The 54,922-nt window shown below is 39.3% G+C and carries 49 protein-coding genes, 1 tRNA gene, 1 other RNA gene and 4 pseudogenes; 24 read left to right on the top strand and 31 right to left on the bottom strand.

What is annotated here, in order from left to right; all coding sequences use genetic code 11:
* Positions 1–1,905 (bottom strand): annotated as a pseudogene (locus tag C1642_RS10070) (FAD-dependent oxidoreductase); the annotation flags it as partial.
* 265 nt (positions 1,906–2,170) lie between these two features.
* Here C1642_RS10070 and argG point away from each other — a divergent pair.
* A complete protein-coding gene (gene argG, locus C1642_RS10065; RefSeq protein WP_001986427.1) occupies positions 2,171–3,529 on the top strand; it encodes an argininosuccinate synthase in 1,359 nt (452 codons plus the stop codon).
* A gap of 59 nt (positions 3,530–3,588) precedes the next feature.
* On the opposite strand, the gene C1642_RS10060 is transcribed toward argG, so the two are convergent.
* The gene (locus tag C1642_RS10060) at positions 3,589–4,851 is read right to left on the bottom strand and encodes a diguanylate cyclase (protein WP_000013374.1); all 1,263 of its coding nucleotides are present in this window, start codon (positions 4,849–4,851) and stop codon (positions 3,589–3,591) included.
* A 149-nt stretch (positions 4,852–5,000) separates the two neighbouring features.
* On the opposite strand from C1642_RS10060, the gene pyrC reads away from it, so the two are divergent.
* The 4 genes from pyrC (at position 5,001) to C1642_RS10040 (ending at position 9,074) form a co-directional block, all read left to right on the top strand.
* Positions 5,001–6,035: a dihydroorotase gene (pyrC, locus tag C1642_RS10055; RefSeq protein WP_103236274.1), complete on the top strand. Its 1,035-nt coding sequence runs from the start codon at positions 5,001–5,003 to the stop codon at positions 6,033–6,035.
* Positions 6,020–6,682: a ribonuclease T gene (rnt, locus tag C1642_RS10050; RefSeq protein ID WP_005124439.1), complete on the top strand. Its 663-nt coding sequence runs from the start codon at positions 6,020–6,022 to the stop codon at positions 6,680–6,682. The genes pyrC and rnt overlap by 16 nt, the downstream gene beginning before the upstream one ends.
* Positions 6,683–6,700: 18 nt before the next feature.
* Positions 6,701–6,776 (top strand) — tRNA-Glu (locus C1642_RS10045).
* Positions 6,777–6,959: 183 nt separating this feature from the next.
* The gene (locus C1642_RS10040) at positions 6,960–9,074 is read left to right on the top strand and encodes a TonB-dependent siderophore receptor (RefSeq protein ID WP_103236273.1); all 2,115 of its coding nucleotides are present in this window, start codon (positions 6,960–6,962) and stop codon (positions 9,072–9,074) included.
* A 58-nt stretch (positions 9,075–9,132) separates the two neighbouring features.
* Here the strand turns inward: C1642_RS10040 and C1642_RS10035 are convergent, their stop codons facing one another.
* The 6 genes from C1642_RS10035 to C1642_RS10010 form a co-directional block, all read right to left on the bottom strand.
* Positions 9,133–10,377, bottom strand: a complete 1,245-nt coding sequence (locus C1642_RS10035; RefSeq protein WP_103236272.1) for an NADH:flavin oxidoreductase/NADH oxidase family protein — start codon at positions 10,375–10,377, stop codon at positions 9,133–9,135.
* 185 nt (positions 10,378–10,562) lie between these two features.
* Complete coding sequence (locus C1642_RS10030) at positions 10,563–12,152, bottom strand: ABC transporter ATP-binding protein (protein ID WP_103236271.1); 1,590 nt, start codon at positions 12,150–12,152, stop codon at positions 10,563–10,565.
* Positions 12,130–13,137, bottom strand: a complete 1,008-nt coding sequence (locus C1642_RS10025; protein WP_103236270.1) for an ABC transporter permease — start codon at positions 13,135–13,137, stop codon at positions 12,130–12,132. The genes C1642_RS10030 and C1642_RS10025 overlap by 23 nt, the downstream gene beginning before the upstream one ends.
* Positions 13,137–14,189 carry a microcin C ABC transporter permease YejB gene (locus tag C1642_RS10020; protein WP_000536102.1) on the bottom strand — a complete coding sequence of 351 codons (1,053 nt, stop codon included), beginning with the start codon at positions 14,187–14,189 and terminating at the stop codon, positions 13,137–13,139. The genes C1642_RS10025 and C1642_RS10020 overlap by 1 nt, the downstream gene beginning before the upstream one ends.
* 29 nt (positions 14,190–14,218) lie before the next feature.
* The gene (locus tag C1642_RS10015; protein ID WP_213064271.1) at positions 14,219–16,054 is read right to left on the bottom strand and encodes an extracellular solute-binding protein; all 1,836 of its coding nucleotides are present in this window, start codon (positions 16,052–16,054) and stop codon (positions 14,219–14,221) included.
* 15 nt (positions 16,055–16,069) lie between these two features.
* A complete protein-coding gene (locus C1642_RS10010) occupies positions 16,070–19,285 on the bottom strand; it encodes a lytic transglycosylase (RefSeq protein ID WP_002067523.1) in 3,216 nt (1,071 codons plus the stop codon).
* Between the two features lie 232 nt (positions 19,286–19,517).
* On the opposite strand from C1642_RS10010, the gene dnaQ reads away from it, so the two are divergent.
* From dnaQ to nudC, 3 genes are all read left to right on the top strand, one after another.
* Positions 19,518–20,897 (top strand): DNA polymerase III subunit epsilon, encoded by a 1,380-nt coding sequence (gene dnaQ, locus C1642_RS10005; protein ID WP_000084041.1) that lies wholly within the window; start codon positions 19,518–19,520, stop codon positions 20,895–20,897.
* A gap of 132 nt (positions 20,898–21,029) precedes the next feature.
* Positions 21,030–22,673 carry a chemotaxis protein gene (locus C1642_RS10000; protein WP_103236269.1) on the top strand — a complete coding sequence of 548 codons (1,644 nt, stop codon included), beginning with the start codon at positions 21,030–21,032 and terminating at the stop codon, positions 22,671–22,673.
* On the top strand, positions 22,673–23,416 hold the full coding sequence (nudC, locus tag C1642_RS09995) for an NAD(+) diphosphatase (protein WP_001292948.1): 744 nt from the start codon (positions 22,673–22,675) through the stop codon (positions 23,414–23,416). Before C1642_RS10000 ends, nudC begins: the two co-directional genes overlap by 1 nt.
* 22 nt (positions 23,417–23,438) lie before the next feature.
* On the opposite strand, the gene C1642_RS09990 is transcribed toward nudC, so the two are convergent.
* From C1642_RS09990 to C1642_RS09980, 3 genes are all read right to left on the bottom strand, one after another.
* Positions 23,439–24,302 (bottom strand): alpha/beta hydrolase, encoded by an 864-nt coding sequence (locus C1642_RS09990; RefSeq protein ID WP_001048903.1) that lies wholly within the window; start codon positions 24,300–24,302, stop codon positions 23,439–23,441.
* 3 nt (positions 24,303–24,305) lie between these two features.
* Positions 24,306–25,013, bottom strand: a complete 708-nt coding sequence (locus tag C1642_RS09985) for a BON domain-containing protein (protein WP_000919363.1) — start codon at positions 25,011–25,013, stop codon at positions 24,306–24,308.
* Between the two features lie 80 nt (positions 25,014–25,093).
* Positions 25,094–25,495 carry a YraN family protein gene (locus C1642_RS09980; protein WP_000959396.1) on the bottom strand — a complete coding sequence of 134 codons (402 nt, stop codon included), beginning with the start codon at positions 25,493–25,495 and terminating at the stop codon, positions 25,094–25,096.
* Between the two features lie 193 nt (positions 25,496–25,688).
* Here C1642_RS09980 and rsmI point away from each other — a divergent pair, with 193 nt between their 5' ends.
* Entirely contained in the window at positions 25,689–26,525 is an 837-nt protein-coding gene (rsmI, locus tag C1642_RS09975) for a 16S rRNA (cytidine(1402)-2'-O)-methyltransferase (RefSeq protein ID WP_001275992.1), read from the top strand.
* Between the two features lie 94 nt (positions 26,526–26,619).
* The gene (locus C1642_RS09970) at positions 26,620–27,006 is read left to right on the top strand and encodes a hypothetical protein (protein ID WP_000140378.1); all 387 of its coding nucleotides are present in this window, start codon (positions 26,620–26,622) and stop codon (positions 27,004–27,006) included.
* A 2-nt stretch (positions 27,007–27,008) separates the two neighbouring features.
* On the opposite strand, the gene C1642_RS09965 is transcribed toward C1642_RS09970, so the two are convergent.
* Positions 27,009–27,899 carry a LysR family transcriptional regulator ArgP gene (locus C1642_RS09965; protein ID WP_000887363.1) on the bottom strand — a complete coding sequence of 297 codons (891 nt, stop codon included), beginning with the start codon at positions 27,897–27,899 and terminating at the stop codon, positions 27,009–27,011.
* Between the two features lie 107 nt (positions 27,900–28,006).
* On the opposite strand from C1642_RS09965, the gene C1642_RS09960 reads away from it, so the two are divergent.
* On the top strand, positions 28,007–28,609 hold the full coding sequence (locus C1642_RS09960) for a LysE/ArgO family amino acid transporter (RefSeq protein ID WP_098732666.1): 603 nt from the start codon (positions 28,007–28,009) through the stop codon (positions 28,607–28,609).
* A gap of 60 nt (positions 28,610–28,669) precedes the next feature.
* Here C1642_RS09960 and C1642_RS09955 read toward each other — a convergent pair whose 3' ends face one another.
* The gene (locus C1642_RS09955) at positions 28,670–29,311 is read right to left on the bottom strand and encodes a cation transporter (protein WP_000896578.1); all 642 of its coding nucleotides are present in this window, start codon (positions 29,309–29,311) and stop codon (positions 28,670–28,672) included.
* Positions 29,312–29,376: 65 nt separating this feature from the next.
* Here C1642_RS09955 and C1642_RS09950 point away from each other — a divergent pair, with 65 nt between their 5' ends.
* Positions 29,377–29,778: a MerR family transcriptional regulator gene (locus C1642_RS09950; RefSeq protein ID WP_000058923.1), complete on the top strand. Its 402-nt coding sequence runs from the start codon at positions 29,377–29,379 to the stop codon at positions 29,776–29,778.
* A gap of 54 nt (positions 29,779–29,832) precedes the next feature.
* Here C1642_RS09950 and C1642_RS09945 read toward each other — a convergent pair whose 3' ends face one another.
* From C1642_RS09945 to C1642_RS09925, 5 genes and pseudogenes are all read right to left on the bottom strand, one after another.
* Positions 29,833–30,084, bottom strand: a complete 252-nt coding sequence (locus tag C1642_RS09945; protein WP_000129799.1) for a hypothetical protein — start codon at positions 30,082–30,084, stop codon at positions 29,833–29,835.
* Between the two features lie 209 nt (positions 30,085–30,293).
* On the bottom strand, positions 30,294–31,523 hold the full coding sequence (locus tag C1642_RS09940; RefSeq protein ID WP_103236268.1) for an FAD-dependent monooxygenase: 1,230 nt from the start codon (positions 31,521–31,523) through the stop codon (positions 30,294–30,296).
* Positions 31,520–32,720: pseudogene (locus tag C1642_RS09935) on the bottom strand (FAD-dependent monooxygenase). Before C1642_RS09935 ends, C1642_RS09940 begins: the two are co-directional and overlap by 4 nt.
* Before the next feature lie 30 nt (positions 32,721–32,750).
* Positions 32,751–34,073: a Xaa-Pro aminopeptidase gene (gene pepP, locus C1642_RS09930; protein WP_002046001.1), complete on the bottom strand. Its 1,323-nt coding sequence runs from the start codon at positions 34,071–34,073 to the stop codon at positions 32,751–32,753.
* Positions 34,074–34,140: 67 nt separating this feature from the next.
* Positions 34,141–34,773 carry a UPF0149 family protein gene (locus C1642_RS09925; protein WP_001150153.1) on the bottom strand — a complete coding sequence of 211 codons (633 nt, stop codon included), beginning with the start codon at positions 34,771–34,773 and terminating at the stop codon, positions 34,141–34,143.
* Positions 34,774–34,837: 64 nt separating this feature from the next.
* Between C1642_RS09925 and C1642_RS09920 the strand changes: the two genes are divergently transcribed.
* From C1642_RS09920 to ssrS, 3 genes are all read left to right on the top strand, one after another.
* Positions 34,838–35,398: a hypothetical protein gene (locus C1642_RS09920; RefSeq protein WP_000893185.1), complete on the top strand. Its 561-nt coding sequence runs from the start codon at positions 34,838–34,840 to the stop codon at positions 35,396–35,398.
* Positions 35,395–35,679: a cell division protein ZapA gene (locus C1642_RS09915; protein WP_000003719.1), complete on the top strand. Its 285-nt coding sequence runs from the start codon at positions 35,395–35,397 to the stop codon at positions 35,677–35,679. The genes C1642_RS09920 and C1642_RS09915 overlap by 4 nt, the downstream gene beginning before the upstream one ends.
* Before the next feature lie 93 nt (positions 35,680–35,772).
* Positions 35,773–35,957, top strand: a non-coding RNA gene (ssrS, locus tag C1642_RS09910) — 6S RNA.
* 134 nt (positions 35,958–36,091) lie between these two features.
* Here ssrS and C1642_RS09905 read toward each other — a convergent pair.
* The 3 genes from C1642_RS09905 to C1642_RS09895 form a co-directional block, all read right to left on the bottom strand.
* A complete protein-coding gene (locus C1642_RS09905; protein ID WP_004747965.1) occupies positions 36,092–36,409 on the bottom strand; it encodes a hypothetical protein in 318 nt (105 codons plus the stop codon).
* 72 nt (positions 36,410–36,481) lie between these two features.
* Positions 36,482–36,595, bottom strand: coding sequence for a hypothetical protein (locus C1642_RS09900; RefSeq protein ID WP_001166305.1), 114 nt, complete (start codon positions 36,593–36,595; stop codon positions 36,482–36,484).
* A 107-nt stretch (positions 36,596–36,702) separates the two neighbouring features.
* Entirely contained in the window at positions 36,703–37,044 is a 342-nt protein-coding gene (locus tag C1642_RS09895) for a hypothetical protein (RefSeq protein ID WP_005132872.1), read from the bottom strand.
* 241 nt (positions 37,045–37,285) lie between these two features.
* On the opposite strand from C1642_RS09895, the gene C1642_RS09890 reads away from it, so the two are divergent.
* A complete protein-coding gene (locus tag C1642_RS09890; protein WP_029423921.1) occupies positions 37,286–37,870 on the top strand; it encodes a 5-formyltetrahydrofolate cyclo-ligase in 585 nt (194 codons plus the stop codon).
* Positions 37,871–37,980: 110 nt separating this feature from the next.
* On the opposite strand, the pseudogene C1642_RS09885 reads toward C1642_RS09890, so the two are convergent.
* A pseudogene (locus C1642_RS09885) lies at positions 37,981–38,061 on the bottom strand (outer membrane assembly protein BamE); the annotation flags it as partial.
* A gap of 293 nt (positions 38,062–38,354) precedes the next feature.
* Between C1642_RS09885 and lon the strand changes: the two are divergent.
* The 4 genes from lon to C1642_RS09865 all read left to right on the top strand — a co-directional run bounded on the left by lon (position 38,355) and on the right by C1642_RS09865 (position 43,734).
* Positions 38,355–40,784: an endopeptidase La gene (lon, locus tag C1642_RS09880; protein ID WP_001292274.1), complete on the top strand. Its 2,430-nt coding sequence runs from the start codon at positions 38,355–38,357 to the stop codon at positions 40,782–40,784.
* Between the two features lie 301 nt (positions 40,785–41,085).
* Complete coding sequence (gene rlmH, locus C1642_RS09875; protein WP_000702193.1) at positions 41,086–41,565, top strand: 23S rRNA (pseudouridine(1915)-N(3))-methyltransferase RlmH; 480 nt, start codon at positions 41,086–41,088, stop codon at positions 41,563–41,565.
* A 112-nt stretch (positions 41,566–41,677) separates the two neighbouring features.
* Positions 41,678–42,454: a dioxygenase gene (locus tag C1642_RS09870; RefSeq protein ID WP_031379498.1), complete on the top strand. Its 777-nt coding sequence runs from the start codon at positions 41,678–41,680 to the stop codon at positions 42,452–42,454.
* 170 nt (positions 42,455–42,624) lie between these two features.
* The gene (locus tag C1642_RS09865) at positions 42,625–43,734 is read left to right on the top strand and encodes an META and DUF4377 domain-containing protein (RefSeq protein WP_000696025.1); all 1,110 of its coding nucleotides are present in this window, start codon (positions 42,625–42,627) and stop codon (positions 43,732–43,734) included.
* A gap of 54 nt (positions 43,735–43,788) precedes the next feature.
* Here C1642_RS09865 and gdhA read toward each other — a convergent pair.
* Positions 43,789–45,190, bottom strand: a pseudogene (gdhA, locus tag C1642_RS09860) (NADP-specific glutamate dehydrogenase).
* 271 nt (positions 45,191–45,461) lie between these two features.
* On the opposite strand from gdhA, the gene C1642_RS09855 reads away from it, so the two are divergent.
* Together C1642_RS09855 and nth are read left to right on the top strand one after the other, a co-directional pair.
* A complete protein-coding gene (locus C1642_RS09855) occupies positions 45,462–46,253 on the top strand; it encodes an RnfABCDGE type electron transport complex subunit B (RefSeq protein ID WP_001069886.1) in 792 nt (263 codons plus the stop codon).
* The gene (gene nth / locus C1642_RS09850) at positions 46,254–46,946 is read left to right on the top strand and encodes an endonuclease III (RefSeq protein ID WP_213064270.1); all 693 of its coding nucleotides are present in this window, start codon (positions 46,254–46,256) and stop codon (positions 46,944–46,946) included. It begins immediately after the preceding gene.
* A 29-nt stretch (positions 46,947–46,975) separates the two neighbouring features.
* Here the strand turns inward: nth and C1642_RS09845 are convergent, their stop codons facing one another.
* The 4 genes from C1642_RS09845 to C1642_RS09830 form a co-directional block, all read right to left on the bottom strand.
* Positions 46,976–47,113 carry a hypothetical protein gene (locus tag C1642_RS09845; protein WP_000691574.1) on the bottom strand — a complete coding sequence of 46 codons (138 nt, stop codon included), beginning with the start codon at positions 47,111–47,113 and terminating at the stop codon, positions 46,976–46,978.
* A gap of 71 nt (positions 47,114–47,184) precedes the next feature.
* Entirely contained in the window at positions 47,185–47,838 is a 654-nt protein-coding gene (gene adk / locus C1642_RS09840) for an adenylate kinase (RefSeq protein WP_001220244.1), read from the bottom strand.
* Positions 47,839–47,924: 86 nt separating this feature from the next.
* The gene (locus C1642_RS09835) at positions 47,925–49,238 is read right to left on the bottom strand and encodes a membrane protein (protein ID WP_000895449.1); all 1,314 of its coding nucleotides are present in this window, start codon (positions 49,236–49,238) and stop codon (positions 47,925–47,927) included.
* Positions 49,239–49,299: 61 nt separating this feature from the next.
* Positions 49,300–49,818, bottom strand: a complete 519-nt coding sequence (locus tag C1642_RS09830; RefSeq protein ID WP_001227325.1) for a hypothetical protein — start codon at positions 49,816–49,818, stop codon at positions 49,300–49,302.
* Between the two features lie 236 nt (positions 49,819–50,054).
* Between C1642_RS09830 and mrdA the strand changes: the two genes are divergently transcribed.
* Together mrdA and rsmD are read left to right on the top strand one after the other, a co-directional pair.
* Complete coding sequence (mrdA, locus tag C1642_RS09825; RefSeq protein ID WP_000809155.1) at positions 50,055–52,073, top strand: penicillin-binding protein 2; 2,019 nt, start codon at positions 50,055–50,057, stop codon at positions 52,071–52,073.
* Entirely contained in the window at positions 52,073–52,624 is a 552-nt protein-coding gene (gene rsmD / locus C1642_RS09820) for a 16S rRNA (guanine(966)-N(2))-methyltransferase RsmD (RefSeq protein WP_002045883.1), read from the top strand. Before mrdA ends, rsmD begins: the two co-directional genes overlap by 1 nt.
* Before the next feature lie 41 nt (positions 52,625–52,665).
* Here the strand turns inward: rsmD and C1642_RS09815 are convergent, their stop codons facing one another.
* From C1642_RS09815 to ureE, 4 genes are all read right to left on the bottom strand, one after another.
* On the bottom strand, positions 52,666–53,235 hold the full coding sequence (locus tag C1642_RS09815) for a HupE/UreJ family protein (protein ID WP_103236267.1): 570 nt from the start codon (positions 53,233–53,235) through the stop codon (positions 52,666–52,668).
* Positions 53,236–53,244: 9 nt separating this feature from the next.
* Positions 53,245–53,859 (bottom strand): urease accessory protein UreG, encoded by a 615-nt coding sequence (ureG, locus tag C1642_RS09810; RefSeq protein WP_000140200.1) that lies wholly within the window; start codon positions 53,857–53,859, stop codon positions 53,245–53,247.
* Positions 53,860–53,882: 23 nt separating this feature from the next.
* Positions 53,883–54,548: an urease accessory protein UreF gene (locus C1642_RS09805; RefSeq protein ID WP_103236266.1), complete on the bottom strand. Its 666-nt coding sequence runs from the start codon at positions 54,546–54,548 to the stop codon at positions 53,883–53,885.
* Positions 54,535–54,922 (bottom strand): urease accessory protein UreE (ureE, locus tag C1642_RS09800; RefSeq protein ID WP_103236265.1); only part of this gene is annotated, 388 nt, incomplete at its 5' end. The genes C1642_RS09805 and ureE, both read right to left, overlap by 14 nt.

The following is a 54,922-nucleotide window of genomic DNA, read 5'->3' as shown; positions in this document are numbered from 1 at the left end:
AGTCTTTTACCGACTCTTGCCCCGCACACACCACAACGGTATCTACACGTAAAAGCTGGTCCTGACCATTATGCTCAATCCAAAGCCCTTCATCGGTAACTGCTTTATATTGCACGCCACGAAGCATGCGTACACCGTGCTTTTTAAGCTGGGCACGATGTACCCACCCCGAAGTCTTGCCAAGACCAATACCGAGAGGGGTTGTTTTACGTTGCAGCAAATAAATTTCTCGTATCGCTGGCTCAATTACTGGTGGTTGCATACCACCTTCAGAAACATAATTTGGATCTGGGTCTACACCCCACTCACGTTGCCACTCGGCTAAAGGTTGAGGCTGTGGTTGATGTGGAGGTTTAAGTAAAAATTCTGAGACATCGAAACCAATACCACCTGCCCCAATCACTGCAACTTTTCGTCCAACTTCAGCACCCTGTAAAACTTGAGCATAAGAAAGGACTTGAGGTGAATTACTTCCTTCAATCTTTAATGCACGCGGCACGACTCCAGTCGCCACAATCACCTCATCAAAACCTTCACGTTCAAGTTGTTCACGATTAACACGAGTATTTAAACGAACATCTACCCCAGTTTTTTGAAGTTGTACTTTAAAGTAGCGAATGGTTTCGTGAAATTCTTCTTTACCCGGCACAACCTTTGCAAAGTTAAACTGACCACCTACATCTGCATTGGCTTCAAACAGGGTCACTGCATGACCGCGACTTGCAGCAACAGTTGCAGCAGACATACCGGCTACACCACCACCTACAACGGCGATACGCTTTGGTTGTTTGGTTTTTAAATAAACCAATTCAGTTTCATGGCCTGCACGTGGGTTTACTAAACAAGACACACGTTTATTTTTAAATGCATGATCTAAACATGCTTGGTTACAGGCAATACACGTATTAATTTCATCTACACGATTGGTCGCAGTTTTATTTACCCAAAAAGCATCGGCCAATAAAGGGCGAGCCATTTGAATCATATCTGCTTTGCCAGTTGCCAAAATCTCTTCAGCAGTTTCAGGCATATTAATACGGTTAGACGCAATGACTGGAATTGAAATATGTTGTTTTACATGAGCCGTATAATCAACAAACGCGGCACGAGGGACCGAGGTGACAATAGTCGGCACACGTGCTTCATGCCAACCAATACCCGTATTAATAAAGTAACACCCGCTTTTTCTAAAGCTTTCGCAACCGTAACCACTTCTTGCATGGTGTTACCGTCATGCACAAGGTCAAGCAGCGATAAACGGAAACAGATAATAAATTTTTCGCCAACTTTTGCGCGGATCGCTTTGACAATTTCAACCGGGAAACGCATACGGTTTTCAATTTCACCACCCCAACGGTCTGTACGCTGGTTTACATGGCGACTTAAAAACTGGTTAATCAGATATCCTTCCGACCCCATAATTTCAACGCCATCGTAGCCTGCCTTTTTGGCAATGTCGGCACACTGTGCATAATCTTCAATGGTACTGAGAATATTTTTTTCAGAAAGTTGACGTGGCTTAAATGGTGAAATCGGTGATTTTATTGCACTCGAAGACACTACAAATGGCTGGTAACCATAGCGTCCCGCATGCAAAATTTGCATCAAAATTTTTGAACCATGCTTATGAACGGCATGAGTCACCAAACGGTGCTGCGGAATATCAAATAAGCTATTCATGGTTCCGCCAGCCGGAGCCAACCATCCTTGACGGTTCGGAGAAATACCGCCAGTCACAATCAAACCAACTCCACCTTTGGCACGCTCTTCAAAATAAGCTGCCAGTTTTGGGTAGTTAAAAAAGCGGTCTTCTAATCCCGTATGCATAGATCCCATGACCACACGGTTTTTAATGGTTGTGAAGCCCAAATGTAATGGTTTTAATAAATTGGCGTAACTTGTCATGCTGCGTCCCAATATTTTTTTGCAACTTGTTGCATAGTACTTTAATACTTTTTTGATAATTTTGGATGACCAAGAATTATTTTTTATTTGAGATTATGGTCAATCTATAAATGAAGCAGATAATCCCATATTTTTCTTTAAATAATAAATAGCCACCAGAACAAGTGAATTAATGCTTTTTTTGCCAAAAAAAGCACCATGAATAGTGCTACAATAGCCGCCATTCAGAATTCTCGAGACCGCCTCAACGGGGTCTTTTTCATAAATGTTAGGATTAGCAATGACTGATAATGCAACTATCTTGCAGCATGTACCAGTAGGCAAAAAAGTTGGGATTGCCTTCTCCGGTGGTCTAGACACTTCAGCTGCTTTATTGTGGATGAAACAAAAAGGCGCTGAGCCTTATGCATATACTGCAAACTTAGGCCAGCCAGATGAAGATGACTACGATGCAATTCCAAAGAAAGCAGAACAATACGGCGCTGTGAAAGCTCGCTTGATTGACTGCCGCTTACAATTGGCGCTTGAAGGTATTGCTGCAATTCAGTGTGGTGCATTCCATATCAGTACAGGTGGTGTTCCTTATTTCAATACGACTCCACTCGGTCGTGCAGTAACAGGTACTATGCTCGTTACTGCCATGAAAGAAGATGACGTAAACATCTGGGGTGACGGTTCAACTTATAAAGGTAACGATATTGAACGTTTCTATCGTTATGGTTTGTTGACCAACCCAAACCTTAAAATTTATAAGCCATGGTTAGATCAAAACTTTATTGATGAGCTTGGTGGCCGTGCAGAAATGTCACAGTTCCTCATCGACAACGGTTTTGACTACAAAATGTCAAAAGAAAAAGCGTACTCAACTGACTCAAACATGTTGGGCGCAACTCACGAAGCAAAAGATCTTGAATACCTAAATGCAGGTATCAAAATCGTTGACCCAATCATGGGCGTTGCTTTCTGGAAAGAAGAAGTTGAAATCAAACCAGAAGAAGTGACTGTACGTTTTGAAGAAGGTGTACCTGTTGCATTAAATGGTCAGCGTTTTGACAATCCGGTTGAGCTTATTCTTGAAGCAAACCGTATTGGTGGTCGCCATGGTTTAGGTATGTCTGACCAAATCGAAAACCGTATTATCGAAGCGAAATCTCGTGGTATCTATGAAGCACCGGGTATGGCCCTTCTTCATATTGCTTACGAGCGTTTGGTTACTGGTATTCACAACGAAGATACGATCGAACAATACCGCATTAACGGTTTACGTTTAGGCCGTTTACTTTACCAAGGCCGTTGGTTCGATTCTCAAGCGCTTATGTTGCGTGAAACTGCACAGCGTTGGGTAGCTAAAGCAATTACTGGTGAAGTAACACTTGAACTTCGTCGTGGTAATGACTACACCATCATGAACACTGAATCTCCAAACTTAACGTACGAAGCTGAACGTTTAACAATGGAAAAAGGTGATTCAATGTTTACGCCAATGGACCGTATTGGTCAGTTGACTATGCGTAACCTCGACATTACCGATACACGTGCAAAACTAGGTATCTATACAGATGCTGGCTTGCTTTCAATCGGTCAAGGTTCTGCTGTACCTCAATTAGACAATAAGAAAAAATAATTTCTTATAACGTCAAAAAAGCCACCTCAATAGGTGGCTTTTTTATACTTAAAGTTAAGTTAGGCAATTTCGGCGACCTGTAATGGCTGATAATAAATTTGATTACGACCAAGCTGTTTTGCCCGATATAAAGCCTGATCTGCCGCATGAATAAGCCTATCTTGTCCCATCTTTAGCCCACCCGTATATACGGTAAACCCTAAACTGATAGTGACATACTTCGACACTAAAGAAGCTGCATGAGGAATCGCTTGCCGCTCAATGGCTTTATAGATATTTGCAGCCACTGAATAAGCACCCTGTGCAGGTGTTTCAGGTAAAAGTACAACGAACTCCTCGCCCCCATAACGCGCAACAAAATCGACATGACGAATTGAGTTTTTAATTGCTGCGGCAATGCTAGAGATGACTTTATCTCCCATCTGGTGCCCGTAAAAATCGTTATAGTTTTTAAAAAAATCAATATCAATAAATAAAACAGCTAAAGGACGCTTCTCTTGATTTGCTCGGTAGTAGAAAAAATCAAACATCTCATCAAATGTACGTCGATTCGAAATTTGAGTCAGGGCATCCTGCTGGCTTAAATGCAATAACTCCGACGCTTCAATCCGTAAGATCTGTTCATTAATTTCAGCAAGCTGGTTATTTAAAAAAAGGCTCCTTTCTCTTGAGATGAGCATACTGCTAATCGAGAAACCTAAAATACAACTACCGAACAAAGCACGGCCCAGCGCAATATAATCACAATTTACATCTAACAAAATAAGAAAAGCAAAAACTAAAAATGCTGCCAATAAACCAACACAAAGCATATGCAAAGGTTTAATACCGCTTAATATGAACCCGAGCATATATAAAAATGAAAGAAGCAACATAGACTGGTTCTTAAGCGCCATATTTCCGACACTAAGCAATAACATCGCATTAATAATAATGGTTAAAAATACAATACCACATGCAGCTAAATAAAAGTGCTCGGAGAGTTTTGTAAATTTGGCAAAAACCCAGAACAATAACAGGGCAAGTGCAATATTCATTGCGCTAAGTAAGCAATGAATAAAGTCCAAAGTAATATAAGGTACCCCAATCACTAAATAGTCGGTCGGCAGGGCCAATAAAATAAAAATTAAATAAGTGAGTACACCACTTGCTAGAAACTTTGAGATGTTCTGTCTAGTTCGATCAAGATTTAAACACCAGAATTTTTTTTCCAGTTGTTTGGGCAAAGGCATATTGGCATAACGATGGGTATGTAGAGTGACCAAATACTCGATTTCTTCTTTAGATTTGAGTAATTGATGTACATTTCCCCTATTCGCCACTAGTCGATTCCCACATATTCTGCATTAACAAAATATAACATTATTTTTTAAAGCTCCCTGCGCTTTATTTTGCCATTTGTCCGTAATTCTCGTTACCATTTTCACACTTTATCGATTATCATTTGTTTTATTTCGAAGTTTGAACTGCCTTGAACTCTATTACCCTGCTCCAGCCAGATGATTGGCATGCACATTTACGTGATGGTTTAGCATTAAAACGTACTGTTCCAGATTTGGCTAAACAATTCGCCCGCGCGATTTGTATGCCTAACCTTGTACCGCCTGTAAAAACAGTAGAAGAAGCTTTAGCTTATCGCGAACGCATTCTTGCTCATGTTCCGGAAGGCAATAATTTTGACCCTCGTATGGTGCTTTATTTTACTGACCACACTTCACCTGATGAAGTTCGTAAAATTAAAGAATCAGAACATGTAAATGCAATTAAGCTTTATCCTGCTGGTGCGACCACAAACTCCGATAATGGCGTGAGTGATATTCGTAAAGTTTATGCAGTCATTGAGCAATTAGAAGAGCATCAAGTTCCGTTATTGCTTCATGGTGAAGTAACTCATAATCATGTAGATATTTTTGATCGTGAAAAACGCTTCCTAGATGAGGTATTATCACCTCTATTGAAACAGTTCCCGAAGCTTAAAGTTGTGCTTGAGCACATCACTACCAGTGATGCAGCACACTTTGTTTTAGAACAAGACCGTAATGTGGCGGCAACAATCACTCCACAACATTTATTATTTAACCGTAATGATATGTTGGTTGGTGGTATTAAACCGCACTTCTACTGTTTACCAATTTTAAAACGTCAAACGCATCAAACGACTTTGCTTGAAGTGGCGACAAGCGGTAATCCTAAGTTTTTCTTAGGTACAGACAGCGCTCCTCATGCACAAAATGCAAAAGAGAATGCTTGTGGATGTGCAGGCTGCTATAGTGCACCAAATGCAATTGAGCTTTATGCACAAGCATTTGACCAAGTCGGTAAATTAGAGCGTCTAGAAGGTTTTGCTAGCCATTTTGGTGCAGACTTCTACGGTCTACCACGTAATACTTCTACCATTACTTTGGTTAAAGAAGATAACCTCGTTCCAGAATCTTTTGATTATTTAGATAATCAAAAAATCATCCCGCTGCATGCCGGGAAAATGCTGCAATGGAGAAAAGTGTGACACAAGAAAACTCTGTCCCGGTCATTGGCCAACGTTTTCGTGGCTTCTTACCTGTTGTTGTCGATGTTGAAACGGCAGGTTTTAATGCCCAGACAGATGCATTGCTAGAAATCGCATGCATTCCGATTGTGTATAATGCTCAGGGACAATTTGTCCCTGGTCCTGCATTTCATGCACATATTAACCCTTTTGAAGGGGCTAACCTCGACCGCCGTTCGCTAGACTTCATTGGTATTGATCCATTCAACCCAATGCGTATTGCAATGGCTGAAGATGAAAGAACTGCTTTACGTCGCATTTTTAAATCGGTCAATGAAGTTCGTAAACAGCAACATTGTACTCATGCAGTACTCGTAGGCCACAACGCACATTTTGACCTTGGTTTTTTACAAGCGGCCATTGCTCGCTCAGGTACAAAAAACCAAAACCCGTTCCATAGTTTTTCAGTGATGGATACGGTCACTTTAAGTGCAGTAATGTTTGGACAAACTGTACTTGCAAAAGCATGTATTCAAGCTGGAATTGAGTTTGATGGTAAAGAAGCACACTCTGCTTTATACGATACTCAAAAGACTGCTGAACTGTTTTGCTATATTTTGAACAAACTGTCTCCTTACCTCCTTGACAGTTTGGTGGCGGCTTCTTAAGATACCGCCATCCTCAACGTCCCTATCGTCTAGAGGCCTAGGACATCGCCCTTTCACGGCGGTAACCGGGGTTCGAATCCCCGTAGGGACGCCATATTCTCTTCATATAAAATTTTTCTCTCTAAGTTCTGTCTTCTTATTCTTTTTATATTTTTCTTTATTTCTAAATAAAATACACTTGTGCAAATATATCACTGATCCAGTATTTCCTTTACATCGTTTTACAATATAATAATTCTTATTTTTATACTGATATTTATTATCAAAAAGGTTTTAAATGGATCTTAAGCTTCGCCTTCTCTCCCTGAGTATTGCACAACTATGCTGTATTCCAGCTGCTTTTGCAGACACGAACAACTCTTCAACTACTCTTGCAACTATCAAAATTAAAGCCCAACAGGCATCTGACCAGACTTATAAAGTGGATAGTTCCAGTAGTGCTACGCGTAGTGAAATTGCATTACAAGATACCCCGCAATCTGTGAGCGTGGTAACCCAAAAAGTAATTGAAGATATTGGTGCAACTCGCTTAGTTGAAGCACTTGATTTAGCTGGTGGCGTGACTCGTGCTAATAACTTTGGTGGTCAAGGTTTAACTGGTTTTAACGTGCGCGGGTTTACCAGTGGTGAGTTTTATCGAAACGGGTTTCCAATTAACCGTGGCTATCCAAATGCGCCGGATAGCAACACAATTGAACGTGTAGACGTTTTACGTGGCCCCTCTTCTAGCTTATATGGACGTGGTGACCCAGGTGGTACGTTTAACTTAATTTCTAAAACACCAAAGTCTGAGCAACAAACCACTTTAGGTGCACAGCTCAACAGTGAAGGTTTATATCGCACTACTGTCGATACAACAGGTACTATCCCAAATGCAGAAAATATTGGTTATCGTCTAAATGTGATTGCAGAAGGTGGGGATAGTTACCGTGACCATGTCGAATCTAAACGTTATGGAATTGCACCAGTCATTCAATGGCAAGCTACTGATGCCACTAGGGTTACTTTTGAAGCCGATATTTTAAGAAACCAACATCCACTCGACCGTGGTCATACACGTTATCCAACACAGAAATCTTTTAATAGCTCACCAGAAACCTATTTATGGGAAACGGGTAAATACTACAATCGACTCTACAATGATAACAATATGACTCAATTACGAGTTGAACATGACCTTGGGAATGACTGGAAGCTAAATGCTGGCGTGCAATATTTAAATGGCAAATTGCATGGCTATGCAGTAGAAGCAAATGGCATACAGGCTGATGGAGAAACTTTAGGGCGAAATTACAATTATCGCGAATTAAAATGGCAAGATACCGATACCCAAATTAATCTCACAGGCAATTTCCAGCTTTTAGGTTTAGCCCATACTTTAGTGACTGGCCTTGAATATGAAAATTATGATTATAAGTCATACATTATTCGCTCAAGTGGAGATATCGGTAGCTACCCTATTAATATTTATAATCCAGTTTTAGGGCAACCTTTACCTGAGCTCAATCGTGTAACCACACATGACCGTGAAAGCTTAAAAACAACGGCCCTTTTCGTACAAGACCAAATCGACTTAAATGAGCGTTTAAGCGCACTCTTAGGCTTACGATTTGAGCATTACGAGCACGATTACAAAAACCTATTACCAAATACTACCAACTGGAATACCAGTCATGATGCATTTATTCCACGTTTAGGCTTAGTTTATAAAGCCAGTGATGACCTTTCACTCTATGGCAATGCTGCAAAATCTTTTAAACCAAATACTGGCGCCAGCCGTAACGGAGAAGGTTTTGATCCTGAAGAAGGTACGGCTTACGAGTTAGGTTTTAAATGGCAAGCACTTGATAATATGTTATCGATTGATTCCGCTATTTTTTATGCTAATAAAGAAAATGTCTTAACACTAGACCCTGTTGATTCAGCTTATAAAGTCGCTGCTGGCGAAGTTCGTAGCCGTGGCATTGAGTTAAATATTGCTGGTCAAATTACACCTGCCTGGAAAATTATTGGTGGATATGCTTATACAGATGCGGAAGTAACTAAAGACAATACTTTGCAAAAAGGAACAGCTCTAGCCAATATTCCAAAGAATAGTTTTAATCTTTTAAATATCTATGAATTTCAGGATGGTCCTTTACAAGGCTTAGGTCTAGGCATCAATCAAAAATATATTGATAAACGTGCAGGTCAGACAGCCAATAGTACCTATATCATGAAAGGTTATGCAGTTACAGATTTGGTTTCTTATTATCAGGCGACACCAAAACTTCGTCTTAACTTAGATGTGAAGAACATTTTTGATAAAGTTTATGATGAAAGTGCTTTCAATTTATATGCTTATCCGGGTGAATCACGTACCGTTCAATTAGGTATGAGCTATACGTTCTAAATTGAGTATAAAGGTACTATTTCATCCTTAGAAATAGTACCTTTACTTTAAGAAATTTTTACGCTGACTTACGCGAATTCACTTGTCCTTGAATCACCGCTTTAATATTGCCTTTGGCGTAATTTAAAAACACTACCAGTGGTGAAAGTTTTGGATTTGGCTTTTTACCCTTACCAATCGTTTTAAATTGAGCTGCATACCAAATAATTTCCATAATTGCCATTTTATCGACAAAAGGTAAGCCCGTTTTAATCGGTTTTACGGCATAACGCACGTCTTGCCCTGCAATTAAACGTTCTGTTAAATCGGTTTCTACTGCAAATGGACGAGCAATACCAATAAAGTCACATGCACCACTTGCGAGTGCAGCATTCATGCCCTCTACAGTACGGAAGCCACCTGTCACCATGAGTTTACATTTAACATGCTGACGGATTTTTTCAGCAAAATCTAGAAAGTACGCTTCACGTGCAATAGTACTTGCCTTACGTTTATCAGCTTTGGCACCAGCCATTGCAGGTGCTTCGTAAGTTCCACCTGAAATTTCAATTAAATCGATCCCGGCTTCATCAACTGCTTTAAATACCGAAATCACATCTTCTTCGCTAATACCACCGCGCTGGAAATCGGCAGAGTTGAGCTTAACGGAAATAATAAAATTATCAGAAGTTGCTTCACGTACTGCTTTATAAACTTCTAGTAAAAAGCGAGTACGGTTTTCGATTGAACCACCCCACTGGTCTGTACGTTTATTAGTTAATGGTGATAAAAACTGGCTAATTAAATAGCCATGTGCACCATGTAACTGTACCCCTTCAAAACCTGCCTTTTCACAAATACGAGCAGCTGTCGCAAAACGTTTAATAATATCCAAAATTTCTTCATGCGTAAGAGCGCGTGGAGTACCAAACATAGTCGCTAAAGCTGGGCTAAAAGGAACTGCCGAAGGTGCAACTGTTTCTTTATTTAGGCCCTTTGGACACTGACGACCAGGGTGAGACAATTGGATAAGTTGTACCATCCCATATTGTTTACCGACTGCTGCCCATTCTTTTAAACGCTCTAGGTCACGCTCGGTTTCAATCACCACTACCCCGGGTTCGTTTTTGGCCTCTACATTGACCATAACATTTCCAGTAATCGCACAGCCCAAACCACCTTTGGCCCATGCACCATACAAACCTAAATGTAAGTCATTTGGCTGCCCCTCATAGTTTGCAAGTGCCTCACTCATTGCACCTTTAATAATCCGGTTTTTAAATGTGGTATTTCGAATTGTGATTGGTTGTGCAATCTGGCTCATGGTTAACCTCTTTTAATATTTTAGAGCAATTACCCTAATTTAGATGAGTTATAGGTCATGTCAAGGGAAAATCGATAACTGACAATAGCACATGTCAAATTTAAAAAATATAAAAAAATGCAACTTTTTGCATTAAAAATTTAAATAAAATTTATTATTATAAAACAGGATCTTATTAAATAAATTTAATAACTTGCCGCAATTAACTGCTTGGTATATTCAGTTTTTGGGGCATTAAATAACTGCTCAGTCGGCTGATATTCCACAACTTTTGCATGTCGTAATACCATCACTTTATGACACAGTGCTTTGACCACATTTAAATCATGACTAATAAAAATATAGCTCAAGTGCTCTGTTTGTTGTAAACGTCGTAATAATTGAATCATCGCTTTTTGCGTGGTTCGGTCTAAGGCAGACGTTGGTTCATCTAAAATTAAAAGTTTAGGTTGAACTACTAAAGCTCTCGCTAAAGCAACACGTTGTCGTTGCCCACCAGAAAGTTCATGTGGATAGCGATGTTGAAAGCCCTCTGCCAACTCAACTTTTATCAAAGCTGATTCAACTTGCTGTTTAATTTCTTTATCAGCTATCGCTTTGACTTTTAACCCTTCAGCAACAATCTGCCCTACCGTCATACGTGGGTTTAGACTACCAAATGGATCTTGGAAAACAATCTGTAAGTCTGACCTGATCTTGCGTAAAGCTTTTTGTTCTAAGCGGTTTATATCTTGCCCTAGAAAGTTAATCTGTCCCTCACTTTTAATTAATCGAACCAGAGCCAAAGCCAATGAAGATTTTCCGGATCCACTTTCACCCACAACGCCTAATGCTTCGCCTTGAGCAAGCTCAAAATTTACATTTTCAACCGCATTGGTATAACCCTGAATTCGGTTAAAGAAACCACGTCGCATTGGATATTTAACATTGAGTTGTTGAACAGATAAAATTTTATGACTAGTTGAATGTTGCTCAGCGAAACCAAGATCATGATCTAATAATTGCTGGGTATAAATTGAAGCAGGATTTTTAAAGATCTGCTGAAGCTGACCTTGCTCTACAACTTGTCCTTTATGTAATACAATCAGTTCATCAGCATAACGGCGTACCAAATTCAAATCATGGCTAATCAAAATCAGTGCCATACCATATTTGCTTTGCAAAGATTTTAATAATTCTAAAATTTGCGTCTGTAAAATCACATCAAGCGCGGTAGTTGGTTCATCTGCAATTAAAATTTTAGGTTGAAGAGCTAGCGCAGCCGCAATCATCACCCGCTGTTTTTGACCACCTGAAAGCTCATGCGGATAACGTTTTAAAATGTACTCTGGATTAGCGATTCCTACATCTTTTAATAATTGAATTACCTGCTGCTGAGCTTTCGATTTTGATCTACCTTGTAAAATAAAATTTTCACCGACAATTTTTTCAACCCGATGTAATGGGTTGAAAGCTGTAGAAGGCTCCTGAAAAATCATGGCAATATGATGGCCACGTAAATAAGTTCTAGTCTTTTCGTCTATTTCTAAAATATTTTTTGAATCAATAATAATACGACCAGATGTTTTTAATTTTTCTGGTAATAATCCCATCATCGCCAAGCAGCTTATTGTTTTACCTGAACCACTCTCACCTACAATTGCAAGCGTATCTCTGGCTTGTAAGTGTAAATTGAGACCTTCTAATAAAGGCTGATCTTGCGTAGAGATTGAAAGGTTTTCTATATTTAGCAATCTAGCATCTACATTTAAGTTATTTTCTTGGGTCAAAATCACGTGCCGCCTCCCCAATATAAATTAATAATGACAATACAAAAGCTAAGCTAAAAAACCCAGATAAAGCCAACCACGGTGCGTCTAAGTTATTTTTACCTTGCAACAACAACTCACCTAAAGAGGCTGCATCTGGCGGCAAGCCATAGCCCAAGAAATCAAGTGCGGTTAAAGCAATAATATTAGTGGTCAAAATAAAAGGTAACTGCGATAGACTAGAACTTATGGCATTTGGCAAAATGTGCTTAAAGATAATTGCTCTATCAGTTACACCTAAAGCCTGAGCCGCACGCACATAGTCAAGTTGACGCGCTTTTAAAAATTCGGCACGGACAATTCCCACAAGTACAGTCCAGCTAAAGAACAGCATAATAAAAAATAACCAATATACATTTGGGGTAAACATGCTGACCAAAATCATGACCATAAAGAGCATGGGTAAACCATTCCAGACTTCTATCAATCGTTGCCCTAACAAATCGACCCAGCCACCATAGTAGCCTTGTATAGCGCCCACAAAAATGCCAAGTAGTGCTGCACAACCTGTTAAAGCCAAGCCGAAAAGTAATGAGACTCTAAGCCCATAGAGAATACGTGCAAGCACGTCTCGCCCTTGGTCATCTGTTCCTAACCAGTTCTGCTTAGAAGGTGGCGATGGCACAGGTACAGCCAAGTCTAAATTAGGAGTCTGGTAAGAAAATCTTATGAGGGGCCAAATAGTCCAGCCTTTATGATTAATGAGTTCTTGTACAGCGGGATCTTTATAATCTGCTTCTGTTTCAAACACGCCACCAAAAGTGGTTTCGGGATATGTTTTAAAGATAGGCAAATAATAAGCGTCCTCATATTTCACCAACAATGGTTTGTCGTTAGCAATGAGCTCAGCAGCTAAGGACATCATCAAAATAAGACTAAACAAGATAAAGCTTGCCCACCCTAATTTATGTTGCCTAAACTTTTGCAGCCGTGACCGCACAATAAAAGACATTATTTGCCTCCTTGTGCGTCAAAGTGAATACGCGGATCAATCCATTGATACAGTACATCGCAAATAAGACGTAAAAGCAGGCTAAACAGCGTGAAGAAAAACAATACGCCAAAAATAACCGGATAGTCTCGCTGAACAATTGCTTCAAAGCCCAACAATCCTACACCGTCTAGGTGAAAAATAATTTCAATAAAAAGATTTCCCACAAAGAAAATGCCTGCTAAAGCCTCAGGCAATCCAGCAAGAACCACTAGAATGGCATTACGGAATACATGTTTATATAAGACTTGCTGGCTATTTAAACCTTTTGCATAAGCTGCCAAGACATAAGGTTTATTGAGTTCTTCTAAAAATGAATATTTGGTTAAATAAGTTAAGCTCGCAAAACCACCCAACACCATGGTAATAAGCGGCAACGTCATGTGCCATAAATAGTCCGTAATTTTTCCGAACCAACTCAATTGATAAAAATTATCTGACACTAGGTTTTGTAATGGAAACCACTGAAAATATGAACCACCAGCAAAAAAGACAATAAGCAGTATGCCAAAGACAAAGCTGGGTACTGCATAACCCACCACTAGCAATAAAGAAGTGGAACGATCAAACCATGTCCCTTGTTGCTTCGCTTTTTTAATTCCAAGTGGAATTGAAATAAGATAAATCAGCAAAGTGCTCCATAGCCCAAGTGAAATTGACACAGGCATTTTTTCCCAGAGCAGCTCAACCACTGATTTATCTTTAAAAAAGCTTTGTCCAAAGTCTAAAGTCAAATAGCCTTTTAACATCAGTAAAAAACGTTCTACTGGAGAATGGTCAAACCCGTACTGTGCTTTAATTTGCTCGACCATTTCAGGACTTAATCCTTTAGCACCTTGATAGTACATTTCAGTGCCTAATATACGCCCTGCTCCTAAGCCACTTTCTACTTCATGAATTGCCTGTTCAACTGGTCCACCCGGCGCAATTTGCACGACCACAAAGTTGATCAATAAAATAATGAACAACGTTGGAATCATTAAAAGAAGTCGCTTTAGAATATATGAACCCATATAACAGGATTTCCTTTAGGTACGTGCTTTTATTGTTGATGTAAATATTGAGCAACTTTCTTAGCTTGGTTTGCATTACTCCACCAATACTCTATACCGGCAGAGAGCACAGGTTTCACTTTAGGCTGCTGATACATATTCCAGTACGCATACCAATAATCCCCTTTTCCATAAGTCGGGATCTGGTAATATCCTGCACGAAGCAATCGGTCAAGAACATGAGTATAAGTGATTTGCTGTTCACGGTCTTTGGCAGTGACCAGTTTTGAAATCACCTCATCAATTACCGGATTACGAATACCAGCGTAGTTATAGTTGCCATTTTGAACTGCTGCTGCACTTCCCCAGAACTGAGCCTGTTCATTGCCCGGGTTTAAAGATTGCGGCAAATTCATCGTAGTCATGTCAAAGTCATAACGGCGTGTACGTTCTAAATATTGCGGCGCATCAACCTGCCGTAAATTAATATTAATTCCTAATTTTTTTAAATTTCTTACAAATGGCATCAGTGTTCTTTGTTTGCCATCTTGCTGAATGAGAAACTCAATTTGTACAGGTTTGCCTTCGGGCGTATATAACTGCCCTTCTTTAATTTTATAACCCGCCTCAATCAGCAACTGTCTAGCAAGTAATAGGTTTTGCCGGTTAAAACCACTGGCATCCGAGACAGGATATTTCCAATCAGCCAAAACAGCTTTTTGCATGACTGGAGAGAGCTTTAGCAAAAGAGGCTTTAGTATGGCCAGTTCATTGTTTGAAGGTCGACCTGTCGCTGCCAAATCACTATTTTCAAAATAACTTTGTAGTCTTTGATATTGTCCGTAAAACAAAGCTTTATTTTGCCATTCAAAATCATAGGCATAAGTTAAAGCTTGTCTAAAGCGGATGTCATTGAAAGGTTTGCGCCGTGTGTTAAAAACATAACTCTCGGTTGCAATGGGGTTATGATGTCTAAATTTATATTGCGTTACCAAACCTGCTTTTACAGCCGGAAAATGATAGTCAGTGACCCATTTTTTTGGATTAGTTTCTTCATGCAAAGTATATTGCCCAGATTTAAAACCTTCGAATGCAATGTCCCAATTTCGGTAATAAACATACTTTAAATGATCGAAGTTATAGCGCCCTTTATTAATAGGTAAGTCCTTTGCCCAATAATTTGGATTACGTTTATAACTAATACTCCGACCTGCATCAATTTTCTCAACAACATAAGGCCCTGAACCTATAATCGGTTGCAAGCTAATACGGGTAAAATCACGTTTCTGCCAATCTGCTTTTGAGTAAATCGGTAAACTCGCCACAACAAATGGCATTTTAGGATTATGGCTGGACTTAAAAGTGAATTTAACTTGATGTGGGTTTATCACTTCTGTTTTCGCTAAGTCTGCAAGATACATTTGTAGACCAAAATTAGATTTGGTTTGATAGGTATCAAAGCTAAATTTCACATCTTCAGCTGTTACGGGCAGTCCATTACTAAATCGAGCTTTTGGGTTTAAATAAAAAGTAACTGACTGGGTTTTTATAGGATCATACGAAACTTTTTCTGCCAAGAGTGGATATAACACGCCCACTTCATCAAGTGACTGGGTCATTAAGGTATCAAAAAGATAATTTACCCCTTCTGTCGCATTTCCCTTACCGTTCATACTGTTTAAGTTATCAAATGTCCCTTGCGCAGCCTGACTCAATACTCCGCCTTTAGGTGCATTCGGGTTGGCATAAGGCATAGCAGCCATTGCCAAATATTTAGGCTTAGAATGAATTGCGATATACGGCGTGGTTTGCTGAGCAGAGAATATAGCTTGCGAAAAAACACTGAGCCCGACTAGCAGGCTCAGTTGAGAATATAACTTTTGCATAAAGTACTAATTATTCTATAAATTAGGCACTTTAATGATATCGCCAATACGCAATTGAGTCGACGGTGTTAGGTTGTTGAGTTCCGCCAGTAAAGTGGTTTCTAAACCATATTTACTCGCAAGACCAATTAAGGTATCACCACGTTTGACTTTGTATTCCACTACAGTTTTTGGAATCACAATATTTTGTCCACGCTGTAAATTGGCATTTGCTTTTAATGCATTCATTTCAGCAAGTTCACGAACTGAAATACCTGCACGACTCGCAATAGCATTTAACGACTCACCAGCCTTAACCGTGTACTTTTCAGTATTTTTTCCTGCAACTACAGCTTTTGGAGACGATTTTGCTGTATCCGTTTTAGCTGTTTCTACTGTTGGTAAATCACCTGTTAATTTTAAGCGTTGACCAACACGAACATTACTGTTGCGAGACAAACCGTTCAATGCAGCAAGGTAATCTAACTGTAAATGATAGCGGTTGGCGATATTTCCTAGGCTATCACCAGATTTAACTGTGTAGGTCTCTGGTGTTTCTTCTTTGGTATTTTTAGCCGAAACTTTGCTAGTTGTTTCAACTTCACCAGTTAATTTTAAACGCTGACCAGCACGAAGGCCTGCAGTACGTGACAAACCATTCAAATCAGCCAAATAACTGGTTTGTAAGTTATATTTAGCTGCAATTGCATTTAAGCTATCGCCTGACTGCACAACATATTGGTCAGGAACTGATGCACCAGCCGGAACTTTTAGAGTTTGTCCCAGTTGGACATGACTGTTCGCTTTTAAGTTGTTCAGTTCAGCAAGCTCAGCTAGGCTAATTTTAGACTTGGTCGCAATGCTTGATAATGTATCACCACGCTGCACTTTATAACTTTCAGTTTTATATGATGGACCTGCTGCAAGCTTTTCATATTTACCAGAAGCCTTGCTGTCATCAACTTCATCAACAGTGATTTCTTTTGCAGGTACATTAATTTTTTGGCCTACAATTAAATTACTACCAGCTGATAACCCTGGTGTTAGGTCTGCCAACTCTTGATTAGATAATGCATAACGGTCTGCAATTAATTTCAAGTATTCGCCACGTTTAACCGTATAACTCTTTGTTGCAATACGACGTGTACTTGCTTGAATTGCCTTTGGCTCTACTTTAGCAGCACGATTACCTTTAGGTTCTTTTAACTGTAATTTTTGCCCTACAAACAAGCCATCTGTTACAGACAAATCGTTATATTCAGCTAGCTGTTTCACTGACAAATTAAATTGATTTGCCACTCCTGTTAAACTGTCATTTGCTTGAACAACATAGACATCAGGTTTAGCTGCCGATTTTGCCGTAGTTTCCGCCTCTTGAGGCTTAGCATCATAGAGATATAGACTGGTTCCTACAAATAAAGTCTTTTCAGGGTCAATCTGGTTCCATTTAGCTACATCACGCCAGTTCACACCATTCTTCATGGCAATAACTGCTAAAGTATCGCCAGGTTGTACTGTATAAGTACTACGCTTACCTTTAGGCTGTACAACCACAACATCTGTATCAGTCTTAATATAAGGCTTATCTTTATTGCGCTGAGCATCTTCAGAGTTTGCAAGAGTTGCATCTTCAGCTAAAGTTTTTGGATAAGCAAAACCTTTACTTACTTCTTTACCTTGCTGCTCAGCAACAGATTGGCTGGTCTGAATTGCGGTTAACTTAATTTTGCCATCATACGGATCGACAATTTCTGTACCCTGAGGTGCAAGTGCTTTTAACTCGGCAACAACTTGATCTTTTTCAGCTTGAGTAGCTTGAGGTTCTAAAGCTTGATCAACTGTTTCCTTTTCCCCTTCAGCACGCACTGCCGCTAAAATTTTCTCGCGTTCAGTTGCTGAAATTGGCGGTTCCGTTCTCACAGGTTTGATATTTGCAGCCGGAGTGACCGCAACAGGAATACGTGGTGCACTTGGTACATCAGCTGACGCTGCAAAAGCAGCTAGCGCATCAGAACCACGAGGTGTTGCAGTTTTTACCGTTACCGAGCTGCTACTTGTTTTAGCAGGTGTCGATGGTCTTACTGGCTGAGCTGGAGTTGATGGAGTAGTTCGAACTGTGACTGAAGTTGAAGTCGTTGTGGTCGGTTTAGACGGCGAAGTAACACTTGCCCACCAGCCTGAACTTCCACCGGCTTTCATCCCTTTTAACTTGTTATCCACTGAAGGACTTATATCAGCTGGAATCAAAATACGCATTGGACTTGCAGGGTCTACTGTTTCACCACGATAGCCTGGGTTTAATGCATATAACTCAGCACGGCTAAGGCCCGTTACCGATGCGATTTCATTTAAAGATAATGGTGCAGATAAGGTAACTTCACGGAAATGGGGCCTGTTTGCAATCGGAGGTAACGAAACCCCATAAGCGCGTGGGTTTTTAATAATTTGTGCAACAGCCAAGAAACGCGGAACATAGTTCATGGTTTCTTGCGGTAATTTTAGTGACCAATAGTCTGTTGGCAAACCAGCAGCCTGATTTCGGTTAATCGCCTGTTGAATACGACCCGGACCAGCATTATAAGCAGCCAAAGCTAATTCCCATGAACCGAACTGGTTATATAAGCTTCCTAAAAACTCATAGGCAGCACGAGTAGATTCCACAACATCACGGCGTCCGTCGTACATACCCGTTTGTTGTAAACCATAAATACGACCAGTACTTGGAATAAATTGCCATAAACCCGCCGCCGCCGCACTACTTGTTGCAGCTGGGTCATATGAACTTTCAATCACTGGTAATAACGCAAGTTCGGTTGGAAGACCACGGCGTTCTGCTTCTTTAACAGTATGATATAAATAACGACTTGCGCGAGCACTTAAGCGGTCAAGGTAGGGCTGACGTGAGATAAACCAACTACGCTGTGCTTCAATACGTGGATCCCAATGATTGAGGTCCATTTTGAAGCCTACGGCCATACGCTTCCAGACATCACCGTGTTTTAAAATAAGTAAACGGTCGCCCTCTACAGCACGCATATCTGTTGCTGAAAGTAAGTCTTCTAAAGAGTCCAGACTGCTTGCATCAAGATAGCCTGCTCCACTCACCTGTTTTGTTTTCGAGGTTTTTGCAGATTGCGGAGTCGAAGAACAGCCTGTTGTAATACCCAACGCAGCTAAAGCAGAGCTAAGGACTGTAATTTTGAATAATGATGCTGCAGATGGCTGCCACACAAATGTGGTTGGTTTATACATAAAAACTTCCAAACAACTCGCGTAATATTTCTTGGGGTCTGCCCACAAACCCTAGGTCTTCGATGCCATTGTAGTAAAGCATGCAAGATAGACAAGGCAATAATTTAATGTCATTTGCATGGAAATGTTACAAGAAATTAAAAAAAGCTTGCTTTGTAACGATGGAACCGAACTTTTTGCGTATACAATACACCAAATTCAGCTCTTTTTCTTTCAGTTTAGGTTTCGATTTATGTCTCAAACAATCACACTGTATGTTGATGGTGCATGTCGTGGCAATCCGGGTTTAGGCGGTTGGGGTGCATATGTCATTACCGAACAGGGTGAACATAAATTATTTGGCGGTGAACCCGACACAACAAATAACCGTATGGAACTTACTGCGGCTATTGAAGGAATTTCTTTTTGCCCTCCTGATGCTCAATTAATTGTCTGGACAGACTCAAATTATGTGAAGCAAGGCATTACAGAATGGATTCATGGTTGGAAAAAGAAAAACTGGAAAGATGTTAAAAATCCTGACCTATGGCAAAAACTCGATGCCGTTTGTGCGGGTAGAAATATTGAATGGAACTGGATTAAAGGCCATGCAGGACATGCAGGTAATGAAATGGCTGACCAACTTGCGAATTTAGGTGCAGACAAAACTGCTCAAGAACTTAAGCAACCACAGTCAGCCACTGTATCGCAAGATATAAAAAAGCCTGAACAAGACTGGTTACTAGACGATCCTTTCGGATTCGATCTGGTTGAAACAACCGAAGATGAAACTATCACTTTAGAGCAGACACAAGAAGTTGAGATGATTGTTGTGGATGAAGAAATGAATGTAGTTGAGGCTGTAGAACAAGAAGAACAACAGCAAAATACCAATATTCATCCACAAATTGTGATGACTGAAGCCAAGCTTAAATTACAAGGCCCAAGACAACTCATACTCGATACGGAAACAACTGGTTTCTATTTCCAAGATGGTGACCGCATTATTGAAGTCGGTGCCATCGAAATGATTAACCGTAAGCTTACGGGTAGTTCGATTCACATTTATATTAATCCTGAAAAACCAGTGGGTGACTCTGTTCAAGTCCACGGTATTACAGATGAGTTTTTGGTCGACAAACCAAAATATGCAGAAATTGCAGATACCTTATTTGAATACCTAAAAGGCGCAGAAATTATTGCCCATAACGCAACCTTCGATATGAACTTCTTAGATATGGAGTTTAAACGTGTTGGGTTACCTGCTCTTTCAGAAGTTTGTGAAGTTACCGATACTTTAGCTTTAGCGAAAAATAAGCATCCTGGGCAGAAAAACTCACTTGATGCCTTAGTTAGACGTTATGAAATTCCAGCGCGTGACCGTACTTTCCACGGCGCATTACTCGATGCTGAAATTCTTTCTGATGTTTACTTGGCAATGACCGGTGGTCAAGTTTCCTTTGATATGGATGCCCTATCACAAAGTGAAAGTGACCAGCAAAAAACGACTAAAGCTAGAGTTCAAATTGAATTACCTGTTATTTACCCTTCAGATGAGGAGCTAAACATACATGAGACTTGGGTCAAAGAATTTGAGAAAAAACATGGAGAACCTTGCCTTTTTGCAAAATAAATTTTTGATTCTCTAATGTTTTTTAGTTTCCCCTTTTGCAAGTTAAGTTATATTAGTCGTATAGATTTTTAGCTCAAACTATTGAGCCATGACGAATATAACAATTGATTTTTTTGCAAAGGGGAATTTTTTATGTCTGAGCATAATTCGATTCAATTTGATCCAACAGCGTTACTCATCATTAAAAATGAAATTGATAATTCAATAAAACTGGTGGAAGGCGCTGTAAGTACCTTAATTGAAGAACAGGCTCTCCCTTTTGGTATTGATGATGCATTAGAACAATTTAAACAATGTACTCACGTCTTACGTCTCATTGATATTCCGTATTTGGCAAAAATCACTCAATATTCAACCGAGTTGATGCAAAAGATTATGGCGAATCCAGAGCACATCAATACCGATGACGTTGTTGCTTTAAGTGAAGGCACAACCATGGTTAAACGTTATATTGAATTCATCTGTTTACGTGAAGTCGAAGTACCTCAGTTTCTTTTAGACACCTTAAATAATTTAGAAAAAGCTTTAAATAAGCCACTAACCTCTTCTGGAAAACAGATTGCATCAAAGCTTTCAACAGCTTCACTTGAGTTACCGTTACCCGAAGTGCTTATTAATGAAAGAACTCAGTTTATCCATCAGCTTTATAAATTATCACTACATCAATTTTTAAATAAAACTGAAAGTGCTCGAGACTTTCAAGCATTTAAACTGATTGGCAGTTATTTAGTGAGCATGGCTCAAGGTCAACCAAGCCAGCAATACTGGCAATTGGTGAACTCTGCCTTTAGTCATATTGATGAACTTGTTTTAAATGATGCTCGCCTACGTGTGTTCATTAACCTTGAAAATGCCATAAGTTTATTTTTAGCTTCACCTGAAGGCTTTGAAGCAAACTTAACTGCTCTAGCAGATATCCTGAGTATTGTGATTGGACAAGAAGACCAACTTGCGCAGCAAATCCGTAGTCAGTTAAACATTGGTCATGAGTTTCTCACCGACACTCAACTTAAAGCACTGAGCCAACACTTGTATGGTCCAGACTTTGATACCATGCAAACGGTAAGTCAATTAATCTTAAGCGAAATGAATAAAGTTCGTAATGATATTGAATATAACTACCAAAACATGTCACCAGAAAAAGCTCAGCAACTACAAAGCAATCTTATGCAGCTTGCTCATACTTTTAAATTACTCAACTTAAATGAAGCTGCTTCAGAGCTTTCTCAACAAGCCAGCAGTTTAAGCCAAATCAATATCTTGAGTAATGAAAACTATGCTCAGCAGTTGATGAAAAGCATTTTATCTGCCATGAATGCCATTGGTATTTTGGTGCGCCATTATTCATCTAACCGTCTACAAATTCGTGTGAACAATACCAATATCTCTCTAGATCGTTTAGATGAAGCACATCAGACATTATTGAATGAGACCAAAAATTTAACCGATTTTGTATGTCAAAGTTTGACTCTCTATGCCAACGATCAAACTCAAAATATTGAAGCAATTGCAGGCTCTTTAAAAGAGTTGGCTGGCGCGGCTGAATTTTTAGGAAGCACAGTTCAACAAAATGCTTTACTTGAAACTGCCAAGTTTGTACAACAGCAAATCGATCAAAATCAGCCTTTCAATCATGATCAGATTCACTGTATTTTTAACGTTTTAGCTGGGCTAGATATGTTAGTTGACAATTTAAAAAATAAACAGCCTGTTCTACAATCCATGTTTGATGTAGCATTGCTAAGTAGTCAACAACTTCAAAAAAAGGCAGCTTAATGTCTGAGTTATCACTTGCTTATATTTTTCATCATCAACAATTATTGGTTGACCAAAACCTTCAATTACCCAAAGTCGAAAAGTTAGCAAGTGATCTGCTTTTCACTCATGATGAACAGGTCATTGCACGTGACCTGTTGAGTGAAGAAGCCATTCCGGAAGGCCTGCAACTCGTTCCAATTCGTCAACTTATTTCCAACTGGTCAAAAGAACAATTTTTACAGGCAAGTCGTGCTGTACAGTTGCTCGAATGGCGACGTAATCACAAGTTTTGTAGCCACTGTGGGCATGCTACCGAAGTACACCCTACAGAATATGCTATGGTGTGCCCTTCTTGTCGCTACCACCAATATCCGCGTGTAAACCCATGTATTATCACCATCATTACTAAAGGCGATGATGAAATTTTATTGGCGAAATCTATTCACAATAAAACCAATATGTATGGCTTGATCGCAGGATTTGTAGAAGTTGGGGAAACGCTTGAAGAAGCTGTTCAGCGCGAAGCTTTAGAAGAAGTGGGGCTTAAACTCAAAAATATCCAATATATGTCAAGCCAACCTTGGCCTTTTCCAAGCAATCTCATGATTGCATTTAGAGCTGAATATGAGTCAGGTGAAATTTCTTTGCAAGAAGATGAAATTGCCGATGCACAATTCTTTAAATTTGATCAGTTACCTGAAATTCCATTTAAAGGCAGTATTGCACACGCAATGATTACGCAGATTACTCAAGCGAAGTAATCTGCGCTCTCGAACTGATGTTTTAAAATACTTCATCCAGAAAGTGCAAAATGGTCCGTTTAGTTCGGAAGTAATGACTTACAAAACTCGATAAACTCGCCAAAATTGTAATATGACCTGTTTTAGGAATCACAGCGATATGACTGTGATTTCCGCTTTGTCTAAGTGCCTGATCAAGATCAAAGGTATTTTCTTTTTTTACAAGCTGATCATTTTCAGCCATGAGCAGATAATGCTTAATATGATTTTGATTTACAAAATAATATGGCATCACTTCTTTATAAGAAATGCTTTGATCAAAAGCATCTTCGGCAAGCGGATCACCTTTATAATCAAAATGATAAGGACCTGCCAAACCAAAAATTGCTTTAATATTACCTAAACACTGAATTGTATTTGGCTTTGGATGATAAACAGCAGACATCACATTAAATGCACCTGCCGAATGTCCCATAAGCACAATATTCTCTGTCGAGATTTCCAATTTTTCTTGGTTCTGGTGTAAATAGTTTAACGCTTGCGTTAAGTCATCGACATAACTTGGAAAAATATTCTTTGGTGCGAGCTGATAGTTAATGACAGCAACGTCATAACCTTCTTTAGTAAACGCTTCACCCACAAATAAATAGTCTCGTTTATTACCATGTTGCCAAGCACCCCCATGTACAAAAACAATGAGTGGTCGATGAGCTAAGCGCTTAGTAGAACGATAAATATCTAGACGATGGCGAGGCTTTAAGCCATAACGCACATTTAAAACCTGCTCAAAACCATCTTTGGGTGTAAAACGGTTTAGAGCAAAGCTCCCCAAATCATACAGACGGAACTCTTTATAAAGAGTTCTCGCCTGCTCAATTTTGCTTTGTAATTGTTCAATCAGGTTCATATTTTATTGTGCAGAAGATGCTGGATCTGTTTGGTCCGGATCAATTGCAACAGGAGTTTGAACTGTTGGTTGAGCAAGAACGTTATTAATTACTGGTGTAGTTGTTGCACTGGCAGTACTCGCTGCCGGAGCAGGCGCTAAATCAATATTATCAATGAGCGTTACAATCTTAGTCACGTTACCGACATTTTGAAGCACATTGTTTAAGTCATTAATTTCAGCTGTGTTTAAACGACCCATCACATATAAAACACCATCTTCGGTATGAACCAGTACTTTACTGTCCGATACTACTGGCGCTTTCATTAATAAAGCACGTGTATTTGCGGTTACCCCAGCATCTTGCATGATCGTGTTATAGCTTACTTTGTTACCCACCGTAATATAGTTATGTACGGCTTTCACATCACTCATGGCTTTAACGTTGTCTTCTGCCAACTGTTTTAAGTATGGGTCTGGCACCTGTCCAGTTAACAATACTGTGCTATGGAAGCTTTCGATGTTAATACGAGATTGTTTAAAACGCTGATCAAGCTTATAGAGGTTAATATTCGCTGTACGCTTAATTGAAGAATCAATAAATACTTGGCCTAAGCTACGTACACCACTATCTGTTCCAACTGGAGCTGTACCTGTTCCACCAGAAATAAAACTTGCGCAACCTGACAAACTTGCGACACAAAGCGCTGTTACAGCAATACGTTTCAACACTCCACCAGACTCCTATCAATCTCTTCTTGGCTTGATCATAAAACATCAGTCTTTAATTTGCTCAAAAGAGTAATGAACTCTTAATCCAAAGTAAATGCATTTTCGATCCATTGCAGATCATAATGGAATTTTGAAAAGTCTTGCTGTACTGTTTTTGCAATTTTCTGTGGAAAATCAAAACAAATCACATCAAAACGACAATAAAAATCCTGATAAGATGGGTAGCGCTGTAAAAACCTCATCGCCGTCTTAATTATTTTTTTCTGTTTGCTCAAGGTCACCATTTCACAAGCTTGACCATAATTTCCCTGCCCTCGCGCTTTTACCTCAACAAAAATCAATTCGTTACCACGTTTTACAATCAGATCGACCTCTCCACGGCGTGAATGATAATTACTGGCGACCCATTCATAATTTTGTTCTTTTAAAAGTTTTAGTGCTGTTTGTTCCGCCCATTGGCCCAACTGCTGTGCAACTAACATAATTTTTTTGTTTCCCCAATTAAAAATGTAAATGCTGTTAATGCTGGTTCTATACCTTTTTATTTTTGAATTGAACAAATCAAAAGCAGATGTTTCGAAAAATAAAAAGCCTACTGACATTGTTCACGCCAAAAACATAATTTCGGGTACACTAACCCATTAAAATTGTTTATCTGTACGGAGTAAAAACCAAATGAGTGCTCAGTTATTTGTTGTAGCCACCCCAATCGGGCACTTAGATGATATGACTTTCCGTGCAATTGATATCTTAAAATCAGTTTCTGTTGTTGCTGCCGAAGATACACGCCAATCAGCTCAATTATTCAAACACTATAATATATCTACCCCACTTACCGCATGCCACGACCATAATGAAAGCAACAAAATTGAGCAGTTAGTTCAAAAGCTACTTGCTGGTGAAAATATTGCTTTGATTAGTGATGCAGGCACACCACTTATTAGTGACCCTGGGTTTAAACTGGTTCGTGCTGCTCAAGAAAATGGTATTAGGGTTGTACCTGTACCGGGTGCATGTGCTGCAATTGCTGCTTTAAGTGCTGTAGGTCTACCAAGTGACCGTTTTAGTTTTGAAGGCTTTTTACCATCAAAGGCTTCTCAACGTATTTCGCAACTCGAAAAGCTTAAAAATGAAACTCAAACCTTAATTTTCTATGAAGCGCCACATCGTATTTTAGAATGTGTAAAAAATATGGCTGAAGTATTTGGTGAAAACCGCCCTGTAGGTTTCGCACGTGAAATTACCAAAACATTTGAAACGATCAAAAAAATGACCTTAAAAGATTTGGTTAGTTTTATTGAAAATGACCATAACCAAGAAAAAGGTGAAATTGTTCTTGTAGTTGGCGGTGCACCAGAAAAAACCGATCTGGAACAAGAAAAACTAGATGAGCTTTTAAAGCGCTTACTTCAAGATTTATCAGTTAAAGCAGCATCTCAACTGGCTGCTGATTTAACGGGTATTAAGAAAAAAGTCGCTTATCAACGTGCGCTTGAGCTGACACAATCTTAATTTATTAACTAAACGGTGATGACCAACGCCTATGTCATCACCTCGCATAAATTTTGCATAACAATATTAAAGATAAAAAAATAAGAGTATTGATATGACTGAATCACTTGGAAAACTTGGCCCGCATGAAGGACAAGAACTAGAATTATTACTTTCAGGCAAAAAACCTATCGCTTATTTTTATGAGTTATTACCCATTGAATTTATAAAGCATCTTGAACAAGGGTCTTTATCTATGATCAGTAAAGACATTGAAACTTCTCTGTCTCTCCCCTTTTCAATTATGTTGATCTATAAAGATGCGTCTTTAGCAGATTTGAATGAACTCATGTTATGTATTGAAAGGTCATTAAAAGCAACTCAACTTGAAGAGCGCCTAGAACTCGACCGTAGAATCGGACAACTTTTAGGTTACTCAGTACAAGATATAGAGTTTTATATTCAACACATTTCAAATCGCCATTTAAAAACCAAGATCTAAAATTATCTCAATATCTGTTTTGCTGATTCAACAATGGTCTCGGTCAGTACATCAAGTTGTTTCGACTGTCTTTTCCAGTGATGCCAATATAAAGGAACATCAAGTTGAGCCTCAGGCATAATATCAACAAGTGTTCCATTTTCGAGTAATGGTTGAACCTGAAGTTCAGGCACCATGCCATAGCCTAAACCTAGTTGAATTGCTTTAACAAAAGCATCTGTCGCCGGAATAAAACTATAAGGATAACTCTGCATCGGTAAACCGTATCCTTTTAATAAAACCTCTGAATGCATTAAATCTTTATGGTTAAAAATAACTGCCGGCGTTTTTCTTAAAACTTCTCGGTTAATTCCACCACTAAACCACCGATTTACAAACTCGGCCGATGCCAGCATTTTATAGCGCATTTTACCAAGAGGCTGGGCTAAACAGCCTGCCATCACCTGCTCTTCTGCTGTAATACATGCATTGACCTGACCTGTTTCTAGCAAAGTATGCGTGTGAGATTGATCGTCAATTTTTAGCTCTAATACTATTTTTTCTTTAAACAATGTTTGCTGAATACTGGGTAAAAGCCAAGTTGCTAATGAGTCTGCATTTGAAGCCAACGCAATTTTATAAAATTCTGATTCAGAAGATTTGCCCATTAAACCTTGTAATAGATTTTGCTCCATTAACCTTGTATGACGTAAATGCTGGAGCAAGGTTTGCCCTGCTTGTGTAAGCACACATGGACGGCCACGTATTATTAAAATCTGCCCTAAATATTTTTCTAGGGCTTGTACACGTAGTGATACAGCAGAGGGAGTTATACATAAATGCTCTCCTGCTGCATCAAAACTTCCGACTTCTGCAACCGCCAGAAAAGCTTCACACTGCTTACTATCCAACATACAAAACCTAAATTATTTTTAGCCAAACCTAAATATTCTTAATTTTACTTATTTCTTAATAAAAAGTCAGATAATTCCCCCATCTGATTTGTTTCTGCTTAATGGTTATGCTTTCTCTGAGTGTGTTTTTTAAAGGTTTAGGTATTGGTAGCGGCCTAATTGTAGCAATTGGTGCCCAAAATGCTTTTGTTCTAAAGCAAGGGCTTAAACAGCAATATATATTTTGGCTATGTTTAATTTGTGCCCTGTCCGATTCAATTTTAATCGCCTGTGGTGTATTAGGTTTTGCCGAAATTATGACAGCATCACCCATCTTAATCACAGTCGCTAAATATTTAGGGGCAACGTTCTTATTCGTCTACGGTGCAAAAGCCTTCTATGCCGCGTTTAAAACTAACCAAGGCATGGAGCTTGATGGTAGTCAAAAACAGACTCTAACCCAAGCACTTATAACCTGTCTTGCCTTTACTTGGCTAAATCCACACGTCTATTTAGACACCATTGTACTGATGGGTTCGGTTGCAACTCAGCTAGAAGATAAAATCAGTTTTGCCTTGGGCAGCATTCTTGCTTCTTGGATTTTCTTTTTCAGTTTGGGTTATGGTGCAAGATTATTAAAACCACTATTTACCAATCCAAAAGCTTGGAAAATTTTAGATTTTCTTATTGGTTGTGTTATGTGGAGTATTGCAATTTCACTTCTCATCTAATGCATTCAAACACTAAAAAGTACCATGCTTAAATGGTACTTTTTATTTATGCAATCAAAATTAAGCCTGTGAACCCAACATCACCTTTGACTGTTTTCGTTCCTGTAATGATTGCTTAATCACAGCATAACCCGAAGATACACCTAAATATGCAATAACAAAGGCTACGAATAAATCCGGAAATATAGTGCCTGTTCCAAACACGCCTACAGCAGCCAAAACAACAGCAATGTTGGCGATAGAATCATTTCGACTACACAACCAGACAGAGCGCATATTGGCATCGCCATCGCGGAATGCATAAAGCATTAAAGCAACAGAAACGTTAGCAATTAAAGCGATTACCCCAATTGCCCCCATGACCATCGGTTCAGGTGAAACGCCATGAAAAAATGACCAAACGACTTTTGCAATAACGAAGAACCCAAAAGCGGCCATCGTTATACCCTTAACAAGTGCTGCGGTTGCACGCCAGTAAAGGCTCATCGAAAGCACGACTAAAGACAGAGCATAATTTGCAGCATCTCCGGCAAAATCTAATGCATCTGCCCATAATGAAACAGATTGGGCTTTATAACCGCCGACTATCTCAACGACAAACATAAGTGCATTAATTACAAGAGCAATCCATAACGCTTTTCTAAAGCGCGGGCTTGCTTTCTTTGTAGGAGAGCAGGTTGAAGCACATCCACATCCAGCCATTTTATTTCCTCAAAAACTCTTTTATAGTGATTAAAAACCCTTGAGTAGCTCCAGAGTCAAGTCTTATGAGTCTTTCTATTGGTCAATTATCAAAAAAAGCAGATGTCCCGATCGATACTATTCGTTATTACGAAAAAGTAGGTGTGCTGGACCGCATTCAGCGCTCAGAAAATAATTATCGTGTTTACACAGATCAAACACTCGCAGACCTATTATTTATTAAACATTGCCGTGAATTAGATATTTCTCTCAGTGATATTAAAACACTAAAAGAAATGAAAGCTCAGCCGAAACGGGCTTGTACGGAAGTTGATAATTTGGTGAATAAATACTTGATAGAAGTATCGGAAAAGATTGAACGTCTATTGCTTTTAAAAGAAACCCTAATCGATTTAAAACAACACTGCTCTACCGACCGTACAGTAGATGAATGCGGCATTTTAAAAGAACTACAAAACCATCCTTAAATCATCATAAAACGGGCAATAAAAAAGCATCACTCAAGTGATGCTTTTTTAATATTAACGATCGCTATGTTCATCTGGTGGAACTTCTGTGATTCTTCCGCCACGAGCTAAAAACGCAGCGACTTCATCTTCCAACGCTTGGCGTTGTTTTTGTTTCGCGGTTACGGTAAGCGTTTCTGCTTCTGCAAGATCGGCATCAGTTAAGTTGCCTGCTTCTTCATCAGCTGCACCACTTTCAGCCGCTTTGGCTTCATCTTCATCTACAGCAGAATCTTCTGCATCTTCATAATCATTGATATCTGTCATTTTTACACTCCCCACAATGATTTGTATTGCATCATCGCTATGGTCTTCAAGACCTCAGAAATTTAGCAATCTCTTTGCATTTAGCAAAGAGCCAAATTGGTCAAATCCGTATCTTTTCTGACCGAATTGGTAATGATATATAAATGATTGTTTAAAAAATATCTACTGATATTTATTTAGATCAGTAGAGCATAAACTTCGTAATTATTTTAACGACTATACTGGGTGTTTTGTAAAGCCCCTAAACCATTTGCTTGTTGCATAAAGCGCTCTTTTAAGAACGAAATTTGTTCAACTTGCTTGAGTCCCACATTTCGGGCCCAAATCAATGGAAATAGCTCACTGCTTTCTAGCCAACCAATTGCCGACATACTATGCATCATCGCATCATTCTGTCCTTTACGGCGGTGTTCATAACGCATTAAGGTTTGTTCAGCCCATACGCCACGGCCTAAATCATGCAATAGTGCATCACAGAGTATCGCTGCATCTAAACAACCAATATTCACCCCTTGTCCAGCAAGTGGATGAATCACATGAGCTGCATCACCGATTAGGGCTAGGCCAGCTTTAACGTATTGTTTTGCAGCGCGCGCTTTCAATGGAAATTGTGCTCTTGAACAAACATCTAACACTTCACCCAACATATGTTGGCTTTCACGGGTTAGAAGTTGCATAAACTCAGCATCACTTAAAGCTGAATATTCATCAGCATAATCATCTGGTAGTGTCCAGACAATGGACTGCCAATAACCGTTTTCACTTTCTTCAAGACTAGCCATCGGCAAATATGCCAAAGGTCCAGTAGATAAAAAGATTTGCCGAGCAACATAATGATGAGGCTTAGACGTTTTAATCGCACAGCTAATCGCTGCCTGTTTGTAATCTAGTACATCTAGGTCAATAAAAGCTTGTTCACGTACAAATGAATTGGCGCCATCAGCACCAATAAGCAGTTTAGTTTTAAGTGTTGTGCCATCTGCCAATTGAATATGCCAACACCCGACACCTTGTTCAATACGTGTCACACGGACTTGAGTACGATAATCTGTTAACTGCTCAAGCATTTTTTGTTGAATAGCAACATTCAATACACTTGGCTCAACCATAGAACCCAAGGCTTGCTCTGGCATTGGTCTTTGTACAGACTTATGGCCAAAATTAATTTCACCATAGCCATTTAAATTCCACACTTGCATGCCGGTATAAGGCATTTGACGTGCCAGATCATCCCAAACATTGACTGTTTTAAGTAAATGAATCGTCGCTTGGCTAAGTGCTAAAACACGTGGATTCATCACGCTTAATGTTTTTTCAACATCAAGTACAGGGGCAGCATCAAGCACGGTAGGCTGTACACCACCTTGTGCAAGTAATAAAGCAGTTAAGCCACCAACTAGTCCACCACCAACAATGACGACATCTAACACTTCACTCATGCTTTTAACCCCATTGCATAGTTTGCTACCAGTGGCTTCACACCCGGAATGACATCAAATGCAATTAATCCCGTATTACGGATTAATTTTAATAATGGGTTTTGGTTACTAAAGCCCCGAACTACGGTATCGCAGAATTTAATTACTCGCTGCTGGTCAGATAAACGGGCTTGTTCATAGGCAAGTAAATTATCTGGGTTACCAATATCATCAGATGCGCTTAACTGGTTCACTAAATAACGCAGCAATACATCTGCATCACGCAGACATAAATTAAAACCTTGCCCAGCAACAGGATGGATTGTATGCGCTGCATTACCCATTAAAATAACGCGTCCAACAGCTTGTTTATGCGCAAGCACTTGTGAAAGCGGATAACTAAAGCGTTTACCCGTTTTTTCAAATTTACCCGCTCTGTCACCATAAGTTTTTTGCAAAGCATCTAAAAAGTGTTGGTCGTTTTCTTCACCCACCACTCACCTTCAGTACCTTTTTTAACAGGCCATACCACTGAGCGACGGTATTCACCCGGTAATGGCAACAAAGCTAAAGGCCCTAATGCACTAAAACGTTCAAACCCTACATGCTCATGCGGTTTTGAAGTCTGAACAGCCGTAACGATCGCAACCTGATCATAGTCGTGGACATCAACACCCACACCAATTGCTTGACGACAGAAAGAATCACGCCCATCTGCTGCAATTAATAATTTTGACTCAAGCTTTAAGACTTCATCACCACGCTGAGCTTCGATATGTACCTGTTCAGCGTCTTGAGTTAGAGCAGTGACTTGTACGCCATCAATTAGCTCAATCAAAGGTTGTTGGCGTACTTGAGTCAATAAAACACGACCGAGCCACGCATTCTCAATGACTTGTCCAAAGCTTTCGACTTTCTCTTGTTCTGCAATTAAACGTGCTTTTCCAAAACTGCCTTGTTCAGTAATGTGAACTTGCAAAATTGGAGTGGCATGCTGTTGTAAGGCATCCCATAACCCTAACTTCTGATAAATCTGTACGCTACGACGTGATAAAGCCGTATTCCGCGCATCAAAACTGGAATGATAAGGGGCAACATTCTGATCATCATAGTTTGGGTATTTCACAGCTTCTAATAGCTTGACTGCGATATTAGCCTTCGCCAGCATTAGGGAAAGCCCACCATACCCCCACCTACAATAATCACTTGTTGTTGCATCGAGTTTGCTCCTTTGGCGAATACGTTTAATTATGCTTTAGCTTGTGCCATTAAATGTTCAATGTCTGCAATATCTTTAACCACGTCAGCAGTTAAAACTCGTGGGCCTTTTGACGTTGCGACCACATCATCTTCAATACGAATACCAATACCACGCCATTTTTTATCTACAGTTTCATCATCTGGTGCAATGTATAAACCGGGTTCAACAGTAACAACCATGCCCTCTTCATATTGGCGCCAGTCGTCATCTTTTTTATAAGAACCGACATCATGTACATCCATACCTAACCAGTGGCCTGTACCATGCATATAAAATTGACGATAGGCTTCTGTTTCAATCAGCTCACTCACATCACCTTTGAGCAAACCTAAATCAACTAAGCCTTCCGTTAAAATTTTGACTGCCACCTCATGAGGCTCACGGTATGAGTTACCTATACGTACTGCATCAATCGCCGCATATTGAGAGGCTAATACCACTTCATACAATGCTTTTTGTTCGGGGCTAAATTTCCCGTTTACGGGAAAAGTACGGGTAATATCCGATGCATAGAACTCATATTCACATGCAGCATCAATTAAAACCAAATCACCGTCTTTAAGAGCTTGGTTATTTTCAACATAGTGCAAAATACAAGCATTGGCACCGCCACCAACAATACTGTTGTAAGAAGGCACACAGCCGTTTTGCCCAAAGATATAATTAAGCTCAGCTTCTAGTGCATATTCCATCATGCCGGGGCGAACAGTTTGCATTGCACGAGTATGTGCCTTAGCACTAATTGTTGAAGCGATTTGCATCAGCTCAATTTCTTGCGGTGACTTGATTAAACGCATTTCATCAACAATGCGATCAAGTTGAACTAACTGGGCTGGAGCGGCTTCATGACGATGCTCAGCATTCGCTTTTTTGATCCATTGGCTTACTCTGGCATCAAATGCAGCATTGTGTCCGATTCGATAATAAAGACGCTCTTTATTTAATAATTTTTCAATAATTTCTTCATCAAGCAGATCAATTGCATAAGCTTCATCTGCTTCGTACTCTTCAATTGCGCCGTCAATTCCCGCACGATAACCATTCCAGATTTCCATCTCACGATTGCGTTCACGGCAAAAAAGACTATAGCTATAGTCTGTAACGTCATCAAACGTTTCAATGACAGCAACTGCCTCAGGCTCTGCAAAACCCGTCAAATAGAAAAAACTACTATCGGCACGGAATTTATAATCCGCATCACGATTACGGTACATTTCCTCACGCGTCGCAATAATCGCAATGCTGTTTGGACCCATTTTTTCTGCTAGACGGTTTCTGCGATGTTGAAAATCAGCTTGAGGCAATTTCATAATGATCTACTTGATTTAGAATTTTAAAGTCAAAAAATTAAACACAGCCAATAACACATCGCCTCAATTAACTTGGGCGATGTGGTGTAAACATTTCTACAATATTTTGATCAGCGGTGCCTACAGTAGAAGTTTTACTTTTTGCATAAAAGTTTTTCAACAATGAACTTTCAGCCACTGTTACTTTCTTTCTACCAATAGATAAGCTCACTGGAATAAGGCGTACAAATTCATACAATTCTTCGTAACTGCTTTCGCCTTCTTCGTCGTTATCAGAGTCTTCAAATTCTACTGCTGCAACATCTTGTAAATGTTCGATCAATTCACGCTCATCTGTACGAACATGTCCCGATGCCAAACCAAAACCGAGCACAACGCCAGCACACCAATCTGACAACGCTTGTACACGGTCTTGAAGAAGATGTTCATCATCTGGAAGCATTGGTAAATAGTCCAATTCATCTTCCGATAATGCATGTGCTACATCTTCTGCTTCATCTGTTAAAAGCGCTAAAGCTTCTTCATTTAACTCAGGCACATTAAGAGTTGTTAAAATTTGTGTCCATTCTTCACGCGTAGGCGCTTCTGTCACACAAACAATACCTGTTAATAAACCATGTAACTCACTAGGGCTTGAAATTTCTTCAATTCCTTCAAAATGAGCGTTCCATTCTGTCCAGCCTGAAATATCGTCTTGCATTCGTTTATCCAATCTCTATACTTCGTATATATTACCTTTGATTGCAATTCTGTGCGACCTCGTTATGTTAGAACAATTACAGCGTCTACAAGCGCATATTGGCGTTTTAAAAACACGCTTACATCATCTAGAGAGTGAAAATTCTGCTCTCTCGGAAGCTAAAGAACTGGCTGAAACAGAGCATCACGCACAAGTTGTGCAAAAAAATAGCATCATCACTAAAAAACAAGAGGAAATTGAGACATTAACCGAGCAACTCACTCAGTTACAAGGCCAATTTCAACAATTGAATCAAGATGCTAACACACTTGCAGAGCGTTACAGCCGCCTAGAAAAAAGTACGACCGATTTAAAAAATCGTTTTCAGGAAATTTTGGCAGAGCGTAATGAGTTACGCGTTACCAAAGAAAAACTTCAGTCACAGCAACGTCAAACTCAACAAGAGTTACACGACTTGCAGCAAGATCGTGACCGTTTGTTACAAAAAAATGAACTTGCCAAAGCAAAAGTTGAAGCCATCATTCAACGTTTAGCAATTTTAGGTACTGCTCAAGATCAACATGCGCAAGAAATTCAGCAACTTGCTCATCCAAATGCTGAAGCTGGTGAGGAGACACAATCATGAGTGAACAAGTCATGGTAGAGCTTCGGCTGATTGAACAAACTTTTAGGCTTGCAACGACTTCTGATAAAAGAGAAGAGCTTGAACGTGCAGCTGAGCTTCTCAATGAAAAATTCAACGATATGCGCCGTAGTGCACCTCGTGTTGAGCATAATAAACTTGTCATCATGGTAGCTCTACAGCTCACCCAAGAAGTGTTAAGTTTAAATAAATCTTTGCAAGAATATGCGCATTGTGAACGTTTACTCCAGACTATTTTGGAAGATGTTGAACAAATAGTGTAAACAATTCGCATAAAGCTTCATCAAACGCAAAGTAAGTTTACAGTTCGATAGGCTCAGATGATTGCCAACGAAGCCAGATCAGTTATACTAAAGCTGTCTCTGGGATGTTCGCCAGCCGGTCTGATTCCCCTGAGCCGATATCATCTCTTTAGGATGGTGTTCTGCATATTTAGAGCGTATGCCTACCCCGAGTAGGAAACCCAGCAAGTATGCGTCACCTCCACCTTGAACTTTAGGGTTCAAGGGTAACGACATGCAGCGGCATCTTCGGAGCATTTATTTTTAAATAAATACCTATAAATTCGAATTTTATTTTTAAATTAAAACACCTAGACAGACCTGTCAGTCTATTTTTCATTCTCTTAACTAATTAGTTGTTCTTAAAAATTAAATACTCATTATTTTTTAATTATTATTCATTTCTACGTAAACATTCCTCATACCATCCTGCTTGAAAATCTTCAATTGCTTGGCGTTTAAAGAAACTTGTCTTAAATACTTTGGCAGCATAAGCTGAGCTAATTAAGTCTTGATAAAGCTGCTTGGCTTCTTCATCTGCTAACCCATTGGCAATTTGTTGTAAATCTTGTGCTGGTACCTTTTGCTGTCGTGCTTCCATTACGTTATAAGCGACCTTTTTTACGATATTACAAATATCTGGGTCAGCTGTACTTTCATTAGCATAGCAACCAGTGGCAATAAAACTTAATAATAATATTTTAAATTTCATATCCCTATCCTATTATTCATCTTCCGTTCTTAAAAAAGTAAGAGATGAGAAGACCTATTCCTTTCAAAATGTTCATGCAGGATTAATTACATAAAAATAAATGATCATGACCACAAGCAAGATGGAAGCAAGTGTTAAATAGGTGCCGACTGTATTAAAACTCTGTAAAAATTTTAAGATCTGCATTTCAAATCCAGAGAAAAGTTGAAGTAATTAACAGAAGAAATTTAGCATAACCAAATAATGCCAATCAATTCACACTTTTAAATTTTTATCGTGATTTAATTCAAATATTATTCATTACATTTTATCCCCAAAGTCCCTTTATAGTAGTCAGTTGCACTTTTCAAATCTGACAATAATTTTTCTTCAGTGTACGGTTTTGGTGAAACTTCTATCAGTGCAGGCATGTATTGTTTTTTATACACATCAGGATAGTCATGACATAAAATTTTAACTTTAACTTCTTGAGGGGTATTTGGATTATCTAACTGATCTAAAAATTCACCAATTTTTCGGTCCGACTCTTCAAATTGAGCTTTATAATCAATTTGAGGTGCCTCAGATTCTGCCTGTTTCGTACATGCGCTGAGCAATGCCACACATAACATCATTGTTAAAAATTTTAACTTCATAGATTTCACATTTTCATATTCATCTTTAAATATACTTATCCTGATTAAATGTAAATAAATACTGTAAATACGTAAAAAAGAAAAAATTATATGTAGATAGTTTCTCCTAACAACAAAACTATTTTTACTTGGTCTAATACATTAGAAGACTGCTTTTTAATAATTTTTAAATTTCGGTGAAACCATAGAAAAGTAGGTATAATTTTGCTCGACTGTCCGCAAATCTTTGTTAGATTTCTCCATGAATGAATTAAGTTTTATTAGAAAAAATTTAAGATCTAGAAGACGAGCTTTAACCCAATTTGAGCAAAAACAGGCTCAGCTTAATGTTTTACATTGCCTAAATCACCTTCCTATTTTTCATTCATCAAAAAAAATCGGTTTATATCTGCATGCTTTTGGTGAAATCCATACCGATCTTCTTATCAAATTATGTTTTAAAAAGAACAAACAAGTTTATTTACCCATGATTTGTTCGATGAACCAACGTTTAGTATGGGTAAAAATAAATAAAAACCAATATTTAAGTCGTCGTTTTTCCCATCACCCATTGGGAATGAAAGAACCTATGGCGACTCGCGGAAAACATGTATCAGAGCTTGATTTGCTACTTATGCCACTTTTAGCTTGCGATCACTATGGGACACGTATTGGTATGGGTGGTGGTTATTATGATCGTACATTGGCAAGTGCTAAATATAAGCCCTACCGTTTAGGATTGGCACATCAATTTCAATTTATTGAACACACTTTAGAACGTCAAAGTTGGGATCAACCATTAGATGGTTTACTGACTCCACAGCACTTTTATTATTTTAAAAGATGATTTTTATATAAAATTTATAAAATCTCCAATATATTCTTTTACTTTTTTAGCTCCTTAAAAACGAAAAAGTAACCATCCTAAGGATGGTTACTTTGCCGTGACAGACCGTTTTACCAACTTATATTAACACGTCTATTTGGCGCTAAACATTGAATAAGTTGTGAACTATTGTTACCACTACACTGCCAATAAAAATATTTATTGCTAAATTTTTTAAGTATTCTTCCAAAGTTAGATGAAATAACTCTTCCAATATTAAAGAAAAGTTTTAAATATTTATTAATTATTAAGTAAAAATGAGTAGCCGCTCTACAAAATTTTATTCTTCTTAAGAATTAATCTATTGATTCATAACATTTTAAAAAAAAAGTTGACTAAATTAGTCCTTTTTTCAACATTTTCTATTGTCATGCCCTTGTAATTTTTAAAATACACATCACTATAAAAAACATGGCAACCTCGTTGTCACTCATTAGGAGTGCCCATGTCTGAACTTATTATGAATGAAAAAACTGACTTAGAGCCTCAGGTTCCAAGTGTATTACCACTATTAGCCTTACGTGATGTGGTGGTTTATCCACACATGCAGATTGCGCTATTTGTGGGTCGTGAAAAATCGATCAATGCAGTTGATGTGGCTCGTAACAGTGACAATTTAGTATTTGTAGTTGCGCAAAAAGATTCGCTTACAGAAGAAATTGATCACGACAATTTATACCAGTACGGTACAGTCGCTAAGATTGTACAAGTAGTTAATCATGAAAATGATGAAAACTGCATTAAAGTACTTATTGAAGGCTTACATCGTTCTAAGTTGAAAAAAATTATCGATGAAGATAGTTATTTGACTGCCGAACATGAATTAAGTCCAATGACGATTAATGTAGATAAGGCAACGCAAGAAACTCGTTTACAAGAGTTACGTAATTTATTTGCTCAATATGCAGAAGCAAAATTACGTAATGCACGTGAACTGGTTGCTGCTGCCAACAAAATCGAAGACTTATTGCAATTGATGTTCTTCGTAGCAACTCGTGTGCCTCTAAATATTGAAATTAAGCAGAAATTTTTAGAGTACGATGAGTTTGAAGCTCATTTGCAAGAGTTGATGAACTACTTGATGAATCAATCTGCTGAACAGCAAATTGAGCAAACTTTACATGACAGCGTAAAACGCCAAATGGAAAAGAACCAACGTGAATACTTTCTAAATGAAAAAATGAAAGTCATTCAACGTGAACTTTCCGACATGAATGGCGGTGCTGAAGATGACGTTGCTGAAATAGAAAAACGTCTTGCTGAAGCTGATTTACCTGAACACGTACGTAAAAAAGCCGAAGCTGAGTTCCGTAAACTTAAAGCAATGCAGCCTGCATCTAGTGAAGCTGCTGTGGTACGTAACTATCTAGAAGTGATTCTAGATACGCCATGGAACAAAGCGAGCAAAGTCAGTATTAACCTGAACAAAGCGCAAGAGATTCTTGATGCCGATCATTATGGTCTTGATGACGTTAAAGATCGTATTGTTGAATACTTAGCTGTTCAATCACGTGTGAAAAAACTCAAAGGCCCTATCCTTTGCTTGGTTGGACCTCCAGGGGTTGGTAAAACTTCACTTGGTGAATCAGTAGCGAAAGCAACAGGTCGTGAATTTGTTCGCATGGCGCTTGGTGGCGTACGTGATGAAGCAGAAATTCGTGGACACCGTCGTACTTATATTGGTGCGATGCCAGGTAAAATCGTGCAGTCTTTAACAAAAGTTGGTGTGAAGAACCCATTGTTCTTACTCGACGAAATTGACAAGATGGCTCAAGACTACCGTGGTGATCCTGCTTCTGCTTTGCTTGAAGTGCTTGATCCATCACAAAACAGTAAGTTCAACGATCACTATTTAGATCTTGATCTTGACCTTTCTGAAGTGATGTTCATCTGTACTGCAAACAGCATGAATATTCCAGAAGCCTTATTGGACCGTATGGAAGTTATTCGTCTACCGGGTTATACCGAAGATGAAAAAGTTAACATTGCTGAGCGTTACCTTGTTCCTAAAGCAATTAAGAACAATGGCCTACGTCCAAAAGAGTTAACTATTCATGAAGAAGCGATTCGTGACATTGTTCAACGCTATACACGTGAAGCTGGCGTACGTAATTTAGAACGTGAAGTTTCTAAAATTGCACGTAAAGTCGTAAAAGAAGCGGTAAGTAAAAAATCTAAAAACTTACAGCTTGACGTTACCTCTGCCAATCTTCCTGAATACCTAGGTCCACATAAATTTGACTTTGGTATGGCCGAAGATGAAGCACAAGTAGGCCGTGTAAATGGCTTGGCATGGACTTCTGTAGGTGGTGAATTGCTTACTATTGAAGTTGCAGCTGTTAAAGGTAAAGGTAAATTCATTACAACCGGTTCACTCGGTGATGTAATGAAAGAATCAATTACCACAGCAATGACAGTAGTACGCACACGTGCCGATGAACTTGGAATTGAAGCATCTCGCTTTGAAGAAACTGATGTGCACGTTCACTTACCTGAAGGTGCAACTCCAAAAGATGGTCCATCTGCTGGTTTAGCGTTAACAACTGCACTTGTATCAGCATTTACTGGAATTGCGATTCGACCAGATATTGCAATGACAGGTGAAACAAGTCTAGGTGGTCGTGCGATGCGTATCGGTGGCTTGAAAGAGAAACTTCTTGCTGCACATCGTGGTGGAATCAAGCTCGTCTTTATTCCTCAAGATAACGTTCGTGATTTGGCAGAAATTCCAGACAATGTGAAAGAAGGATTAGAAATCAAAGCTGTGAAAAGCATTGATGAAATCTTACCTTTAGCATTAACTTCGATGCCAAAGCCTTTACCTAAAACACCGATTGTAAAACCGGTGGAAGGCTCAAAAGCAGCGCGTCACTAATTCACATATAAAAAAAGAGGGCTTCGGCTCTCTTTTTTTTGTTACACAATTTGATTGAAAAATATCCAACCATCCTCATAATAAGAAGTAAGAGTAATTAATTCTATTATTTGCTCTTGTCTATCTTATGTCACAGATAGCCTTGTTTTTATTCTCTATGATCATCTGAACTCCAGACAGATGATCATTTGATCGCAGTCCAACACCGTTTTTTGGACTGCGTTTTTTATGCCCACTTACTCCCCCGCAGTTAACCTCTCCTCAGGTATAATGTGCCAGCTGTTTTGACTGAATAGACACCATGAAAATTCGTATTCTGACCATTGGTCAAAAAATGCCTGCTTGGGTACTTACTGGTTTTGAAGATTATTTCAAACGCATCCAGCCTTTTGTTCAAACTCAGGTTATTGAACTCCCAATGGCAAAACGCGGTAAAAATGATTCAGAAGCAGATATTTTAAAATACTGTCAAATCGAGGGTGAAAGTATTTTAAATGCCTTAAAACCTAATGAGACCCTTATTGCTTTAGAAGTTGGCGGACGCGAGCTCAGCACAGAAAAACTAGCAGACACCATGAAACAATGGATGCTTGAAGGTAATGATGTGGCACTCGCTATTGGTGGCCCAGATGGCTTGTCAGATCAGGTACGTAAAGCCGCTGCTTGGCACTGGTCACTTTCAAAACTTACCATGCCGCACCCTTTAGTACGTATTTTATTAATCGAGCAACTTTACCGAGCGATGAGTATTAATCATAACCATCCTTACCACCGTGCATAAAAAGAACAAACGTTTCATTTTAAGAACAATCCGTTGAAATCAGGATACTTTTAACATGTCCTGATTTTGGCATAATGACTATTATTTTGCTTTTCAACTCAGGTGTAATGAAATGGAACTACAAACCCTTCCCGGACTGTTTATTTCACATGGTTCGCCCATGCTTGCACTTGATCCAGAACAAGTGGGTCCTGCCTTACATCGTCTTAGTGTAAATCTGCCTACTCCAAAGGCAATCATAGTGATGTCTGCTCACTGGGAAAGTAAAGCACTCGAAGTAAGTAGTTCGACTCGTCCGGAAACTTGGCATGACTTCCGTGGTTTCCCGCCAGAGTTGTATGAAATTCGCTATAGTGCCCCCGGTCAACCCGAACTTGCAGAAGAAATTTTGAAGTTGTTAGCAGATGCTCATTTTGTCGCACATGCCAATAGCACTCGCCCTCGTGACCACGGCGTATGGATGCCTCTTTTACATATGTATCCAGAAGCAGACATTCCTGTCGTTGAAATTTCTTTACCAATGGGCTTAACTGCACAGGAAATTTATCGGATTGGCCAAACGCTGGCACCTTTACGTGAAAAACAAATCTTATTGATTGGCTCTGGAAGTATTACTCATAATCTTGCTGAACTGTCTTGGCAAGGTGACAATTCAAAAGTACCTGAATGGGCTTCAACTTTTAGAAATACAGTGGTCAGTAAGTTGAGTCATCAAGACTATGATGGTGTACTGGAGTGGCAAACCCTGCCGTTTGTGCAACGTAATCATCCTTCACTTGAGCATTTTGCACCTTTGTTTTTCGCTATGGGTACGGGACATCGTTTTACGATTGTTCATAGTAGCTTCACAATGGGCTCACTAGGTATGGATATATACCGCTTTGATTAATTTTTGGAAAATACCCCGTTTGGCGGGGTATACCACTATTTTTGTTGAAAATTAGAATAATTTACAAACTTATACATTTTAAAAACCGAAACAATCAAATGTTTACATTTTCTTTTTTTAAGAATGTTTTAAGCTTAGTGCTGTTGTTTTTTTACTTGAAGTTTTTTTAAATGAAAATTAAATATTTAATTCTTGCGTTATTACCTTTTTCTTTGATGGCGTGTCAAACAGTTTCAAACACTCAAGCTCCAATTGTATCTGAGCAACAACAAAATTTGGCTACTACTTTAAGTGAATATGCTTGGACTTATCAAAATGTAAAAGCATCTAAGCCACTTATTCTTAACTTTAATGCAGACGGTAAATTAGCAATTAATACTGGCTGTAATGGCCAAGGCGGGACTTGGAAAGTTGAAGGCAACCAACTTGTAACTTCTCCACTTGCATCAACAATGATGGCTTGCCAAGACGATTTAATGAAACAAGAACAATTGTCTAATAGCATCTTTAGTGAAGCGAAATTGCCAATCGAAATTAGTAATAACAATGGTCAGGTAATCTTAAGCGTGACAGATAAAGCAGGTCAAAAGCATATTTTCCAAGGCGAAAAAGCAACTAATACTCAAGCTTTAACTGATTATTCATGGTCATACCAACCTGAAAATACTAAAAAGCCGATCGTTCTTAACTTTACAAATGACCGTTTATCAATTGATACGGGTTGTAACCGCCAAGGCACCACTTGGAAAGTTGAAAACAATACGATTGTAACGACTGATGTCATGTCAACTATGATGGCTTGTGAACCTGCTTTAATGAAACAGGAACAATTCTCTAGCAGCCTGTTCCAAAAACGTGCGATTCCATTTGAACTTAATACAACAAATGTTGATCAACCAACATTGACAGTAACTGACGCTCAAGGCCAGAAATATACGTTTACAGGTAAAATGACACCTGAAGCAAAATATCAATCTGAAGGTAAAACTGTTTTCCTTGAAGTAGCGCCAGAAACTAAATCTTGTACGGGTGTTGCACCACAAACTTGCTTGCAAGTTCGTGAAGTTAAATATGATGACAAAGGCGTAAAAACTTATGCTGACAAAAATTGGTCATTATATTACGGTCAAATCGAAGGTTTTGAACACAATCCAAACCAACGCGTAATCTTACGTGTAAAACGTTTTGAAGTGAAAAACCCGGCAGCAGATCAATCTAGCCAAGCAGATGTATTAGATATGGTTGTAGAACAAGAACTCGTTAAAAAGCCTAAAAAATAAGTTTTAGACTAAAAAATCCGATGCTTTTGCATCGGATTTTTTTATTTCTATATTTTAATAGATACCTTGTGCAAGCATCGCATCAGCAACTTTTACAAAGCCAGCAATATTGGCGCCATCTACATAATTCACAGTACCATCTTCTTTAGTACCGTATCTAACACAGTTGGCATGAATATCTTTCATAATTGCATGTAAGCGTTCATCGACTTCAGCATGTGTCCAGCCTAAACGAATCGAATTCTGAGACATTTCTAAACCAGAAGTTGCCACCCCACCCGCATTAGAAGCTTTACCAGGCGCATATAAAATCTTAGCTTCAATAAAATGCTCAACAGCTTCAAGTGTAGATGGCATATTAGCGCCTTCAGCCACACAAATTACCCCATTAGCGATGAGCATTTTGGCATCTTCGCCAGTTAATTCATTTTGTGTTGCACATGGTAAGGCAATATCTACAGGAATATGCCAAGGCGTCTTCCCTTCAAAATATTCAAAGCCATGCTTAGAAGCAAATTCTGAAATACGGCCACGCTGGATATTTTTGAGTTCCATAACTTCAGCAAGCAACTCATCTGTAAAACCATTTTTTAAATAAACGGTACCATTTGAGTCCGATAGCGTAACCACTTTTGCACCTAAGAACATTGCTTTTTCAGCAGCATACTGCGCAACGTTTCCAGAACCAGATATCGAAACGGTTTTACCAGCAAAAGACTGCCCACGTGTTTTTAGCATTTCTTCTGCAAAATAAACCGTACCGTAGCCTGTTGCTTCTGGACGCATTAAGCTACCGCCAAATGAAATTCCTTTACCTGTAAACACACATGCCGTGTCATTACTGAGCTTTTTCATCATGCCAGCCATATAACCTACTTCACGTGCACCCACACCAATATCTCCAGCAGGGATATCGGTATTTGGACCTAAATGACGGTAAAGCTCAATCATAAGTGCCTGACAGAATCGCATAATTTCAGCATCAGATTTACCTTTAGGGTTAAAATGAACCACCTTTTCCTCCACCCATTGGCAAAGTTGTAAGTGAGTTTTTAAAAGTTTGCTCAAACCCTAAAAATTTTAAAATAGATAGGTTGACCGACGGATGGAAACGCATCCCCCCCTTGAATGGACCAATTGCTGAATTGTATTGAACACGGAAAGCACGGTTAACTTGAGTCTGCCCTTGATCATCCATCCATGAAACGCGAAATTGGATCACACGTTCTGGTTCCACCAAACGTTCTAGCAATCCCTGCTCGGCATATTCTGGATTTTTTTCAATAAATGGCCATAAGCTTGTCATGACCTCTTCGACAGCTTGTAAAAACTCAGGTTGATGCGGATCACGCGCTTGCACGTAATTCAGGAATTCATTCAGGTTGTTATATTTCAATGCACGGTCCTCAGCATAGTAATGAATCAAATTGGTGCAATACATTTTAAAATGCATCATTTAGCAGCAAAATATTAAATCCCTTTCCATCAATTTTAACAATAGTTATTTTAAATTATTTTATTTATCTTAATTATCATAAACTTATTTTTAGAAAAACTGTCTAACAATCAATAATAGTCATTTATCTTTTCACTTTTATTGATCTATTATTGTGCAATATTGGCGACATTTTAGGTCAATCAAAAAGCCAATAAATTCGTTAAAATCCATTGACCTTACTTAGGTTTTTCTTCATTATCGCATCGTTTTAAGCAAGCTATTTTCCTCTATGAATCCATCTATTTCTCTCATACGCGAGATTGATGCGTTACTACCACAAACACAATGTGGTCTGTGTGGGCACCGTGACGGCTGTCTACCTTACGCAAAGTCCATTGCTGAAGGTGAAGAAGCAAATAAATGTGTTCCTGGTGGACAGCCAGTGGCCGATGCACTGGCACAATTATTAAATCGCCCATTATTACCTGCTGAAACGAGTGTCTGGCCTGTACAGGCGGATGGACGCCCACAACGCATGAAGGCAATTATTCGCGAAGATGAATGCATCGGATGTACAAAATGTATTAATGCCTGCCCAGTAGATGCCATTATTGGTAGTGGTAAGCTCATGCATACAATTTTGACTGATCTATGCACAGGTTGTGAGTTATGTATTCCACCCTGCCCAGTTGACTGTATTGATCTAGTCGAAGACACTCAAGCATTGCCAAGCGAACAGCAACGCATTGCGGAGCAAAATGATTTACGACAACGTTATTACGCGCATATTCAACGTGAAGAAAAACGCCGTATTCACCGCAAAGGCCCTGTTGTACGTGCTGAAATCGATACCCAGCTGTTTGCACAGTTCTCTCAAGCACTTGATGATTTACCTTCAATTCAGCTCATCGAGAAGCCAAAAGAAGCGATTGTAAGTGATGCAAAAACCACAATTGAATTAGCGAAAATTCGTACACAAATTAAAAAGTTGGAAAAGCAGCTCAGTGTTCGAGAAGATGCCAAAAAGCGTCTTCAACTTGATGAACTACAACAGCAACTCATTCAATTACAGGAGGTCTGAATGGCCGTCAAAAATATGACGAAAAAGCAGATTCAAATTTTCTTTGAACGCCTTCGTGAACAAAGACCTTCTCCACAGACCGAATTAAAATATTCATCACCATTTGAATTGCTCATTGCCGTTATGTTATCGGCGCAAGCAACCGACGTTAGTGTCAACAAAGCAACTGATAAGCTCTATCCTGTTGCGAACACCGCTGAAAAAATCTATAACCTAGGTGTAGACGGGTTAAAAGAGTACATTAAAACGATTGGTCTTTATAACGCAAAAGCCGAAAATGTTATCAAGACCTGTAAGATTTTAATGGAGCAGTTTAACGGTGAAGTTCCAAGTAACCGAAAAGATTTGGAAGCTTTGCCAGGCGTAGGCCGTAAAACAGCTAATGTGGTTTTAAATACTGCATTCGGTCAACCGACTATGGCTGTCGATACCCATATTTTCCGTGTTGGAAACCGAACGGGCTTAGCAATAGGTAAAAATGTTCTTGAAGTTGAACACCGCTTAGTAAAAGTCATTCCTAAAGAATTTATTTTAGATGCACATCACTGGCTGATATTACATGGTCGTTACTGCTGTGTTGCCCGTAAACCAAAATGTTCAGAGTGCGTGGTTGCTGATGTATGTAACTGGCCGGACCGCTTTGAGTTTGGTGCACAAAAACAAATTGCGGTTAAAAATATTGAGGCAGAATAAAAGTTGGGTATAGCTTATACCCAATTTGGTTACTTTAAACGCTTTTGCTGTTTTCTTTCTTCTTTCGCTTGTTTTTGTACTTTTCTCAGCATTTTGTAGCTTTGATACAGTAAAAATAACAATAGTGCCAGACTCAGCAATACCACCAAAATCAAAATGATTTTCAAATCATTCTCCTGCACTTAATGAAAGAAAAGAGCCCTCACAAAGAGGGCTCGGTATTACAAATAATATTAAATTATTTGTCTAAGATGTTGAACAAATCTTTTTGTACATCTTCAATTGTACGCAAGCCATCAAGCTTGTCATAAGTTGGCGCGTTTTCACCAGAAGCAGCACGACCTTGGTAGAAACCAACCAATTGTTCTGTTTCAGTGTGATAAGACGCTAAACGCTTACGGATTGTTTCTTCTTGGTCATCTGGACGTTGAACAAGATCTTCACCAGTTTCATCATCTTTACCTTCCACTTTAGGTGGATTGTATACAACGTGATAAACACGACCAGAAGCTGGATGCTGACGACGACCAGAAAGACGTTTTACGATTTCTTCATCAGGTACATCAATTTCGATTACATGATCAATGCTGATCCCTTCTTTTTCCAAAGCTTCTGCTTGAGGAATAGTGCGTGGAAAGCCGTCGAAAATACAACCATTCACGCAGTCAGGTTGAGCAATACGTTCTTTTACTAAACCGATAATGAGTTCATCTGAAACTAAACCGCCAGATTCCATCACACTTTTAGCTTTTAAACCTAATTCAGTACCTTCACGAATTGCAGCACGGAGCATATCACCGGTTGAAATTTGTGGGATATTGTAGCGCTTACAGATCAACTGAGCCTGAGTACCTTTGCCTGCCCCAGGTGGTCCGAGTAAGATAATGCGCATAAAAAACATCCTCATTTAAAACAATGAATGTGAGGTCTGGCAGATTTAGTTTCATTGATCTTCAATAGATCCTGCCCGACTTCGAATTATAAGAAAGCCACAAACAAATGTATTGTACCAGCAATAAATCCGGTTACCCCACCTAGTACAATAAGAATCCACTCGTCCTCTTGAAATGCTGGACGTAACAAATTCTGAAACTCTTTTGGTGTTAGTTCACGAATACGCTCTTTAAACATTTGAAAAATCTTCTGTGCCCGGCTTGCATTTAGTGCAGGGTCACATACCGGTCCCATCGTAATTTCAATTGAACGATCAATCAAGTCCGTCTTTAACCTTGCATACTCTCTTGGGCCTAAAGAAAGCTGTAAAGATGTTCGAACAAGTGGAGTTTCCATGATTTCGTTAATATGACGTTTAACAATACGACGCGTTTTGTCCTTGCGTGAACCATACATCATTTCTGTCATAATTGATTTTAACGTAATCAGATCTTCTGTCACTACGCTTGAGAAGACTTCTGAAACTTCTTCTTGACGCTTCATGAAAGCCCCTTGAACATTATAAGTACCAATTCGTAAAACAGGTACAATCCAAGGGAACTTACGATCTTTTGTTAATCTAAATATTTGCGGATAACGAATGTAATGCGGTTCAATCGGGTTAAATACCATCCAGATTGCAATCCAGTTAGTTAAAAAGCCCCAAATAGACGCCCAAAACGGTACTGTCCAATGCCAAGGCACCACAAACCAGACCACCATTTGGAAAACACCAAAGAACATCCCGATTAGTGCACTAATATGCCAAATAAAGTTGATTTCTTTTTGTCCAACTTTTAAAAACATACGTACCATTAAACGGCGATCACCTTCCATTTGGCTCACCACCATTTCACGCATATCAACCAGTGACTCAACGTTCATAGTCAGCTCAGTCACTAATTCTCTGAGTACACCTGGTAATTGCTTATGCGCTTGAGCATAAATACGGCGTTTAATCGAATAAGGTAAATTTTCCCAAAGCACTGCATTACGATCGATCATGACTTCATCAATCAAATGCTCAAGTTCAAATCCGACTTGCTCACCAATAATACGCGCCATGTCTTCAGGGTCCATTGCCTCTAAAAACTCACGCAAAGAACCTAACTTGGATAAAGTATTATCGGTAATAATTCCAGAGATACGTCCAGCTTTACGTGGCACAATACCTTGCCAGCCGACTGGTAAAGGACCTAAATGAAATCCCCAAAACTTGATTGGGTAAAACACCATTTTTAAAGCCATCCACACATGTGCCCATGTGACAAAGGCAGTGACTGGAATGATACTCAAAACGGCCCAAAAATCAGGTCTGTGTAAAAAGGTCTGCCACAATCCGCTGACGTACTCTAACATGTAAGACTCTCGTATTTATTTGTGCTCTGCTTATGGCGAGTTAACGATAAACTGCTTTGTTTTATAAACCAAAACTTAGAGAATAGGAAAATTGAATTTGTGGTTTAGTATCTGCAGCAACATCACCATTCTGGTCCGTTAATTTTTCCGCTGCGCCGATACCCACACTAAACGTACTAATTCTTTCTGAATTCAACAATACATATGCCAAATCAACACCAGCACCTAAACGAGATTTATAATCTCCATCTACCGATTTGCTATCAAGATGTCCAGCATAAAAGCCAATATAGTAACCATTTTTATCTGTTCCAGTAAGGTAGTACGGATAGCGGAACCCGACTTGTCCTCCAGCAGTTTTATCGCCATTTAAAAATGCACCAACTTTTGCGTAAGCAATTCCATAAGGATTTACCCACTCACCATTGAGATGTAACAATTTTTGTGTAAAACCGGCGCCTACATTCCAGGTAGATGCTTTATGATCTGCTAATTTTGCTTCTGGAAGAAATGAGTAATCTTGCGCATGTGCCCAACTGCTTACTGTCAAAACTGCAAGTAAGGGATAAATTTTTCTCATTATTTTCTCCATTTTCCCTAATCGTATGGTGAGAACAACCCTATTCTATTGAATGAGAGACTTTAACAGAATTATTTTGCTTCTTATATACAAGACTCTACAATTTTGTTGTCTACAAAGTCAAAAAAGCCAATTTGCCTCTTCACTGAAACTTTGAAAAATATGCGATATTTTAAGTGCGCTTGCGTTAGAATAAGCAGCTATTTTTCTCACCCTATGTCATTAAGTCGATCCGTATGAAACAGCACTTTCCTTTAAAAGATATCCAGCAAGAAAAGCGCATTTATCGAGGTCGTATATTTTTTGCCGTAGGGCTTGTGATTATCTGTTTATTGGTACTAGCCAGCCGATACGCTTATCTACAAATTTTTCATTATGATGAGTTCTCGACGGCATCGGATAAAAACCGTATTCGCCTACAACCCCTTCCACCTGCTCGTGGTTATATTTATGACCGCAATGGGGTTTTACTGGCAGATAACTACCCTGTTTTTACCGCAACATTAAGTAAAGCAGATGTTGAGAACGTTGATACCGTTATTGAACAATTACAGCCTATTTTAGAACTCACTCAAGAAGATGTAGATCGTTTTAAAAGCCGCATTAAAACAGCACGTAAAACTGAACGTGTGGCCATTAAACTGAATTTGACCGAGACAAATATTGCCAAGTTTAGTGAAGTTAAATACAAGTTCCCCGGGGTTAGAATTGAAACCCAAATGACGCGCTATTATCCACATGGTGATTTATTTGCTCACGTGATTGGATATGTTGGCCGTATTAACGATAAAGAGTTAAAAAGTATTGATAAAGATTTATATGCTGGAACAAACCTGATTGGTAAAATTGGTGTAGAAAAAAGCTATGAAGATTTACTTCATGGAACACCTGGTTATGAGTCTGTAGAAGCAGATGCTCATAGTAATATTTTGCGTCACCTAGGTCGTAAAGACCCAACCCGTGGTAACGATCTCTACTTATCATTAGATTATGGTTTGCAAGTTGTCGCGTCGCAACAACTCGCTGGTCGACGTGGTGCAATTGTTGCGATAGACCCACGCACCGGTGAAATTCTTGCGTTGGTTTCAAGTCCAAGCTTTAACCCTAATTTATTTGTGACGGGTATTAATCATAAAGATTATAGTTCTCTACGTGACAATATAGATCAGCCTCTTTATAACCGTGCAGTACAAGGTGTATACCCTCCTGGTTCAACCATTAAGCCAATGGAAGCGATGGGCGGTTTACATTATGGAATTGTCGATTGGGCTACCGCTATTTCCGACCCTGGCTATTTCCATTTACCGGGTGACTCACACAAATTCCGTGACTGGAAAAAAACCGGTCATGGCATTGTGAACATGCACAAAGCCATTATCATGTCTTGTGATACCTATTTTTATATTTTGGCTAATCAAATGGGCATCGATCAGATGAACCAATGGATGCGCCAATTTGGCTTTGGCCAAAAAACAGGTGTCGATTTACCAAGTGAAAGTGAAGGCTTATATCCAAATCCTGAATGGAAAATGCGTACACGCAAATCCAAATGGATGAAAGGTGAAACGATTTCAGTCAGTATTGGTCAGGGTGCATTTACCGCAACCCCTTTACAACTTGCCATGGCAACGGCCATTACGGCGAACCATGGCTCGCATGTAGTTCCACATGTTTTACGTGCAACCCATGGTGCAAAACCTTTTACCGTACGTAATGCACCTGATGGAAAAATTAATTTCAATGGTACAGATGAAGATTGGGTAAAAATGCGAGAAGCCATGATTGACGTAATTCAATCAGGTACTGGGCGTGGCATCCGTACACCGCTATATCAAATTGCCGGAAAAACAGGTACAGCACAGGTTAAAAGTATTGCTCAAGGCAAACGTTATAACGAAGCTGCGCTTAGTGAACGCCAACTTGACCACGGTCTTTTTGTTGGCTTTGCTCCGGCTGATAAACCAGAAATCGCTATTGCAGTTATTTGGGAAAATGGTCGTCATGGCGGTTCAGCCGCCCAACTTGCTAAACCCGTGTTTGATTACTGGTTATTAACCCGTAAGAAAAATCCGATTCGACCAGCCAACCATCAAGTCAATGGTGGCCTGATGACTGCTGGGATTAAACCGGGTGAACTTCCAAGTGGTAATGAAAGTGCCAGCTCTACTCCAGCGACCTCTGCTCCGACTTCCGCAGCAGCCTCTACTCCACAGGCAACACCAACTCGTCCTGCTACAAACGAGGTCGATGAATAATGAAAAATCAATTACGCATTATTGGGGGCGAATGGAAAAGACGAGTTTTACCATTCGCCAGTATTGAAGGATTAAGACCAACTCCCGATCGTGTCCGCGAAACTTTATTTAACTGGCTCATGTGGGACATTCAAAACGCTCATGTTCTCGATATCTGTACAGGTTCTGGGGCATTAGGCTTCGAAGCATTATCGCGCGGTGCTGCATCTGTTTATATGATTGAGCCAGATAAGACTCAGGCACGATTTTTAAAAGATAATATTCAATTGCTCAAAGCGCAGAATTGCCATTTAATTAATGCAACTGCTCAACAAGCCTTACCACGCCTAAAAGAACAGTTTGATGTCGTTTTTTTAGACCCTCCTTATAGTCTTAATTTATGGCAAGAACTTGCTCACTTGGCAGACACCCATATTAAAAATAATGGATACATTTACGTTGAAGCTGATCGTGCGTTATCTCAGCTTCACCTTCCTGCAACATGGCAGCAAGTTAAAACAACTAAAGCTGGTACAGTCCATGCAGGGCTTTACCAAAAAGTAAGCGAATAAAAAGGTAGCCTTAAGCTACCTTTTTCGCTACAAAGTTTTAATTAACTCAAACCAATCACTGCAACAAGTGCTGCACAGGCACCTACAATTTTTTTGCCATATGGCACATAACGTGTAAATACTGCACCGAGTGCAAGCCCACCACAATAGATAAGTGCCATACCAGCAACCATACCAGTTACTAACTCCACGATATGCCCTGCATGTGCTAACTCAACACCATGAGCCATACCATGAAAGCTTGCGAGTAAAGCGGCAGCGATAGGTAAAATCCGATTTGATTTTGTCCATAGCGCAATCGCTGTAATAATTAAAGAAGCAACAATACCGTATTCAGCAACATTGGCGGGTACCAAACCTTGAGCACCTACCAAAAAGCCAATCACTAAAGTGATACTTAAAGTGCTGACGCCAGCAATTTTCCACTGTTTGGCTACCGACCATAGCAAGACACCAAAGCCTAAAGCCATTATTAAATGATCCAGCCCCGTAAACGGATGAATAAAGCCTGCCATAAAACCTGAATGTACATAGTCATGCCCCGGATGAGCCATAGCTAACGCAGGTAACATGCTAAGGAGCCCAACGCTCCATTTTTTAATGAAGTTCATAGTTACTCCTTAAGCCTTAAACAGCCCTTGCTTCTCAATAAATTGAATAATTTCTTCAAGCCCATCTTGTGTTTTCATGTTTGAAAATAAAAATGGCTTTTCACCACGCATGCGTTTTGCATCTTGATCCATGACATCAAGGTTTGCTCCCACCATAGGTGCGAGGTCAGTTTTATTAATAATCAGTAAATCTGACTTGGTAATACCTGGCCCACCTTTACGTGGAATTTTTTCACCACCTGCCACGTCAATAACATACAAGGTTAAATCAGAAAGCTCAGGGCTAAATGTCGCAGCTAAATTATCACCACCGCTTTCAATAATAATGAGTTCTAAGCCATCAAATTTTTCACACAAATCATCAATCGCAGCTAAATTAATTGAGGCATCTTCACGAATTGCTGTATGCGGGCAACCACCTGTTTCCACACCTACAATACGATCTGGTGACATCGCTTCATTACGGGTTAAAAAGTTTGAGTCTTCTTTGGTATAAATATCATTTGTCACCACTGCCATATTATATTTATCACGCAAGGCACGGCATAAGTTAAGCGTAAGTGCTGTTTTACCTGAACCGACTGGTCCGCCAATTCCGACTCGTAATGGACTACGTTCTGTCATGATTTTTATCCTTTTTCCTAAACTTAAGATCTGAATAATCGTGAATATTGAGTTTCGTGTTTCATGCTCAGCATGGCATAGCGCGGCAAAGCACTACTCAATTGCTCATCTTTAAGTTTTAAAGCCTTCTCTACAGCTTGTGGTACTCGCCCATGCAAATGCCATAAAATTCTTTGTCCTGCCATTTGGCCCAATGGGACAGTTTTTACCGCGGCTAAAACCTGATTTTCTAAAACGGTAAAGGTATACGCCGTAAGTACATCCACATCTTTAAGTTCTAAACGACCGCAAAGCTGCGCATAGACAGGCACAAAACCAAACTGCTTTTTAACCTCAACTGTTTTCTTTAAAACATCTTTAATCCATGCATTTAAAGAAAATGCGAGTTGCTGAGATTCGGCCAAAAGCTCTTTACTTTCTCGGCTTGCCTTATACAAATGTGCCCAAATTAGAAACTGATCTGGGTCATCATAATGTTGTATAAGACGTTTAAGTACAGGTAACTCAAAGCGTACTAGCAGCATTTCAAGCACTTCTTCAAAGTAAGCAATTGCCGAGGATTCATCGTGTATTAAGCCAATATCAATGGCGGTTTCCACACCTTGCGAATAGCAATATGCTCCAACTGGTAATGCCGTAGAAGACAATGTCAGCAGTTGCAGTAATTGCGCAGCATTACGAGTGGACATGGTGTAAAGCTTTGATTGGACTTAAACGATGGTCATGGCTATGCTGTGCATAGGCACCGCTTTCAGGTTCAAATGGATGATCGGTTTCTGTCACAGTAAGTCCCAAACCTTCTACCATTTCTGCAAGCACATGATCAGGCTCAAAATATAAAGCTGTTGGTGTCAGCATTAATGGCACATGTCGGTTACCTAAATGATAAGCCGCTTTAAGCAAATCAAATTCAGTCTGAGCAGTGACTTTCATTAGTCGTTCAGGTTTGGCATCGATACGTAATACATCCCCTTCTTGCGTTGCAATATATGAACCACTACGCAAAATGCCAGTACGAGGCAAATCCGCACCGATATCTACGCCACTTGCTAAAGCCGCTCGA

Source organism: Acinetobacter sp. AKBS16 (genome assembly GCF_002899995.1).
Classification (GTDB): Bacteria; Pseudomonadota; Gammaproteobacteria; order Pseudomonadales; family Moraxellaceae; genus Acinetobacter; species Acinetobacter baumannii.
This window is presented reverse-complemented; position numbering and strand designations above follow the sequence as displayed.

What these genes read in the sequence shown, in the direction of transcription:
- C1642_RS09890 (WP_029423921.1), top strand. Translation starts at nt 37,286, where the DNA reads ATGAATGAATTAAGTTTTATTAGAAAAAATTTAAGATCTAGAAGACGA.
- rsmI (WP_001275992.1), top strand. Translation starts at nt 25,689, where the DNA reads ATGAGTGCTCAGTTATTTGTTGTAGCCACCCCAATCGGGCACTTAGAT.
- C1642_RS09920 (WP_000893185.1), top strand. Translation starts at nt 34,838, where the DNA reads ATGTTAGAACAATTACAGCGTCTACAAGCGCATATTGGCGTTTTAAAA.
- nth (WP_213064270.1), top strand. Translation starts at nt 46,254, where the DNA reads ATGGCCGTCAAAAATATGACGAAAAAGCAGATTCAAATTTTCTTTGAA.
- C1642_RS09980 (WP_000959396.1), bottom strand. Translation starts at nt 25,495, where the DNA reads ATGTTAGTTGCACAGCAGTTGGGCCAATGGGCGGAACAAACAGCACTA.
- C1642_RS09940 (WP_103236268.1), bottom strand. Translation starts at nt 31,523, where the DNA reads ATGAGTGAAGTGTTAGATGTCGTCATTGTTGGTGGTGGACTAGTTGGT.
- C1642_RS09865 (WP_000696025.1), top strand. Translation starts at nt 42,625, where the DNA reads ATGAAAATTAAATATTTAATTCTTGCGTTATTACCTTTTTCTTTGATG.
- C1642_RS10025 (WP_103236270.1), bottom strand. Translation starts at nt 13,137, where the DNA reads ATGTCTTTTATTGTGCGGTCACGGCTGCAAAAGTTTAGGCAACATAAA.
- ureG (WP_000140200.1), bottom strand. Translation starts at nt 53,859, where the DNA reads ATGACAGAACGTAGTCCATTACGAGTCGGAATTGGCGGACCAGTCGGT.
- C1642_RS09970 (WP_000140378.1), top strand. Translation starts at nt 26,620, where the DNA reads ATGACTGAATCACTTGGAAAACTTGGCCCGCATGAAGGACAAGAACTA.
- argG (WP_001986427.1), top strand. Translation starts at nt 2,171, where the DNA reads ATGTTAGGATTAGCAATGACTGATAATGCAACTATCTTGCAGCATGTA.
- C1642_RS09915 (WP_000003719.1), top strand. Translation starts at nt 35,395, where the DNA reads ATGAGTGAACAAGTCATGGTAGAGCTTCGGCTGATTGAACAAACTTTT.
- C1642_RS09905 (WP_004747965.1), bottom strand. Translation starts at nt 36,409, where the DNA reads ATGAAATTTAAAATATTATTATTAAGTTTTATTGCCACTGGTTGCTAT.
- adk (WP_001220244.1), bottom strand. Translation starts at nt 47,838, where the DNA reads ATGCGCATTATCTTACTCGGACCACCTGGGGCAGGCAAAGGTACTCAG.
- C1642_RS09945 (WP_000129799.1), bottom strand. Translation starts at nt 30,084, where the DNA reads ATGACAGATATCAATGATTATGAAGATGCAGAAGATTCTGCTGTAGAT.
- C1642_RS10015 (WP_213064271.1), bottom strand. Translation starts at nt 16,054, where the DNA reads ATGCAAAAGTTATATTCTCAACTGAGCCTGCTAGTCGGGCTCAGTGTT.
- C1642_RS09925 (WP_001150153.1), bottom strand. Translation starts at nt 34,773, where the DNA reads ATGCAAGACGATATTTCAGGCTGGACAGAATGGAACGCTCATTTTGAA.
- C1642_RS09815 (WP_103236267.1), bottom strand. Translation starts at nt 53,235, where the DNA reads ATGAACTTCATTAAAAAATGGAGCGTTGGGCTCCTTAGCATGTTACCT.
- C1642_RS09805 (WP_103236266.1), bottom strand. Translation starts at nt 54,548, where the DNA reads ATGTCCACTCGTAATGCTGCGCAATTACTGCAACTGCTGACATTGTCT.
- C1642_RS09900 (WP_001166305.1), bottom strand. Translation starts at nt 36,595, where the DNA reads ATGCAGATCTTAAAATTTTTACAGAGTTTTAATACAGTCGGCACCTAT.
- mrdA (WP_000809155.1), top strand. Translation starts at nt 50,055, where the DNA reads ATGAAACAGCACTTTCCTTTAAAAGATATCCAGCAAGAAAAGCGCATT.
- pepP (WP_002046001.1), bottom strand. Translation starts at nt 34,073, where the DNA reads ATGAAATTGCCTCAAGCTGATTTTCAACATCGCAGAAACCGTCTAGCA.
- C1642_RS09990 (WP_001048903.1), bottom strand. Translation starts at nt 24,302, where the DNA reads ATGAACCTGATTGAACAATTACAAAGCAAAATTGAGCAGGCGAGAACT.
- rsmD (WP_002045883.1), top strand. Translation starts at nt 52,073, where the DNA reads ATGAAAAATCAATTACGCATTATTGGGGGCGAATGGAAAAGACGAGTT.
- C1642_RS09855 (WP_001069886.1), top strand. Translation starts at nt 45,462, where the DNA reads ATGAATCCATCTATTTCTCTCATACGCGAGATTGATGCGTTACTACCA.
- rnt (WP_005124439.1), top strand. Translation starts at nt 6,020, where the DNA reads ATGGAGAAAAGTGTGACACAAGAAAACTCTGTCCCGGTCATTGGCCAA.
- C1642_RS09950 (WP_000058923.1), top strand. Translation starts at nt 29,377, where the DNA reads ATGAGTCTTTCTATTGGTCAATTATCAAAAAAAGCAGATGTCCCGATC.
- C1642_RS09895 (WP_005132872.1), bottom strand. Translation starts at nt 37,044, where the DNA reads ATGAAGTTAAAATTTTTAACAATGATGTTATGTGTGGCATTGCTCAGC.
- C1642_RS10035 (WP_103236272.1), bottom strand. Translation starts at nt 10,377, where the DNA reads ATGAGCCAGATTGCACAACCAATCACAATTCGAAATACCACATTTAAA.
- nudC (WP_001292948.1), top strand. Translation starts at nt 22,673, where the DNA reads ATGTCTGAGTTATCACTTGCTTATATTTTTCATCATCAACAATTATTG.
- C1642_RS09870 (WP_031379498.1), top strand. Translation starts at nt 41,678, where the DNA reads ATGGAACTACAAACCCTTCCCGGACTGTTTATTTCACATGGTTCGCCC.
- C1642_RS09965 (WP_000887363.1), bottom strand. Translation starts at nt 27,899, where the DNA reads ATGTTGGATAGTAAGCAGTGTGAAGCTTTTCTGGCGGTTGCAGAAGTC.
- C1642_RS09835 (WP_000895449.1), bottom strand. Translation starts at nt 49,238, where the DNA reads ATGTTAGAGTACGTCAGCGGATTGTGGCAGACCTTTTTACACAGACCT.
- C1642_RS09830 (WP_001227325.1), bottom strand. Translation starts at nt 49,818, where the DNA reads ATGAGAAAAATTTATCCCTTACTTGCAGTTTTGACAGTAAGCAGTTGG.
- lon (WP_001292274.1), top strand. Translation starts at nt 38,355, where the DNA reads ATGTCTGAACTTATTATGAATGAAAAAACTGACTTAGAGCCTCAGGTT.
- dnaQ (WP_000084041.1), top strand. Translation starts at nt 19,518, where the DNA reads ATGTCTCAAACAATCACACTGTATGTTGATGGTGCATGTCGTGGCAAT.
- C1642_RS10010 (WP_002067523.1), bottom strand. Translation starts at nt 19,285, where the DNA reads ATGTATAAACCAACCACATTTGTGTGGCAGCCATCTGCAGCATCATTA.
- C1642_RS10020 (WP_000536102.1), bottom strand. Translation starts at nt 14,189, where the DNA reads ATGGGTTCATATATTCTAAAGCGACTTCTTTTAATGATTCCAACGTTG.
- rlmH (WP_000702193.1), top strand. Translation starts at nt 41,086, where the DNA reads ATGAAAATTCGTATTCTGACCATTGGTCAAAAAATGCCTGCTTGGGTA.
- C1642_RS10040 (WP_103236273.1), top strand. Translation starts at nt 6,960, where the DNA reads ATGGATCTTAAGCTTCGCCTTCTCTCCCTGAGTATTGCACAACTATGC.
- C1642_RS10000 (WP_103236269.1), top strand. Translation starts at nt 21,030, where the DNA reads ATGTCTGAGCATAATTCGATTCAATTTGATCCAACAGCGTTACTCATC.
- C1642_RS09960 (WP_098732666.1), top strand. Translation starts at nt 28,007, where the DNA reads ATGCTTTCTCTGAGTGTGTTTTTTAAAGGTTTAGGTATTGGTAGCGGC.
- C1642_RS09955 (WP_000896578.1), bottom strand. Translation starts at nt 29,311, where the DNA reads ATGGCTGGATGTGGATGTGCTTCAACCTGCTCTCCTACAAAGAAAGCA.